The organism is Streptomyces tendae (assembly GCF_014650435.1).
Lineage (GTDB): Bacteria > Actinomycetota > Actinomycetes > Streptomycetales > Streptomycetaceae > Streptomyces > Streptomyces tendae.
Window position 1 is genome coordinate 283,937 of the sequence record NZ_BMUY01000009.1, and the last position, 57,671, is coordinate 341,607.

Genomic DNA, 57,671 nt, shown 5'->3' on the forward strand with positions numbered 1-57,671 from the left:
TGGTGCCCGGCGCGAGCCCCGAGCGGCTCGCCGCCCTCTCGCGCGCGGGCATGCGCTCGTACCTGCGCTACTGGATGGAGTCGTTCCGGCTCCCGGCGTGGAGCACCGAGCGGATCAAGGGCGGCTTCGCGCCCAAGGACCTGCACCACCTCACCGACGGCATGGACGCCGGCAAGGGCGTGATACTCGCCCTGCCGCACCTGGCCAACTGGGACCTCGCGGGTGCCTGGGTCACCACCAAGCTCGGCATCCCCTTCACCACCGTCGCCGAGCGCCTCAAGCCCGAGACGCTGTACGACCGCTTCGTCGCCTACCGCGAGGGGCTCGGCATGGAGGTCCTGCCGCACAGCGGGGGCACCGCCTTCGGCACGCTGGCCCGGCGGCTGCGCGACGGCGGCCTGGTCTGCCTGGTCGCCGACCGCGACCTGTCCGCCTCCGGCGTGGAGGTCGACTTCTTCGGCGAGACGGCCAGGATGCCGGCCGGTCCCGCCCTGCTCGCCCAGCAGACGGGCGCGCTGCTGCTGCCGGTGACGCTCTGGTACGACGACTCGCCCGTGATGCAGGGCCGGGTGCACCCGCCGGTCGAGGTGCCCGAGTCAGGCACCCGGGCCGAGAAGACGTCTGCCATGACACAGGCGCTGGCCGATGCCTTCGCCACGGGGATCGCCGACCACCCGGAGGACTGGCACATGCTGCAGCGCTTGTGGCTCAAGGACCTCGACCCGGCCAAGGCGCCGGGGGCCCGGGAGCGGGGCGCCCGGTGAGGATCGGCATCGTCTGCCCGTACTCCTGGGACGTGCCGGGCGGCGTCCAGTTCCACATCCGGGACCTCGCCGAGTACTTCATCCGGCTCGGGCACGAGGTGTCCGTCCTCGCCCCCGCCGACGACGACACCCCGCTGCCTCCGTACGTCGTCTCCGCCGGCCGCGCGGTGCCGGTGCCGTACAACGGCTCGGTGGCCCGGCTGAACTTCGGTTTCCTGTCGGCGGCCCGGGTGCGGCGCTGGCTGCACGAGGGCGGCTTCGACGTCATCCACATCCACGAGCCCACCTCGCCCTCGCTCGGCCTGCTGACCTGCTGGGCGGCGCAGGGCCCGATCGTGGCCACCTTCCACACCTCCAACCCGCGCTCCCGCGCGATGATCGCCGCCTACGCGATCCTCCAGGCCGCCCTGGAGAAGATCAGCGCCCGGATCGCCGTGAGCGAGTACGCCCGGCGCACGCTCGTCGAGCACCTGGGCGGCGACGCGGTCGTCATCCCCAACGGCGTCGACGTCGACTTCTTCGCCGACGCGGAGCCCAAGCCCGAGTGGCAGGGCGACACGATCGGCTTCATAGGGCGCATCGACGAGCCCCGCAAGGGCCTGCCGGTGCTCATGCGGGCGCTGCCCGCGATCCTCGCCGCCCGGCCGCAGACCCGGCTGCTCGTCGCCGGGCGCGGGGACGAGGAAGAGGCGGTCGAGAGCCTGCCGAAGGAGCTGCGGTCCCGCGTGGAGTTCCTCGGCATGATCAGCGACGAGGACAAGGCCCGCTTCCTGCGCAGCGTCGACCTGTACGTGGCGCCCAACACCGGCGGCGAGAGCTTCGGCATCATCCTGGTCGAGGCCATGTCGGCCGGCGCCCCCGTCCTCGCCGCCGACCTGGACGCCTTCGCCCAGGTCCTCGACCAGGGCGAGGCCGGCGAACTCTTCCCGAACGAGGACGCCGACGCCCTGGCCGAAGCGGCCGTACGCCTGCTGGCCGACCCGGAACGCCGGGCCGCGCTGCGCGAGCGGGGCAGCGCCCACGTACGGCGGTTCGACTGGTCGACCGTGGGCGCGGACATCCTGTCCGTCTACGAGACGGTCACCGCGGGAGCGGCGGCGGTGGCGACGGACGACCGGGCGACGGGCCTGCGGGCCCGCTTCGGCCTGGCGAGGGACTGACCCGGACGGACCCGCCGGCGGTCCGGGGCCCACCGATAGGGTTGCGGCCCGTGACCGCAACCCTCATCTGGATCCTGGCCGTCCTCATCGCCGTCGGCCTGTACCTCAGCTGGACCGCGGGCCGCCTGGACCGGCTGCACGCCCGGATCGACGCCGCCCGTGCCGCACTGGACGCCCAGTTGCTGCGCAGGGCGTCCGTGGCCCAGGAACTCGCCACCTCCGGCGTGCTGGACCCGGCCGCCTCGATGGTCCTCTACGAGGCCGCACACGCGGCCCGGCAGGCCGAGGAGGAGCTGCGGGAGGTCGCCGAGAGCGAGCTGAGCCAGGCACTGCGCGCCGTGTTCGCCGACGCACCGCAGGTGGACGCGCTGCGCGAGGCGCCCGGGGGAGAGGCGGCCGCCCACGAACTGGCCGAGGCCGTACGGCGGGTGCCGATGGCCCGACGCTTCCACAACGACGCGGTGGGTGCCGCGCGTCGACTGCGCGAGCACCGCAAGGTCCGCTGGTTCCGTCTCGCCGGGCACGCGCCCTTCCCGCTGGCCTTCGAGATGGACGACGAGTCGCCGGCCGCCCTGGTGGAGCGGGCGGCCTGAGGCCGGCCGCGCCGGGGGAAACGAAAACGATCCACCGGCTCCCCATTGGCCCTTGCTGTGGCCTGCTCGCCTCACGTTTCCTCGTTGCTGCAGAAACCCCCTTCTCCTCAGCGAGGTACCCCGTGTCCAGCACGCTCTCCGAAAACCAGGCACCCGAGACCGGCACCGCCCGCGTGAAGCGCGGCATGGCCGAGCAGCTCAAGGGCGGCGTCATCATGGACGTCGTCACGCCGGAGCAGGCGAAGATCGCCGAGGACGCGGGCGCCGTGGCGGTCATGGCCCTGGAGCGGGTCCCGGCCGACATCCGCAAGGACGGCGGCGTGGCCCGGATGTCCGACCCGGACATGATCGAGGGCATCATCAGCGCCGTCTCCATCCCGGTGATGGCCAAGTCCCGCATCGGCCACTTCGTGGAGGCCCAGGTCCTGCAGTCCCTCGGCGTTGACTACATCGACGAGTCCGAGGTGCTCACCCCGGCCGACGAGGTCAACCACAGCGACAAGTTCGCCTTCACCACCCCCTTCGTCTGCGGCGCCACCAACCTGGGCGAGGCCCTGCGCCGGATCGCCGAGGGCGCCGCGATGATCCGCTCCAAGGGTGAGGCCGGCACCGGCAACGTCGTCGAGGCCGTCCGCCACCTGCGTCAGATCAAGAACGAGATCGCCCGGCTGCGCGGCTACGACAACAACGAGCTGTACGCCGCCGCCAAGGACCTGCGCGCCCCGTACGAGCTGGTCAAGGAGGTCTCCGAGCTGGGCAGGCTCCCCGTGGTGCTCTTCTCGGCCGGCGGCGTCGCGACCCCCGCCGACGCCGCGCTCATGCGTCAGCTCGGCGCCGAGGGCGTCTTCGTCGGCTCCGGCATCTTCAAGTCCGGCGACCCGGCCAAGCGCGCCGCCGCCATCGTGAAGGCGACCACCTTCTACGACGACCCGAAGATCATCGCGGACGCCTCCCGCAACCTCGGCGAGGCCATGGTCGGCATCAACTGCGACACCCTCCCCGAGACCGAGCGCTACGCCAACCGCGGCTGGTAAGGACCCCGATCCATGAGTGACACCCCCGTCATCGGCGTCCTGGCCCTGCAGGGCGACGTACGGGAGCACCTCGTCGCCCTGGCCGTGGCCGACGCCGTGGCCAGGCCGGTGCGGCGCCCCGAAGAACTCGCCGAGGTGGATGGCCTGGTCGTCCCCGGCGGCGAGTCCACCACCATCTCCAAGCTCGCCGTCCTCTTCGGCGTGATGGAGCCCCTTCGCGCGCGCGTGCGGGACGGCATGCCCGTCTACGGCACCTGCGCCGGCATGATCATGCTCGCCGACAAGATCCTCGACCCGCGCTCCGGACAGGAGACGGTCGGCGGCATCGACATGATCGTGCGCCGCAACGCCTTCGGCCGGCAGAACGAGTCCTTCGAGGCGGCCGTCGCCGTCGAGGGCGTCGGGGGCGAGCCCGTGGAGGGAGTCTTCATCCGAGCCCCCTGGGTCGAGTCCGTGGGCGCCGCCGTCGAGGTGCTCGCCGAGCACGACGGCCACATCGTCGCCGTCCGCCAGGGCAACGCGCTGGCCACGTCGTTCCACCCGGAACTGACCGGCGACCACCGGGTGCACCGGCTCTTCGCCGACATGGTGCGCGCGAACCGGGCGGCTCAGTCCTTGTAGGATTCCTGCGTTCGTTGCAGGAGATGGGTTACGCGAAGGAGACAGGCAGATGTCCGGCCACTCTAAATGGGCTACGACGAAGCACAAGAAGGCCGTGATCGACGCCAAGCGCGGCAAGCTCTTCGCGAAGCTGATCAAGAACATCGAGGTCGCGGCGCGCATGGGCGGCGTCGACATCGAGGGCAACCCGACGCTGTACGACGCCATCCAGAAGGCGAAGAAGCAGTCGGTCCCCAACAAGAACATCGACTCCGCGGTCAAGCGCGGCGGCGGCCTGGAGGCCGGCGGCGCCGACTACGAGACGATCATGTACGAGGGCTACGGCCCCAATGGTGTCGCGGTGCTCATCGAGTGCCTCACCGACAACCGCAACCGCGCCGCCTCCGACGTCCGCGTCGCCATGACCCGCAACGGCGGCTCCATGGCCGACCCGGGATCGGTGTCCTACCTGTTCAACCGCAAGGGCGTCGTGATCGTGCCCAAGGGCGAGCTGGGCGAGGACGACGTCCTCGGCGCCGTCCTGGACGCGGGGGCCGAGGAGGTCAACGACCTCGGCGAGTCCTTCGAGGTGCTCAGCGAGGCCACCGACCTGGTCGCGGTGCGCACCGCCCTCCAGGAGGCCGGCATCGACTACGAGTCCGCCGACGCCAACTTCGTCCCGACCATGCAGGTCGAGCTGGACGAAGAGGGCGCGCGGAAGATCTTCCGGCTCATCGACGCCCTGGAGGACAGCGACGACGTGCAGAACGTCTTCGCCAACTTCGACGTGAGCGACGAGATCATGGAGAAGGTCGACGCGTAGACCGCGCACCGGCACGGCGGGCCGACGGGACACACCCCGTCGGCCCGCCGCCTTGTCAGTGGCACCCGATAGCCTGCACAAACAGGTGATCGACGAGAGGGGGTCGGGTGTGCGCGTACTGGGGGTCGACCCGGGGCTGACCCGCTGCGGTGTCGGGGTCGTCGAGGGCGTCGCGGGCAGACCGCTCACCATGATCGGCGTCGGTGTCGTCCGCACGCCCGCGGACGCGGAGCTCGGCCACCGGCTCGTCGCCGTCGAGCAGGGCATCGAGCAGTGGCTCGACGAGCACCGGCCGGAGTTCGTCGCCGTGGAGCGCGTCTTCAGCCAGCACAATGTGCGCACGGCCATGGGCACCGCCCAGGCCAGCGCCGTCGCCATCCTGTGCGCGTCCCGCCGGGGCATCCCCGTCGCCCTGCACACCCCGAGCGAGGTGAAGGCCGCCGTCACCGGCAGCGGCCGCGCCGACAAGGCACAGGTCGGTGCCATGGTCACCCGCCTGCTGCGGCTCGCCGCCCCGCCCAAGCCCGCCGACGCCGCCGACGCCCTCGCCCTCGCCATCTGCCACATCTGGCGCGCCCCCGCGCAGAACCGCCTCCAGCAGGCCGTGGCCCTGCACGCGCCCCGTGCCCTGCGCACCCCGCCCGTCCCGAAAGGCCGTACGACATGATCGCCTTCGTGAGCGGCACCGTCGCCGCCCTCGCACCCGACGCCGCGGTGGTCGAGGTCGGCGGCGTCGGCATGGCCGTCCAGTGCACGCCGAACACGCTCTCCACCCTGCGGCTCGGCAAGCCCGCCAAGCTCGCCACCTCCCTCGTCGTGCGCGAGGACTCGCTCACCCTCTACGGCTTCGCCGACGACGACGAGCGCCAGGTCTTCGAGCTGCTCCAGACCGCCAGCGGCGTCGGACCCCGCCTGGCCCAGGCGATGCTCGCCGTGCACCAGCCCGACGCCCTGCGCAGAGCCGTCTCCACCGGCGACGAGAAGGCGCTCACCGCCGTCCCCGGCATCGGCAAGAAGGGCGCGCAGAAGCTGCTCCTGGAGCTGAAGGACCGGCTCGGCGAGCCCGTCGGCGCCCCCGCCGTCGGCGCCCCGATCAGCTCCGGCTGGCGCGACCAGCTGCACGCCGCCCTGATCGGCCTCGGGTACGCGACCCGGGAGGCCGACGAGGCCGTCGCCGCCGTGGCGCCGCAGGCGGAGGCCGCCGGGGGCACGCCGCAGGTGGGCGCGCTGCTCAAGGCCGCCCTGCAGACGCTGAACCGCGCCCGCTGACCACGCCCGCCACCACCGACCGGGTGCGCCACGGCAAGGAGAACGAAGTGAACTGGGACGACACCACCGACGCGGAAGCCGCCGCCGAGCGGCTGGTGGGCGCTGCGGCCGACGGCGAGGACCAGGCCGTGGAGGCGGCCCTGCGCCCCAAGGACCTGGGCGAGTTCATCGGCCAGGAGAAGGTCCGCGAGCAGCTCGACCTGGTGCTGCGCGCCGCCCGCGCCCGCGGGGCCACCGCCGACCACGTGCTCCTGTCCGGCGCCCCCGGCCTCGGCAAGACCACCCTCTCGATGATCATCGCGGCCGAGATGGCAGCCCCCATCCGCATCACCTCGGGCCCCGCCATCCAGCACGCCGGCGACCTGGCGGCGATCCTCTCCTCCCTCCAGGAGGGCGAGGTCCTCTTCCTCGACGAGATCCACCGCATGTCGAGGCCCGCCGAGGAGATGCTCTACATGGCGATGGAGGACTTCCGCGTCGACGTCATCGTCGGCAAGGGCCCCGGCGCCACCGCCATCCCCCTGGAGCTGCCCCCGTTCACCCTGGTCGGCGCCACCACCCGCGCCGGGCTGCTGCCGCCCCCGCTGCGCGACCGCTTCGGCTTCACCGCTCACATGGAGTTCTACGGACCGGCGGAACTGGAGCGCGTGATCCACCGCTCCGCCGGCCTGCTCGACGTCGAGATCGATCCCACCGGCGCCGCCGAGATCGCCGGCCGCTCCCGCGGCACCCCCCGCATCGCCAACCGCCTGCTGCGCCGGGTCCGCGACTACGCCCAGGTCAAGGCCGACGGCCTGATCACCCAGGAGATCGCCGCGGCCGCCCTCGCCGTCTACGAGGTCGACGCCCGGGGCCTCGACCGGCTCGACCGGGGCGTGCTGGAGGCCCTCCTCAAGCTGTTCGGTGGCGGACCGGTCGGCCTGTCCACGCTCGCCGTCGCCGTGGGGGAGGAGCGTGAGACAGTGGAAGAGGTCGCCGAGCCCTTCCTCGTAAGGGAGGGTCTGCTCGCCCGCACTCCACGCGGGCGGGTGGCCACTCCGGCCGCATGGGCGCATCTCGGCCTCACCCCGCCGCGTTCGCAGAGTTCAGGAAACGGACAACAGGACTTGTTCGGGGCGTGACGACCCGGTCACGAGAGGCACATTCGCCGGAGCAGGAACCCCGGTGCCATGCTGGGCGTTGTTCCATGCGCGCGGACTCGCCTAGACTCCGCCGATGCCGCCCTTGTCGGCGGTGTACACACCCCCAACCATCAGGCCGCTCCCCATCGCGGTCGTGTGAAGGAAGTACCGACCCGTGAGTCTCGTGACCCTCCTCCCGTTCATCGTGCTCATCGGGGCCATGTTCCTGATGACCCGGTCGGCGAAGAAGAAGCAGCAGCAGGCCGCCAACATGCGGAACGAGATGCAGCCCGGAACCGGTGTCCGCACCATCGGGGGCATGTACGCCACGGTCAAGGAGGTCAACGACGACACGGTCCTCCTCGACGCCGGCCCGGGTGTGGAGCTGCTCTTCGCCAAGAACGCGATCGGTGCCGTCCTCTCCGACGACGAGTACAACCGCATCGTCCACGGCATCGAGCACGACCTGAAGTCCGACGCGGACATCGTCCCCGACGACGCCTCCTCCCTCACCGAGACCGACGCCTCCGCCGCCGACGCCTCCGCCGCCGACGCCTCCGACGACAAGTCCGTCGACCTCGGCAAGAAGGCCGAGCCCGCCGACGAGACGGCCGACGAGCCGAAGGTCGACGCCGCGCCCGCCGAGGCGAAGGCGGACGAGCAGGCGAAGAAGTCCGACGGCGGTTCCGAGGCGAAGTAAGCCGTGCCCCGGGGTGCGCGGGACGGGTTCCCGCGCACCCCGCGTGACGCGCGGCTCGCACGGATCCGGACACCATGTGATGGCCGCCGGTGACGCCTTCTGGGCGCGAAGCGGCCCGAGAGGGAGTACACAAAGGTGGTAGCACCTAAAAAGGGAAAGAATGCGAGCGCTCAGAGTAAGCCCGGGCGCTCGCTGGCCCTGATCCTGATCGCCATCGTGGCGCTCACCGGAGGCATGTTCGCCTCCGGGCACACGACTCCGCGTCTCGGTATCGACCTGGCTGGTGGCACGAGCATCACCCTGCGGGCCGTGCCGGAGGCGGGCCAGGAGTCCGCGATCAACAAGACCAACATGGACACCGCGGTCGAGATCATGAACCGCCGTGTCAATGGTCTGGGTGTTTCCGAGGCCGAGGTCCAGACCCAGGGCGACCGGAACATCATCGTCAACATCCCCAAGGGGACGAACTCGAAGGAAGCCCGGCAGCAGGTCGGCACCACCGCCAAGCTGTACTTCCGTCCGGTCCTCGCCACCGAACTCTCCGGCGCCAACGCGACCGGCACCCCCTCGGCGAGCGAGACCGGCGGCGCCTCGGACAAGGCGACCGACAAGGCCACGGACAAGGCGACCGACGGCGACAAGGCCACCGACGGCGACAAGGCGAGCGGCACGCCGTCCGACTCCGCGTCGGCGAGCGCCACCTCCCAGGGCCGCGCCGCCAGCGACGCCCTGAAGGCCGACCCCAGCCCGTCCGCGACCAGCTCCGACGGAGCCTCCCCGTCCCCGAGCGCCAGCGCCTCCGGCGACGACGCCACCGCCAAGCTGCAGCAGCAGTACGCGGCTCTGGACTGCACCGACAAGAACGCCCGCGCCAAGGCCGGCGACGGCGCCAAGCCGAGCGAGCAGACCGTGGCCTGCGGCCAGAACTCGCAGGGCCAGTGGCAGAAGTACATCCTCGGCGCCGCCGCGGTCGACGGCACCGAGGTCGACGAGGCCGAGGCCGTCTACAACACGCAGACCGCCGCCGGCTGGACCGTGACGATGAAGTTCACGGACAAGGGCAGCAAGAAGTTCGCGGACATCACCGGCAAGCTGGCGCAGAACCAGTCCCCGCAGAACCAGTTCGCCATCGTCCTGGACAACGAGGTCGTCTCCGACCCGTACGTCAGCCAGGCGCTCACCGGCGGCAACGCGGAGATCTCCGGCAGCTTCGACCAGGAGGAGGCCCAGAGCCTCGCCAACATGCTATCCTACGGCGCGCTGCCGCTGACCTTCAAGGAGGACAGCGTCACCACCGTCACCGCCGCGCTCGGCGGTGAGCAGCTTCACGCCGGCCTGATCGCGGGCGCGATCGGTCTCGCCCTGGTCGTCCTCTACCTGCTGTTCTACTACCGCGGACTGTCGTTCATCGCGGTCTGCTCGCTGCTGGTCTCGGCCGGTCTCACGTACGTGATCATGGCGCTGCTCGGCCCGACCATCGGCTTCGCGCTGAACCTGCCGGCCGTGTGCGGTGCCATCGTCGCCATCGGCATCACGGCGGACTCGTTCATCGTGTACTTCGAACGCGTCCGGGACGAGATCCGGGAGGGCCGCACGCTGCGACCCGCCGTCGAGCGTGCCTGGCCGCGCGCCCGGCGCACCATCCTCGTCTCCGACTTCGTGTCCTTCCTCGCCGCCGCGGTGCTCTTCGTCGTCACCGTGGGCAAGGTGCAGGGCTTCGCGTTCACGCTCGGCCTGACGACCCTGCTCGACGTGGTGGTGGTGTTCCTGTTCACCAAGCCGCTGCTGACGCTGATGGCCCGGCGCAAGTTCTTCTCCAGCGGTCACAAGTGGTCCGGCCTCGACCCCAAGGCCCTGGGTGCCAAGCCCCCGCTGCGCCGCACCCGCCGTCCGTCCCGTCCTGCCGCCGGCCCTGTCGACCCGAAGGAGGCGTGAGAGATGTCGAAGCTCGGCACACTCGGCGCCCGACTGCACCACGGCGAGGTCGGCTACGACTTCGTCAAGAACCGCAAGATCTGGTACGGCATCTCGATCCTCATCACCATCACGGCCATCGTCGGCCTGGCGGTGCGCGGCCTGCACATGGGCATCGAGTTCCAGGGCGGCGCGGTCTTCACCACCCCGAAGAACATGAGCGCCTCGGTCGCCCAGACCGAGACCTGGGCGGAGGAGGCGTCCGGCCACGACGCCATCGTCCAGAAGCTCGGCGACGGCAGCCTCCGCATCCAGATCGCGGGCACCGACACCCAGCAGTCGGACCAGATCAAGGAGGACCTCTCCAAGAACCTGGACGTCTCCGCGGAGAAGATCAACGCCGACCTGGTCGGCCCCAGCTGGGGTGACCAGATCGCGAACAAGGCATGGCAGGGCCTCGGGATCTTCATGGTCCTGGTGGTGATCTACCTGGCGATCGCGTTCGAGTGGCGGATGGCACTGGCCGCCTTCGTCGCGCTGATCCACGACATCACCATCACGGTGGGCATCTACGCCCTCGTCGGCTTCGAGGTCACACCCGGCACGGTGATCGGCCTGCTGACGATCCTCGGCTACTCGCTCTACGACACGGTCGTCGTCTTCGACAGCCTCAAGGAGCAGACCCGGGACATCACCAAACAGACCCGCTGGACCTACGCGGAGATCGCCAACCGGTCGATCAACAGCACCCTGGTCCGCTCCATCAACACCACGGTGGTCGCGCTGCTGCCGGTGGCGGGCCTGCTGTTCATCGGCGGCGGTGTCCTCGGCGCCGGCATGCTGAACGACATCTCCCTGTCGCTGTTCGTCGGCCTCGCGGCCGGCGCCTACTCGTCGATCTTCATCGCCACGCCGCTCGTCGCCGACCTCAAGGAGGCCGAGCCGCAGATGAAGGCCCTCAAGAAGCGGGTCCTCGCCAAGCGCGCCCAGGCGGCCGCCAAGGGCGAGAGCGCGGAGTCCGCGGCCGACGAGGGGGCGTACGACGCCGACGAGCCGGACGACGCGGCACCCGCGGTGGTCGGCCCCCGCAACCAGCCCGCGTCCCGCGGCAGGGGCCGCGGCCGACCCTCGGGGAAGCGCCGATGACCGGGACGACCGACATCACGGAGCTGCTGCTCAGCCGCATCCGCGACGTGGCCGACTACCCGGAGCCGGGCGTGGTGTTCAAGGACATCACCCCGCTCCTGGCGGACCCGGCGGCCTTCGCCGCGCTCACCGACGCCCTCGCCGACGTGGCCCGGGACACCGGTGCCACCAAGGTCGTCGGCCTGGAGGCCCGCGGCTTCATCCTCGGCGCCCCGGTGGCCCTCAGGGCGGGCCTCGGCTTCATTCCCGTACGCAAGGCGGGCAAGCTCCCCGGAGCCACGCTCAGCCAGGCGTACGACCTGGAGTACGGCTCCGCCGAGATCGAGGTGCACGCCGAGGACCTCACCGCGGGCGACCGCGTGCTGGTCGTCGACGACGTCCTCGCCACCGGCGGCACCGCCGAGGCATCGCTGGAGCTGATCCGCCGGGCCGGAGCCGATGTCGCGGGCCTGGCCGTGCTGATGGAGCTGGGCTTCCTCGACGGGCGGGCCCGGCTGGAGCCCGCTCTGGCCGGGGCCCCGCTGAAGGCGCTGCTCACGGTCTGAACCGTGCGAACCGCACCCCTGGGGCGGGCCCGGAGGAATCCGGCGCCCGCCCCAGGCGTTGCACGGGTTGACCGCCCTCACATTGGCCAGAAGGCGATCCTGGAGGGCAGGATCGCTACCATGGGGTATCCGGAGCCTGACCGGGGGACCCGGATCGCGCACGAGGAGTCCTCTTGCCAGACGAGGCCCAGCCACTGACCGCCGCAAAGCCCGAGTCCGCCTCGGCGTCCGCGGCGAAGCCCGCGCCGAGCGGGCCCCAGGCGAAGAACGACACGCGTGGGCCGATCCAGCACGCCCCGGCAGCGCCCGTCGACAAGCCGGCCGAGCAGCAGCCGCGCCCCAAGCCGCTGCCGGCCGAGCGCCCGCAGAACGCGCCGGTGGTCCGCGCCCCCGCAGGCCAGCCCGCCCGCTCCGGCTCCTCCAACCGCGTCCGCGCCCGCCTGGCCCGCCTCGGCGTGCAGCGCGCCAACCCGTACAACCCGGTCCTGGAGCCGCTGCTGCGCATAGTGCGCGGCAACGACCCCAAGATCGAGACGGCGACCCTGCGCCAGATCGAGCGCGCCTACCAGGTCGCCGAACGCTGGCACCGCGGCCAGAAGCGCAAGAGCGGCGACCCGTACATCACGCACCCGCTCGCCGTCACCACCATCCTGGCCGAGCTGGGCATGGATCCGGCCACGCTGATGGCCGGGCTGCTGCACGACACCGTCGAGGACACCGAGTACGGCCTGGAGGACCTGCGCCGCGACTTCGGCGACGTGGTCACCCTCCTCGTCGACGGCGTCACCAAGCTGGACAAGGTCAAGTTCGGCGAGGCCGCGCAGGCCGAGACCGTGCGCAAGATGGTCGTCGCCATGGCCAAGGACCCGCGCGTCCTGGTCATCAAGCTCGCCGACCGCCTGCACAACATGCGCACCATGCGTTACCTCAAGCGCGAGAAGCAGGAGAAGAAGGCGCGCGAGACCCTGGAGATCTACGCGCCGCTCGCCCACCGGCTGGGCATGAACACCATCAAGTGGGAGCTGGAGGACCTCGCCTTCGCGATCCTCTACCCCAAGATGTACGACGAGATCGTCCGCCTGGTCGCCGAGCGCGCCCCCAAGCGCGACGAGTACCTGGCCGTCGTCACCGACGAGGTCCAGCAGGACCTGCGCGCGGCCCGCATCAAGGCGACCGTCACCGGCCGTCCCAAGCACTACTACAGCGTCTACCAGAAGATGATCGTCCGCGGCCGGGACTTCGCGGAGATCTACGACCTGGTGGGCATCCGCGTCCTGGTGGACACCGTCCGCGACTGCTACGCGGCGCTCGGCACGGTCCACGCCCGCTGGAACCCGGTTCCGGGGCGGTTCAAGGACTACATCGCGATGCCCAAGTTCAACATGTACCAGTCGCTGCACACCACGGTCATCGGGCCCGGCGGCAAGCCGGTCGAGCTGCAGATCCGCACCTTCGACATGCACCGCCGCGCGGAGTACGGCATCGCCGCGCACTGGAAGTACAAGCAGGAGGCCGTCGCCGGCGCCTCCAAGGTGCGCACCGACGCCCCCAGGTCGTCCGGCAAGAGCAAGGACGACCACCTCAACGACATGGCGTGGCTGCGCCAGCTGCTCGACTGGCAGAAGGAGACCGAGGACCCCGGCGAGTTCCTGGAGTCCCTGCGCTTCGACCTCTCCCGCAACGAGGTGTTCGTCTTCACCCCCAAGGGCGACGTCATAGCGCTCCCCGCCGGGGCCACCCCGGTGGACTTCGCCTACGCGGTCCACACCGAGGTCGGCCACCGCACCATAGGGGCGCGGGTCAACGGGCGGCTGGTGCCACTGGAGTCGACCCTGGACAACGGCGACCTGGTGGAGGTCTTCACCTCCAAGGCGGCCGGCGCGGGCCCCTCCCGCGACTGGCTGGGCTTCGTGAAGTCACCGCGCGCCCGCAACAAGATCCGCGGCTGGTTCTCCAAGGAGCGCCGCGACGAGGCGATCGAGCAGGGCAAGGACGCCATCGTCCGCGCGATGCGCAAGCAGAACCTGCCGATCCAGCGCATCCTGACCGGCGACTCCCTGGTCACGCTCGCCCACGAGATGCGTTACTCGGACATCTCCGCGCTGTACGCGGCGATCGGCGAGGGCCATGTCTCCGCGCAGAACATCGTGCAGAAGCTGGTCCAGGCGCTCGGCGGCGAGGAGGCGGCCACCGAGGAGATCGACGAGTCGGTCCCGCCGTCCCGGGGACGCGGCCGCAAGCGCCGAGCGAACGCCGACCCGGGTGTGGTCGTCAAGGGCGTCGAGGACGTGTGGGTCAAGCTGGCCCGCTGCTGCACGCCCGTCCCCGGCGACCCGATCATCGGCTTCGTCACCCGCGGCAGCGGTGTCTCCGTCCACCGCAGCGACTGCGTGAACGTGGACTCGCTGTCCCGGGAGCCCGAGCGCATCCTCGAGGTCGAGTGGGCGCCCACCCAGTCCTCGGTCTTCCTGGTCGCCATCCAGGTCGAGGCGCTGGACCGCTCCCGGCTGCTGTCGGACGTCACGCGGGTGCTGTCCGACCAGCACGTCAACATCCTCTCGGCGGCCGTCCAGACCTCCCGCGACCGGGTGGCCACCTCCCGCTTCACCTTCGAGATGGGCGACCCGAAGCACCTGGGGCACGTCCTGAAGGCCGTACGCGGCGTCGAGGGCGTCTACGACGTCTACCGGGTGACGTCGGCGCGCAGGCCGTCGTAGCCGTCGCGGGCGGCCGCGCGGGCGCACACACGAGAGGGGCTCCCGTACACGCCGTACGGGAGCCCCTCTCGTGTCCGGTCCGCGACCGTCAGCCGCCGAACTCGTGCAGCCCCTTGAGCGCCTGGTCGAGCAGGGCCTGGCGGCCCTCCAGCTCACGCGCGAGTTTGTCGGCCTTGGCGTCGTTGCCCTGGGCGCGCGCCTGCTCGATCTGGGAGCGCAGCTTGTCCACGGCCGCCTGGAGCTGACCGGTCAGGCCCTCGGCACGCGCGCGTGCCTCCGGGTTGGTCCGGCGCCACTCGGCCTCCTCGGCCTCCTGGAGGGCCCGCTCGACCGCGTGCATCCGCCCCTCGACCTTCGGCCGGGCGTCGCGCGGGACGTGGCCGATGGCCTCCCAGCGCTCGTTGACCGAACGGAACGCGGCGCGGGCCGCCTTGAGGTCGGTGACCGGGACGAGCTTCTCGGCCTCCTCGGCCAGCTCCTCCTTGAGCTTCAGGTTCTCCGTCTGCTCGGCGTCCCGTTCCGCGAAGACCGAGCTGCGGGCGGCGAAGAAGACGTCCTGGGCGCCGCGGAAGCGGTTCCACAGGTCGTCCTCGTGCTCGCGCTGGGCGCGGCCCGCGGCCTTCCACTCGGACATCAGGTCGCGGTAGCGCGCGGCCGTCGGTCCCCAGTCCGTCGAGTTCGACAGCGCCTCGGCCTCGGAGACCAGCCGCTCCTTGGTCCGGCGGGCCTCCTCGCGCTGCGCGTCGAGCTGGGCGAAGTGCTGCTTGCGGCGCTTGGAGAACGCCGAGCGCGCGTGCGAGAAGCGGTGCCACAGCTCGTCGTCGGACTTGCGGTCCAGGCGAGGCAGGCCCTTCCAGGTGTCGACCAGGGAGCGCAGCCGCTCACCGGCCGCCCGCCACTGGTCCGAGCGCGCCAGCTCCTCGGCCTCGGCGACCAGGGCCTCCTTGGCACCGCGGGCCTCGTCGGACTGCTTGGCCCGCTGGGCCTTGCGCTCCTCGCGCCGTGCCTCCACGAGCGCGACGAGCTGGTCCAGCCGGGTCCGCAGCGCCTCCAGGTCGCCGACCGCGTGGTGCGCGTCCACCTGCTCGCGCAGGTGGTCGATGGCGGTCTGGGCGTCCTTGGCCGACAGGTCGGTGGTCTTCACCCGCTTTTCGAGGAGGCCGATCTCGACAACCAGTCCTTCGTACTTGCGTTCGAAGTAGGCCAGTGCCTCCTCGGGGGAGCCTGCCTGCCAGGAACCGACGACCTTCTCGCCGTCGGCCGTACGCACGTACACGGTCCCCGTCTCGTCGACGCGGCCCCACGGGTCGCTGCTCACAGCGCCTCCTCCACATGATGCCTGCGGAGGGCTTCGCTACCCCCGGGCATCGTCCACAGTTTCGTCACGGCCAACATAGGCGACCGGCGGGTGGCCTGTCCGCATCCCGCACGACCGAACTTTCGCTGATGAGGGTCAGGATTTCGTGACGGTGGCCTTGTCGATCACGACCGTCGCGTTGGGCGCCGTGTTGCCCGTCGTGGGGTCCGCGGGCTGGGCTCCCGCGGAGGCGATCTTCTTCAGCACGGTCATGCCCTCCTTCGACACGGTGCCGAACGGCGTGTAGCTCGGGGGCAGCTGGCTGTCCTGGTACACGAGGAAGAACTGGCTGCCGCCGGAGTCCGGCTGACCGGTGTTCGCCATCGCCACCGTGCCCGCCGGGTACACGTTGTCCTTGAGGCTCTTGTCCTTGAGGTTCTCGTCCGGGATGTTGTAGCCGGGACCGCCGTTGCCCTGGGCCGTGGGGTCGCCGCACTGGAGCACGTAGATGCCCTCGGTGGTGAGCCGGTGGCACTTCGTGTGGTCGAAGAAGCCCTTGCCCGCCAGGAAGTCGAACGAGTTGACGGTGTGCGGTGCCGCGTCCGCCTTCAGTGCGAGGTCTATGTCACCGCACGTGGTCGCCAGCTTCATCGTGTACTTCGCCGACTTGTCGATGGTCATCGCAGGTTCCTTCTTCCAGGTCTGCGTCTTGACCTTGCCCTCGGCGGGCTTCTCGCACGGGTCCGGTGCCTTGCTCGGGGCCGAGGCGCTCGGCGTGACCTCGGCGCTCGCGTTCGTCTTGCTGTCGTCGTCGTCCCCCAGGACCACTCCGGTCGTGTATAGCGCGACGCTGCCGATCAGGATCACGCCCAGCACCGAGGCGATCGCGGCGTTGCGCATGCGCGCCTTGCGTCGTGCGGAGGTACGTCGCTGCTGCTGCCGCAAGAACTTCTCCCGGGCGAGCTGACGCCGCCGCTGCTCCTGGGTGACCACCGGGTTCTCTCCTCATGCGTCTTCGTGTGCCGACCGGTACGCGTGGGTGCGATGAGCCGACCGTGGGCGTGTAGCCCCGTACCGTATATGGGTTCGCTGAGGAATCGGCACCGCCGGTAGGCTCTGACCATGGGCGCGACCCGTTCGCAAGCCCACCCGTACCGACACAAACGAAGGACGATCGTGCTCATTGCCGGGTTCCCCGCCGGTGCCTGGGGGACGAACTGCTACCTCGTCGCCCCCGCAGCCGGTGAGGAGTGCGTGATCATCGACCCGGGCCACCAGGCGGCCCCCGGAGTCGAGGAAGCGATCCGCAAGCATCGGCTCAAGCCCGTCGCCGTCGTCCTCACCCACGGCCACATCGACCACGTCGCCTCGGTCGTCCCGGTCTGCGGCGCCCACGACGTGCCGGCCTGGATCCACCCCGAGGACCGCTACATGATGAGCGACCCCGAGAAGGGCATCGGCCGCAGCATCGGCATGCCGCTCATGGGCGAGCTGACCGTCGGGGAGCCCGACGACGTCAAGGAGCTGACCGACGGCGCGAAGCTGGCGCTGGCCGGCCTGGAGCTGACCGTCGCGCACGCCCCGGGCCATACCAAGGGGTCGGTGACCTTCGGCCTGCCCGAGGCGGCGGACATCCCGCCGGTCATGTTCTCGGGCGATCTGCTGTTCGCCGGCTCCATCGGACGCACCGACCTCCCCGGCGGCTCCATGGACGACTTGCTCGAGTCCCTGGCACGCGTGTGCCTGCCGCTCGACGACACGACCGTGGTGCTGTCCGGACACGGCCCCCAGACGACCATCGGCCAGGAACGCGCCACCAACCCGTACTTGCGGCAGGTGGCCGTTGGCCAGGGCGCCCAGAACGCGCCCCGACGAGGAATGTGACGAGACCTTCCGTGAGCACCTTCAAGGCCCCCAAGGGCACGTACGACCTGCTGCCGCCCGACTCCGCCAAGTACCTGGCCGTCCGCGAGGCGATCGCCGCCCCGCTGCGCAACTCCGGCTACGGCTACATCGAGACGCCCGGCTTCGAGAACGTCGAGCTGTTCGCACGCGGTGTCGGCGAGTCCACCGACATCGTGACCAAGGAGATGTATGTCTTCGAGACCAAGGGCGGCGACCGGCTCGCCCTGCGCCCGGAGACCACCGCCCCCGTACTGCGCGCGGTCCTGGAGGCCAACCTGCACAAGGCGGGCGGCCTGCCCGTCAAGGTCTGGTACTCGGGCTCGCAGTACCGCTACGAGCGCCCCCAGAAGGGCCGTTACCGCCACTTCTCCCAGGTCGGCGCCGAGGCGATCGGCGCCGAGGACCCGGCCCTGGACGCCGAACTGATCATCCTGGCCGACCAGTCGTACCGCGCGCTCGGCCTGCGGGACTTCCGCATCCTGCTCAACTCCCTGGGCGACCAGGAGTGCCGCCCCGTCTACCGGGCCGCCCTCCAGGACTTCCTGCGCGGTCTCGACCTGGACGAGGACACCTTGCGCCGCGCCGAGATCAACCCGCTGCGCGTCCTGGACGACAAGCGCCCCGACGTCCAGAAGCAGCTCACCGACGCCCCGCTGCTGCGCGACTACCTGTGCGACGCCTGCAAGGCGTACCACGAGGAGGTGCGCGAGCTGATCACGGCGGCGGGCGTGATCTTCGAGGACGACCCGAAGCTGGTGCGCGGCCTGGACTACTACACGCGCACGACGTTCGAGTTCGTCCACGACGGCCTCGGCTCCCAGTCCGCGGTGGGCGGCGGCGGCCGATACGACGGCCTGTCCGAGATGATCGGCGGCCCCTCGCTGCCCTCGGTCGGCTGGGCCCTCGGTGTCGACCGCACCGTCCTCGCCCTGGAGGCGGAGGGCATCGAGCTGGACATCCCGTCCACCACCTCCGTCTTCGCGGTCCCGCTCGGCGAGGAGGCCCGCCGGATCCTGTTCGCCAAGGTCACCGAGCTGCGCAAGAACGGCGTCGCCGCCGACTTCTCCTACGGAGACAAGGGCCTCAAGTCGGCGATGAAGGGGGCCAACCGCTCGGGCGCCCGCTACACGCTGATCCTGGGCGAGCGCGACCTCGCCGAGGGCGTCGTCCAGCTCAAGGACATGGAGACCGGCGAGCAGTCCGCGATCGGCGTCAACGAGATCGTGGCGGAGCTGGAGTCGAGGCTCGGCTAGCGGGCCGACTCGGCGGCGGGCCGACACCCTTCAGGGGCACGTGTTTTCGCTCGCGCGTGCCCCTGAGGAACGGGTGGTGGCCAAAACGCGCCGCTCCGGAGTGATCGCCGATCTGTTCATAGGCTCATCGAACGGTGCCCATACAGGCTTGTGCGGCACAATGGCCCCTGCCCGAAGCAGGTCCCACACCCCAGTGACGGAATCGGCGTGATGAGCAAGACGACAGTGAAGGACGTCTCCACCGTGGCAGAGTCCGCGCCGGACAGCGGCACCCGCACCCCGCGCACCGAGGGCGGCAGCCGCGCCCTCGCCCTGCTGCTGGTGATCACGGGCGCGGCCGGTCTGCTCGCCGCCTGGGTCATCACGATCGACAAGCAGAAGATCCTCGAGGCCAAGGTCGCCGGGACCACCTTCACGCCCGGCTGCAGCCTCAACCCGGTCGTCTCCTGCGGCAACATCATGGAGAGCGACCAGGCATCGGTCTTCGGCTTCCCCAACCCGATGCTCGGCCTCGTCGCCTACGGCATCGTCATCTGCGTCGGCATGAGCCTGCTCGCCCGTGCCACCTACCCGCGTTGGTACTGGCTGACCTTCAACGCCGGCTGCCTGTTCGGTGTCGCCTTCGTCTCCTGGCTGCAGTTCCAGTCCCTGTACCGGATCAACTCGCTGTGCCTGTGGTGCTGCCTGGCCTGGGTCGCCACGATCCTGATGTTCTGGTACGTGACGTCCTTCAACGTCCGCAAGGGCTTCCTGCCCGCGCCGGGCTGGCTGCGCGGGTTCTTCGGCGAGTTCACCTGGGTCCTGCCGGTGCTGCACATCGGCATCATCGGCATGATGGTCCTCACCCGCTGGTGGGACTTCTGGACCAGCTGACCGGTCTTCCGCGAGGGCGGGCCCACCGGGCCCGCCGCGTTGTCGGTGCGGTCATTTAGGGTTCAAGGCGTGGAGCCCGATCTGTTCACCGCCGCAGCCGAAGAACGCCAGGAGAAGGACCCGACCGGCAGCCCCCTCGCCGTGCGGATGCGCCCGCGCACCCTCGACGAGGTCGTCGGCCAGCAGCACCTGCTCAAGCCCGGATCCCCGCTGCGCCGCCTGGTCGGCGAGGGCGCGTCCGGTCCCGCGGGGCCCTCGTCGGTCATCCTCTGGGGGCCGCCTGGCACCGGCAAGACCACCCTGGCGTACGTCGTCTCCAAGGCCACCAACAAGCGCTTCGTGGAGCTGTCGGCGATCACCGCGGGCGTCAAGGAGGTCCGCGCGGTCATCGACGGCGCCCGCCGCGCGGTCGGCGGGTACGGCAAGGAGACCGTCCTCTTCCTCGACGAGATCCACCGCTTCAGCAAGGCCCAGCAGGACTCCCTGCTCCCGGCCGTGGAGAACCGCTGGGTCACCCTGATCGCCGCCACCACCGAGAACCCGTACTTCTCGGTGATCTCCCCGCTCCTGTCCCGCTCCCTGCTCCTGACCCTCGAACCCCTCACCGACGACGACGTCCGGGACCTGCTGCGCCGCGCCCTGACCGACGAGCGCGGCCTGGGCGGCGCCGTCACCCTGCCCGAGGACACCGAGGAGCACCTCCTGCGCATCGCCGGCGGCGACGCCCGCCGTGCGCTGACCGCGCTGGAGGCCGCCGCCGGGGCCGCGCTCGACAAGGGCGAGGCGGAGATCGGGCTGACCACGCTGGAGGAGACGGTCGACCGCGCCGCGGTGAAGTACGACCGCGACGGCGACCAGCACTACGACGTCGCCAGCGCCCTGATCAAGTCCATCCGCGGCTCCGACGTGGACGCCGCCCTGCACTACCTGGCCCGGATGATCGAGGCCGGCGAGGACCCACGCTTCATCGCCCGGCGCCTGATGATCTCCGCCAGCGAGGACATCGGCCTGGCCGATCCGAACGCACTGCAGATCGCCGTCGCCGCCGCCCAGGCCGTCGCCATGATCGGCTTCCCCGAAGCCGCCCTCACCCTCAGCCACGCCACCATCGCCCTGGCGCTGGCCCCCAAGTCCAACGCCGCGACCACCGCCATCGGCGCAGCCCTGGACGACGTGCGCAAGGGGCACGCCGGCCCGGTCCCGGCGCACCTGCGCGACAGCCACTACAAGGGCGCCGGCAAGCTGGGACACGGCCAGGGGTACGTGTACCCGCACGACCTGCCCGAGGGCATCGCCGCCCAGCAGTACGCCCCGGACGGGCTGAAGGAGCGGACGTACTACACACCGACCCGGCACGGCGCCGAGGCCCGGTACGCGGACGCTGTGGAGTGGACCCGCGGGCACCTCGGTCGCAAGCCGTCCTGAGCAGCCTGTAGAATCCCTCCAAGCGCCGTGTCCCGTGCAGTCAGAACGGGACGACCGGCCGGAACCCTCACGGGTTCCAGGAGCGTCGCGCACCGTCGATGGTGTCGCGGGCAGCCCACCACCACCCGGAGTTCCGGGAGCGGTCGGTGGGCCACTCGCGTGCTGCACGTATGTGCCCAGACCAGGGAGCGGCTGCCCGGCAGGTCCCGAGCGGACCCGGCGGGTTTCCCCGGCTGCGGATTGCGACCTCCCTCAACCCTGACAAGCCGGAACCTAGAGAAGAGACACAGACAGTGGCGAACCAGTCCCGCCCCAAGGTCAAGAAGTCGCGTGCCCTCGGCATCGCGCTGACCCCGAAGGCCGTCAAGTACTTCGAGGCCCGCCCCTACCCGCCGGGCGAGCACGGCCGCGGCCGCAAGCAGAACTCGGACTACAAGGTCCGTCTGCTCGAGAAGCAGCGTCTGCGCGCGCAGTACGACCTCAGCGAGCGTCAGCTCGTCCGCGCCTACGAGCGTGCCTCCAAGACCAACATGAAGACCGGTGAGGCCCTGGTCATCGAGCTGGAGCGCCGTCTCGACGCGCTGGTCCTGCGTTCGGGCATCGCCCGCACGATCTACCAGGCCCGCCAGATGGTCGTCCACGGCCACATCCAGGTCAACGGCCAGAAGGTCGACAAGCCGTCCTTCCGCGTCCGCCCGGACGACGTGGTGCAGGTGCGCGAGCGCTCCAAGGAGAAGACGCTCTTCACCATCGCCCGCGAGGGTGGCTTCGCCCCCGACGGCGAGACCCCGCGCTACCTCCAGGTGAACCTCAAGGCCCTGGCGTTCCGCCTGGACCGCGAGCCGAACCGCAAGGAGATCCCGGTGATCTGCGACGAGCAGCTCGTCGTCGAGTACTACGCCCGCTGACCCCAGCCCCGGCGCAGTACCACCCGCGGTACCTCAGCCCGCCGTCTCCCCGCCCTTCCGGGTGGGCGAGGCGGCGGGCTTCGCCGTCCGGGCGTTAGCCGCGGCCCGCCCCCCGGCGGTCGAGCGCGGCGCCGGCAGCGAGACGGCCACCCCGGGCCGGCGCAGCGCCCGCGCCACCGCCTCCCGGCGGCCCAGCAGCGTCCCGTGCCGTACGCACTCCTCGTACCGCTCGTCGCCCAGCTGCTCCCGGGCCGCCGCCTCGCACAGCTCGTGCGGCGCGTTGTAGTGCGCCGAGCCGAACAGCGGCAACCCCACCGACGGCCACATCCGGCCCGCCGCGCCCTGGAGCACCGCGGCCTCAGCCGCATCGCCCTCCGCCACCGTGACCAGGGCGAGCAGCTCCACCGCCAGCACCGAGCCGAGCTGGTCGCGGAAGCGGTGCGCACTGCCCAGGCAGTCGGCCAGCAGCTCGCGGGCGCGCAGCGGCTCGCCCTCGCTCCAGGCCGCGTACGCCAGCACGTACAGGGCGTATCCCCGCGCCCAGCGCTCCCCGTGGTCCTCGCACACCCGGCGCACGTCCTCGCACAGGCGCACCGCGTCCGGCAGGTCGCCCTGGAAGGCCCGCGCCATCGCCAGCTCCACCTGGCCCATCAGCACGTTGCTGTTCAGCTCACCGATCTCCCGGTAGCGGTGCAGCGCGGAGCGCAACAGCCGCTCCGCGCGCGGCATGTCGTCGCTCACCAGGGCCAGACAGCCGGTGCGGTGCTCCGCGTACGCCACCGCCGTCGGGTTCGCCGAGCGCTCCGCCTCCTCGCGGCACTCCTGGAGCGCCGCCAGCGCCGGCACCGTGTCGCCCTGCAGGATCGCCACGTAGGCCAGCACCCACAGCGCCTTCAGCCGGGACTGCTCGCCCGCCGTCGGCTCCGCGTCCAGCCGCACCGCCTGCTCCAGCCAGTGCCGCCCCTCCGACAGCCGTCCGCAGCCGACCCAGTGGAACCACAGGGCTCCCGCCAGGTACTGGCCCAGGTGCGCCCCGTCCGGCTCGTCCAGGCAGTGCTCCAGGGCGCCGCGCAGATTCGGCAGCTCGGCGTCCACCCGCGCGGCGACCTCGCCCTGGCGCGGCGAGAACCACTCCAGCTCGCACCAGGTCGCCAGGCCCACGTACCAGTCCCGGTGCCGCCGCCGCAGCCGGTCCGCGTCCCCCGTCGCCGCCAGCCAGTCGGCGCCGTACGCCCGTACCGTGTCGAGCATCCGGTAGCGCACCCCGGCCGGGGACTCCTCGCGGGTCAGCACGGACTGCGCGAGCAGGGCGGACAGGACGTCGAGCACGTCGTCGGCCGGCAGCCCGTCCCCGCTGCACACGTACTCGGCGGCCTCCAGGTCGAACGGGCCGGCGAACACCGACAGCCGCGCCCACAGCAGCCGCTCGGGCGGCGTGCACAGCTCGTGGCTCCAGCCGATCGCCGTGCGCAGCGTCCGGTGCCTGGGCAGCGCGGTGCGGTCCCCGCCCGTCAGCAGCCGGAAGCGGTCGTCCAGGCGGCGCAGTACCTGCCCCGGCGACAGCGCGCCCAGACGCCCCGCCGCCAGCTCGATCGCCAGCGGGATGCCGTCCAGCCGCCGGCACAGCTCGCGCACCTCCCGCTGGTCCGCGTCCGGGTCGGCGGCATAGCCGCAGGTGACGCTCCGCTGACCGGCCCGGACCGTCAGCAGCTCCATCGCCTCCTCCGTCCCCAGCGGCGCCAGCGGGACGAGCCGCTCCCCGGCCACGCCCAGCGGTCTGCGCCCCACCGCCAGCACCCGCAGCCCCGGGGCCCGGCCCAGCAGCTCGGTCACCAGCGCCGCGCAGGCGTCCACCAGATGCTCGACCCCGTCCAGGAGCAGCAGCAGCTCCCGCTCGGCCAGGTGCGCGACCAGCGTCTCCCGGGGCAGCCTGGTCGTGTGGTCGGTCAGGCCCAGCGCCTCCACGACCGCGTAGTCGACGAACTCCTCGTCGCGCACCGGCGCCAGCTGCACCCGCCACACCCCGTCCCGGGGCGCGCGGCGCGCCGCCGCCCGCGCCGCCAGCCGGGACTTGCCGACGCCACCGGCGCCGGTGACGGTCACCAGCCGTGCGGAGTCCAGTGTCCGGGCCAGCTCCGCCAGTTGTGCCGCTCTGCCCACGAACGTGTCGAGCTCCAGCGGGAGGTTGCCGTGCGGGATGCCGTCGCGCCGATGGTCTCGCATGAAACACGGAGCGTACTGAACCGTATTCACTGCGTACAATCGCTTCGCCGAACCGGACCGCCCCGCGCCGCGCGCGACCGGGAATCCGGTACGGAGCCCCGCGCCCGGCGCGATAGGCTCGGTGCACGACTTTCCCGATGTTCAGGCACGTCTTTCAGGGAGCGGGTGCACACAGTGTCCGGTGGCGAGGTGGCCGGGATCCTGGTGGCCGTCTTCTGGGCGATCCTGGTCTCCTTCCTCGCCGTCGCACTGGCGAGGCTGGCCCAGACGCTCAGGACGACCACCAAACTCGTGGCGGACGTGACCGACCAGGCCGTCCCGCTGCTGGCCGACGCCTCCGCGGCGGTGCGCAGCGCGCAGACCCAGATCGACCGGGTCGACGCGATCGCCTCCGACGTCCAGGAGGTCACCTCGAACGCCTCGGCGCTGTCCACCACCGTGGCCTCCACCTTCGGCGGCCCGCTGGTCAAGGTCGCGGCGTTCGGGTACGGCGTGCGCCGGGCACTCGGCGGTCGCAAGGAGGACATGTCCGCCCCCGCCGACCAGGCGCGGCGCACCGTGATCGTGGGCCGTACGCTCCCGGCCGCGCGGCGGACGAAGCGGAAGAAGGGCTGACCGAGCGATGTTCCGCCGTACGTTCTGGTTCGGCACCGGCGTGGCCGCCGGTGTGTGGGCCACCACCAAGGTCAACCGGAAGCTCAAGCAGCTCACCCCCGACAGCCTCGCCGCCACCGCGGCGAACAAGGCGCTCGACGTGGGCACCCGGGTCAAGGACCGCGCGGTGGGTTTCGCGCTCGACGTCCGCGACAACATGGCCCAGCGGGAGGCCGAACTGGACGACGCGCTGGGCCTGAACGCCCCCGTCGACCGTGAACTGCCCGCACTGCGGCAGCACGCCGCCATCGAGAACCGCAACGACCCGAAGTCCGTCGTCGACCTGCGGACGACGTACTCGTACAACCGGAATGAGGACCACTGATGGAGTCGGCCGAGATTCGTCGCCGCTGGTTGAGCTTCTTCGAGGAGCGCGGTCACACCGTCGTCCCTTCGGCGTCGCTCATCGCGGACGACCCGACTCTGCTCCTCGTCCCGGCCGGCATGGTGCCCTTCAAGCCCTACTTCCTGGGTGAGGTCAAGCCGCCCTTCGACCGCGCCACCAGCGTGCAGAAGTGCGTGCGCACGCCGGACATCGAAGAGGTCGGCAAGACCACCCGGCACGGCACGTTCTTCCAGATGTGCGGCAACTTCTCCTTCGGCGACTACTTCAAGGAAGGCGCCATCAAGTACGCCTGGGAGCTGCTCACCAGCGCCCAGGACAAGGGCGGTTACGGCCTCGACCCCGAGCGCCTGTGGATCACCGTGTACAAGGACGACGACGAGGCCGAGCGCATCTGGCACGACGTCGTGGGCGTCCCCTCCGAGCGCATCCAGCGCCTCGGCAAGAAGGACAACTACTGGTCCATGGGCGTCCCCGGACCCTGCGGCCCCTGCTCCGAGATCAACTACGACCGCGGCCCCGAGTTCGGCGCCGAGGGCGGCCCCGCCGTCAACGACGAGCGGTACGTGGAGATCTGGAACCTCGTCTTCATGCAGTACGAGCGGGGCGAGGGCATCGGCAAGGAGGAGTTCGAGATCCTCGGCGAGCTGCCGAGCAAGAACATCGACACCGGCCTCGGCCTGGAGCGCCTCGCCATGATTCTGCAGGGCGTGCAGAACATGTACGAGATCGACACCTCCATGGCCGTCATCAACAAGGCCACCGAACTGACCGGCGTGGCCTACGGCGACGCCCAGGCCTCGGACGTCTCCCTTCGCGTGGTCACCGACCACATGCGCACCTCCGTGATGCTCATCGGCGACGGCGTCACCCCCGGCAACGAGGGCCGCGGCTACGTGCTGCGCCGCATCATGCGCCGCGCCATCCGCAACATGCGGCTGCTCGGCGCCACCGGGCCGGTCGTCAAGGACCTGATCGACGTCGTGATCGGCATGATGGGGCAGCAGTACCCCGAGCTGATCACCGACCGCGAGCGGATCGAGAAGGTCGCCCTCGCCGAGGAGAACGCCTTCCTGAAGACGCTGAAGGCCGGCACCAACATCCTCGACACCGCCGTCACCGACACCAAGGCCGCGGGCGGCACCGTCCTCGCCGGCGACAAGGCGTTCCTGCTCCACGACACCTGGGGCTTCCCGATCGACCTCACCCTGGAGATGGCCGCCGAGCAGGGGCTGTCCGTGGACGAGGACGGCTTCCGCCGCCTGATGAAGGAGCAGCGGGAGCGCGCCAAGGCCGACGCCCAGGCCAAGAAGACCGGCCACGCCGGTGCCGGTGCCTACCGGGAGATCGCCGACAAGGCCGGTGCCACCGACTTCGTCGGCTACACCGACACCGAGACCGAGTCCACGATCGTCGGCATCCTCGTCGACGGCGCCTCCTCCCCGGCCGCCACCGAGGGCGACGAGGTCGAGATCGTCCTGGACCGCACCCCGTTCTACGCCGAGGGCGGCGGCCAGATCGGCGACACCGGCCGGATCCGGGTCGACACCGGCGCCGTGATCGAGGTCCGCGACTGCCAGAAGCCGGTGCCGGGCGTCTACGTCCACAAGGGCGTCGTCCAGGTCGGCGAGGTCACCGTCGGTGCCAAGGCCCAGGCAGCCATCGACGACCGCCGCCGCAAGGCCATCGCCCGCGCCCACTCGGCGACCCACCTCACCCACCAGGCGCTGCGCGACGCCCTCGGCCCGACGGCCGCGCAGGCCGGTTCCGAGAACCAGCCCGGCCGCTTCCGCTTCGACTTCGGCTCGCCGTCCGCCGTGCCGACGGCCGTGATGACCGACGTCGAGCAGAAGATCAACGAGGTGCTCGCCCGCGACCTCGACGTCCGCGCCGACGTCATGGGCATCGACGAGGCCAGGAAGCAGGGCGCCATCGCCGAGTTCGGCGAGAAGTACGGCGAGCGCGTGCGTGTGGTGACCATCGGCGACTTCTCCAAGGAGCTGTGCGGCGGCACCCACGTGCACAACACCGCCCAGCTCGGCCTGGTCAAGCTGCTCGGTGAGTCCTCCATCGGCTCCGGTGTGCGCCGTATCGAGGCACTGGTCGGCGTGGACGCCTACAGCTTCCTCGCCCGCGAGCACACGGTCGTCGCCCAGCTCCAGGAGCTGATCAAGGGCCGCCCCGAGGAGCTGCCGGAGAAGGTCTCCGCGATGCTCGGCAAGCTCAAGGACGCCGAGAAGGAGATCGAGAAGTTCCGCGCCGAGAAGGTCCTCCAGGCCGCCGGCGGTCTCGCCGACTCCGCCAAGGACGTGCGAGGCGTGGCCCTGGTGACCGGCCAGGTCCCCGACGGCACCACCGCCGACGACCTGCGCAAGCTGGTCCTCGACGTGCGCGGCCGCATCCAGGGCGGCCGGGCCGCCGTGGTCGCCCTGTTCACCACGGTCAACGGCAAGCCCCTCACCGTCATCGCCACCAACGAGGCCGCCCGCGAGCGTGGCCTCAAGGCCGGTGACCTGGTGCGCACCGCCGCCAAGACCCTCGGCGGCGGCGGTGGCGGCAAGCCGGACGTCGCCCAGGGCGGCGGCCAGAACCCGGCCGCCATCGGTGACGCGGTCGCCGCCGTCGAGCGCCTCGTGGCGGACACCGCCAAGTGAGCACGCCCGAGAACGACCGGACGGACGGCCCGGTGATGCGCCGCGGCCGCCGCCTGGCCGTCGACGTCGGCGACGCCCGCATCGGGGTCGCCTCCTGCGACCCCGACGGCATCCTCGCCACCCCGGTGGAGACCGTCCCCGGCCGCGACGTCCCGGCGGCGCACCGACGTCTGCGGCAACTGGTCGCGGAGTACGAGCCCATCGAGGTCGTCGTCGGCCTCCCTCGCTCCCTCAAGGGGGGCGAGGGCCCGGCCGCCGCCAAGGTCAGGCGCTTCGCGCAGGAGCTGGCCAGGGGCATCGCGCCCGTCCCGGTCCGGCTGGTCGACGAACGCATGACGACGGTCACCGCCAGCCAGGGGCTGCGCGCCTCCGGAGTGAGGTCCAAGAAGGGCCGGTCCGTCATCGACCAGGCCGCCGCCGTGATCATCCTCCAGCAGGCACTCGAATCCGAACGGGTGTCAGGCAGGCCACCCGGCGAGGGCGTCGAAGTGGTCATCTGATCGCGGTACGGTAACGTTCCGCGCGATGCGGAGGCATTCGAACAGCCACCGCACAGCAAGAGGCGGAACGGAAGCGGGCTCTTCGGCAAGGGCCCCGGTCCCCGTCGCCTCGCGGCTCTAGGGGATCGATGACTGAGTATGGCCGGGGCCCAGGCTCCGAACCGTGGCATCCGGAGGACCCGTTGTACGGGGACGGCGGATGGGGCGGACAGCAGGCCCAGGCGGGTCAGCAGTCCCCCTACGGCGGCCAGCCGCAGCAGTATCCGGAGCAGCAGGCGCAGCAGAACTACGGCGACTGGAGCAACGGCGGCCAGTCGTCGTACGGCGGCGGGCAGCCGCAGTACGACGGGTACGGCCACCAGCACCCCGAGCCCCAGTACGACCAGTACGGCCAGCAGCAGTACGACCAGCAGTACGCGCCCCAGGCCCAGCCGCAGCAGGGCTACGACAACGGCGGCTGGGGCAGCGGAGCGCACCCCCAGGCGCACTACCCGGCCGACCCGTCCGACCCCTACGGACAGCAGGCCGGCGGCTACGGTGCCGAGCAGCCCGACTTCTACGGCACCCCCGAGGCGTACCCGCCGCCGGAGCCGCCCACCCGCCGGCGCGCCGAGCCCGAGCCGCAGCGCACCGACTGGGATCCCGGACCGGACGAGGGGGAGCACGCCTTCTTCGCCGGCGGGGACGCGGACGAGGACGACGACGCGCCGGGCGACGGCCGTGGCGGTCGCGAGGACCGCAGGACCCGGGGCGGTGGCAAGCCCAAGAAACGCCGCAGCGGATGCGCCTGCCTGGTGGTGTGCCTGGTGCTCGGCGGCGGCGTGGCCGGTGTCGGATATTTCGGGTACCAGTTTTACCAGGATCGTTTCGGCGCGGCCCCGGACTACGCGGGCGACGGCAACGGCGAGCAGGTGACCGTCACCATCCCCAAGGGCGCGGGCGGCTCCACGATCGGCCAGGAACTCAAACGCCAGGGCGTGGTGAAGAGCGTCGACGCCTTCATCGCCGCCCAGCAGAGCAACCCCCGCGGCAAGAGCATCCAGGACGGCGTGTACACGCTGCAGAAGGAGATGTCGGCCGACAGCGCGATCGAACTCCTGCTCAGCCCGAAGAGCCGCAGCAACCTGATCATCGCCGAGGGCAAGCGCAACGCCGACGTCTACAAGCTCATCGACAAACGCCTCGAGGTGAAGGACGGCACCACCGCCAAGGTCGCCAAGTCCGAGTACAAGAGCCTCGGCCTGCCCGACTGGGCGCTGAACCACAAGGACGTCAAGGACCCGCTGGAGGGCTTCCTCTACCCGTCCAGCTACTCGGCGGCCAAGGGGCAGAAGCCCGAGGACGTGCTCAAGCAGATGGTGGCACGTGCCAACGAGCAGTACGAGAAGATCGGCCTGGAGCAGAAGGCGGAGGGCCTCGGACTCGAAGGCCCGTGGGAGCTGCTCACCACCGCGAGCCTGGTGCAGGCCGAGGGCAAGACCCACGACGACTTCCGCAAGATGGCCGAGGTCATCTACAACCGGCTCAAGACCGACAACACCGAGACGAACCAGAAGCTCCAGTTCGACTCGACCTTCAACTACCTCATGCGCCAGAGCAAGATCCACATCAGCGAGTCCGAGATCAACACCAACCCGGACCCGTACAACACCTACTACCACCGGGGCCTGCCGCCCGGACCCATCAGCAACCCCGGCGAAGAGGCCCTGCAAGCGGCGCTCAACCCCACCGAGGACGGCTGGATCTACTTCGTGGCCACCGACGGCGTGAAGAAGACCGAGTTCGCCAAGACCCACGACGAGTTCCTGAAGCTGAAGGACAAGTTCGATGCCAGCTCCGGCAACTGACCGGCGCCGGGCCGCCGTACTGGGCTCCCCGATCGCCCACTCCCTCTCCCCGGCGCTGCACCGCTCCGCCTACGCGGAGCTGGGCCTCGTGGACTGGACGTACGACCGCTTCGACGTGGACGAGGCGGCGCTGCCGGGCTTCTTCGAGGGGCTGGGGCCCGAGTGGGCCGGGCTGTCGCTGACCATGCCGCTCAAGCGGGCGGTGATCCCGCTGCTCGACTCGGTCAGCGAGACGGCGGCCTCCGTGGACGCGGTGAACACCGTCGTCCTCACCGAGGACGGCCGCAGGACCGGCGACAACACCGACATCCCCGGCATCGTCGCCGCCCTGCGCGAGCACGGCATCGAGAAGGCCGAGACCGCCGCGATCCTCGGCGCCGGCGCCACCGCGTCCTCCGCGCTCGCCGCACTGGCCCGGATCTGCACCGGCGAGATCGCCGTCTACGTGCGCAGCGCGGCGCGCGCCGACGAGATGCGGGGCTGGGCCGAGCGGCTGGACGCCGACGTGCGCGTCGCGGACTGGGCGGACGCCGAGGAGGCACTGCGCGCCCCGCTGGTCGTGGCCACCACCCCGGCCGGCGCCACCGACGCCCTCGTCGCCGCCGTCCCCCAGATGCCCGCCACCCTCTTCGACGTGCTCTACGACCCCTGGCCCACCGCGCTCGCCGCGCGCTGGTCGGCCTACGGCGGTGCCGTCGTCAGCGGCCTCGACCTGCTGGTCCACCAGGCGGTGCTCCAGGTGGAGCAGATGACCGGCCGGGCCCCCGCGCCGCTGGCCGCCATGCGAAAAGCGGGAGAGCAGGCGCTCGCGGATCGCTAGTATCCCTCCGGTTCCGCAGGGGGCGGAACGGGAGGGGAAGACGATCCATGTACACAGGTGTGCCGTTGGCCTCGGCCAAGAGCCAGATCTTCGAGGCCGTCCTGGGCTTCCTGCCCGACTGGGTGCAGATCACGGTGCTCGCCCTCGTCGTGCTCGCCGTCGTCGCGAGCTGGGTGGTCAAGGTGCGGCGCAGGCTCGCCCGGCGCCGCGCGAGCCGCGCGGGCCTGCCCCTGGCCGGAGCGGCGCAGCCTGCGCAGAGCGGGGCCGACTTCCTCGGTCCCTACGCGCCGGCACAGCGGCAGGAGAGCGGCGCGGACTTCCTCGGGGCCTACGCGCCGGCGCAGCGGCAGGGCGACCGTCCCGCGTGACGCCGCCCGGGTCCGCCGCGTCCGGCGGGCGCTCCGTGCGCGTGATCCGTCCGCGTTCCGTGCGCGTGTCCCGTCCGCGCGTCCGGCAAATGGACCGGCGACCGGGTCCGGCGGCCGGACGTGGGAGGATCGGAGGCGGCGGACCGGGGCCGCGCACCCGGTCGGACCGTCGCGTACGCGGAGAAGGCGCGTACGCGGGGCATACCGGGGCGCGAGCACTGAGGAGCACCGTTGAGCAGGTTGCGCTGGCTGACCGCGGGGGAGTCCCACGGTCCCGCACTCGTCGCGACACTGGAGGGACTGCCCGCCGGTGTGCCGATCACCACCGAGATGGTGGCGGACCACCTGGCGAGGCGGCGGCTCGGCTACGGTCGCGGTGCGCGGATGAAGTTCGAGCGCGACGAGGTCACCTTCCTCGGCGGCGTCCGGCACGGTCTGACCATGGGCTCCCCGGTCGCCGTCATGGTCGGCAACACCGAGTGGCCCAAGTGGGAGCAGGTCATGGCGGCCGACCCGGTGGACCCGGAGGTGCTGGCCGGCCTCGCGCGCAACGCCCCGCTGACCCGGCCGCGCCCCGGGCACGCGGACCTCGCCGGCATGCAGAAGTACGGCTTCGACGAGGCCCGGCCGATCCTCGAGCGTGCCTCCGCCCGTGAGACGGCGGCCCGGGTCGCGCTGGGCGCGGTGGCCCGGTCGTACCTGAAGGAGACGACCGGCGTCGAGATCGTCAGCCATGTCGTCGAGTTGGCCTCGGCGAAGGCGCCCCACGGGGTCTACCCGACGCCGGCCGACGTGGAGCGGCTGGACGCCGACCCGGTGCGCTGCCTGGACGCGGACGCGTCGAAGGCGATGGTCGCCGAGATCGACCAGGCCCACAAGGACGGCGACACGCTCGGCGGTGTCGTCGAGATCCTCGCCTACGGCGTGCCGGTGGGCCTCGGCTCGCACGTCCACTGGGACCGCAAGCTCGACGCGCGCCTCGCGGGTGCCCTCATGGGCATCCAGGCGATCAAGGGCGTCGAGATCGGCGACGGCTTCGAACTGGCCCGCGTGCCCGGCTCCCGGGCCCACGACGAGATCGTGAACACACCGGAGGGCATCCGGCGCGTCTCCGGCCGCTCCGGCGGCACCGAGGGCGGGCTCACCACCGGTGAGCTGCTGCGGGTGCGCGCCGCGATGAAGCCGATCGCGACCGTGCCGCGCGCCCTGAAGACCGTGGACGTGACCACCGGCGAGGCCGCGCAGGCCCACCACCAGCGCTCCGACGTGTCGGCCGTGCCTGCCGCCGGCATCGTCGCCGAGGCCATGGTGGCCCTGGTCCTGGCCGACGCGGTGGCGGAGAAGTTCGGCGGCGACAGCGTGCCCGAGACCCGCCGCAACGTGCGGTCCTACCTCGACAACCTGGACATCCGATGAGCGCACCGCTGATCGTCCTGGTCGGCCCGATGGGGGTTGGCAAGTCCACCGTCGGGCAGCTCCTCGCCGAGCGGCTGGACACGGGACACCGGGACACGGACGAGGACATCGTCACCGCCCAGGGGCGGGCCATCGCCGAGATCTTCGTGGACGAGGGCGAGGCCGCTTTCCGGGCCCTGGAGAAGGCGGCCGTGCGGACCGCGCTGGCCGAGCACGAGGGCGTCCTGTCCCTCGGCGGCGGCGCGATCCTGGACGCGGACACCCGCGCGCTGCTGGCCGGGCAGCGCGTCGTCTACCTCTCGATGGACGTCGAGGAAGCCGTCAAGCGTACCGGCCTGAACGCGGCGCGCCCGCTGCTGGCGGTCAACCCGCGCAAACAGTGGCGCGAGCTGATGGAGGCCCGCCGGCACCTCTACGAGGAGGTCGCCACGGCCGTCGTGGCCACGGACGGCCGTACGCCGGAAGAAGTCACCGAAGCCGCCCTGGACGCAGTGGAGTTGAAGACTGTATCTCCCGGGGGACAACCCCCGGACCCCCGGCCGGAGGACGCTGTGGTGAACGACGTGACAAGGATCGAGATCGGCGGCACCGCCGGCTCCGAGCCCTACGAGGTCCTGGTGGGCCGTCAGCTCCTGGGCGAGCTGGGCGGCCTGATCGGCACGAAGGCCAAGCGCGTCGCGGTGATCCACCCCGAGGCACTGGCCGAGACCGGTGACGCCCTGCGCGCCGACCTCGCCGAGCAGGGCTACGAGGCGATCGCCATCCAGGTGCCCAACGCCGAGGAGGCCAAGACGGCCGAGGTCGCGGCGTACTGCTGGAAGGCGCTCGGCCAGTCCGGGTTCACCCGTACCGATGTCATCGTCGGGGTCGGCGGCGGTGCCAGCACCGACCTGGCCGGATTCGTGGCCGCGACCTGGCTGCGCGGGGTGCGCTGGATCGCCGTCCCCACGACGGTGCTGGCCATGGTGGACGCCGCCGTCGGCGGCAAGACCGGCATCAACACCGCCGAGGGCAAGAACCTCGTCGGCTCCTTCCACCCGCCGGCCGGTGTCCTGTGCGACCTCGCCGCCCTGGACTCCCTCCCGGTCAACGACTACGTCTCCGGTCTCGCCGAGGTCATCAAGGCCGGCTTCATCGCCGACCCGGCGATCCTCGACCTGATCGAGTCCGACCCGCAGGCCGCACGCACCCCGGCCGGACCGCACACCGCCGAGCTGATCGTGCGCTCCATCAAGGTCAAGGCCGAGGTCGTCTCGTCCGACCTCAAGGAAGCGGGCCTGCGGGAGATCCTCAACTACGGTCACACCCTCGGCCACGCCATCGAGAAGAACGAGCGCTACAAGTGGCGCCACGGCGCAGCCGTATCGGTCGGCATGCACTTCGCCGCCGAACTCGGCCGCCTCGCGGGCCGCCTGGACGACGCCACCGCCGACCGCCACCGCACCATCCTCGAAGCGGTCGGCCTGCCGCTGCACTACCGCTACGACCAGTGGCCCAAGCTGGTCGAGAACATGAAGGTCGACAAGAAGTCGCGCGGCGACCTGCTGCGCTTCATCGTCCTGGACGGCCTCGCCAAGCCCACCGTGCTGGAGGGCCCCGACCCGGCCGTCCTCCTCGCCGCCTACGGCGAGGTGGGCGAGTAGTACCCCGGTGCGCCGTTCCGCCCGATTCGCTGTGCGGGACGGGCACTTCGGGCCGCCCCCGGCCGTTCACCAAACAACGGCCGGGGGCGGTACCGTTCGGTAGCAAGTCGGCGGGGCCCCCTTCCCGCCGTCAGCGCCCATCGCCTGTACGAGACGGAGTGGCACCGGATGCAGCACCCAGTGGGTTCTCCGCTGCCGCCGCCCCACCAGCCGGGGCACGGACCGGCCCCCGGCTGGTCCCCGGCCGCACACCACCCGGGCCCGCCCCAGGGCCCGGCCCCCCAGCCGCCGCCCGCGCCGGGGTACCCCGTGGCGCCGCGGCAGGCCCCGTCCCCGCACCCGGGTTCCGGCCCGGCCCCGCACCAGCCGCCGCCCGCCCCGGCACCCCACCAGCCGGCTCCCGCCGCACCCGCGCCGGACACCACCGGCCACGTGCCGCTGCCGCCCGGTGGCCCGGTGGCCGTGCCCAGCGTGCCTCCCGCCACGGCCGCCGCGCCCGACCCCACCACGACCACCCTCGCGGTGCTGCTCATCGGCCCCGCGGGCGCGGGAAAGACCAGCGTGGCCAAGTACTGGGCGGACCACCGCCGGGTCCCGACCGCGCACATCAGCCTCGACGACGTCCGCGAATGGGTCCGCTCCGGCTTCGCCGACCCCCAGACCGGGTGGAACGAGCACTCGGAGGCGCAGTACCGCCTCGCCCGCCGCACCTGCGGCTTCTCCGCCCGCAACTTCCTCGCGAACGGCATCTCCTGCATTCTCGACGACGCGGTCTTCCCGGACCGCCCGGTCGTCGGCCTCGGCGGCTGGAAGCGGCACGTCGGCCCCGGCCTGCTCCCGGTCGTGCTCCTGCCCGGCCTGGACATCGTCCTGGAGCGCAACGCCGAACGCAGCGGCAACCGCCGCCTCACCGACGAGGAGGTCGCCCGCATCCACGGCCGCATGGCCGGCTGGTACGGCTCCGGCCTCCCCATCATCGACAACTCCCAACTGGACATCCCGGAAACAGCCCACCTCCTCGACGAGGTCCTCTCCCGCTCGATAGCAAGCCCCCCGAACTGGTAGGAGTGGGGCAGGACAGCCCCGTCAGGGGCGCGGGGAACTGCGCGACCAGCCCCCACCGGCGGTCAGACGCCACACAACAACAAGCCCCCACCCCACTTGGCGCACCCCGCGTCCCCGGGCCCCGCCCACTCGGCCCACCCAAGCGGCGCCCCCACCGGCGGAGCCATACGCTCGGCTCATGTCAGAGGTCTACGCGGCCCGCCGGACGCGCCTACGGGAACGCTGCAACGCGGGCGGCAGCGCGGCGGCGCTCGTCTCCCGGCCCGCCAACGTGCGCTATCTCGCGGGCGCCGCCCCGCACGGCGCCGTACTGCTGCTCGGCAGGACCGAGGACCTGCTGGTCTGCTCCGGCCCACCGGACGACCGGCCGACCGAGGGCCGGCCCGACGAGTCGCTGCAGCTCCGCGCCCTGCCCGGTCCCGGCGGTGATCCGGCCGTCGCGGCCACCGGTCTCGCGGCGGACCAGGGCGCCGAGTCCCTCGCCACGGAGGACCACCACCTCACCGTGGTCCGGCACCGTGCCATGCGCTCGGTCGCGCCGACGCTGCGCCTGACCGACCTCGGGCAGGCCGTCGAGCAGCTGAGGGTGGTCAAGGACGAGGAGGAGATCTCCTGCCTGCGCATCGGCGCCGAGATCGCCGACCAGGCCCTCGGCGAGCTCCTGGAGTCCATCCTGGTCGGCCGCACCGAACGGCACCTGGCCCTGGAGCTGGAACGCCGCCTCGTCGACCACGGCGCGGACGGCCCCGCCTTCCCCACCTCCGTCGGCACCGGACCGAACTCCGGGCGCCGCGGCCACCGGCCCACCGACCGGCGGGTGGAGGAGGGCGACTTCCTCTCCGTGTGCCTGGGCGCGACCTACCGCGGCTACCGCTGCGAGATCGGCCGCACGTTCGTCATCGGCACCTCGCCGGCCGACTGGCAGATCGAGCTGTACGACCTCGTCTTCGCCGCCCAGCGGGCCGGACGCGAGGCCCTCGCACCCGGCGCCGCCTGCCGCGATGTGGACCGCGCCACCCGCCAGGCACTGGACTCCGCGGGGTACGCGGAGAACCTTCCGGCACTCACCGGTCACGGTGTCGGACTCGAAATCGACGAGGACCCGCAGTTGGCCCCCGCGGCCATGGGTAAACTGGACGCTTGTGTGCCGGTCACCGTCGAACCGGGAGTTCACCTCCCGGGCCGGGGCGGGGTCCGGATCGATGACACGCTCGTCGTGCGCCCCGAGGCGGACGGCGGACCCGAGCTACTCACCATCACGACCAAGGAGCTGCTCGCGCTCTAGCCTCGCGCTGTGCGTACGCTCCCGGGTCGTCCACGACAGTCCAGTCCAGGAGATTCCGCAACCGTGGCTTCCACGAACGACCTCAAGAACGGCCTGGTGCTCAAGCTCGAAGGCGGCCAGCTCTGGTCCGTCGTCGAGTTCCAGCACGTCAAGCCCGGCAAGGGCCCGGCCTTCGTGCGCACCAAGCTCAAGAACGTGCTTTCCGGCAAGGTGGTCGACAAGACCTTCAACGCCGGCGTCAAGGTCGAGACGGCCACTGTCGACAAGCGTGACATGCAGTTCTCGTACATGGACGGCGACTACTTCGTCTTCATGGACATGGAGACCTACGACCAGCTGATGATCGACCGCAAGGTCGTCGGCGACGCCGCCAACTTCCTCATCGAGGGCTTCGAGGCCACCGTCGCGCAGCACGAGGGCGAGGTCCTCTTCGTCGAGCTGCCCGCCGCCGTCGAGCTGACCGTCCAGGAGACCGAGCCGGGCGTCCAGGGCGACCGCTCCACCGGCGGCACCAAGCCCGCCACCCTGGAGACCGGTCACCAGATCAACGTCCCGCTCTTCATCACCACCGGTGAGAAGATCAAGGTCGACACCCGCACGAGCGACTACCTCGGCCGGGTGAACAGCTAACCGTGGCTGCTCGCAACACGGCCCGCAAGCGCGCCTTCCAGATCCTCTTCGAGGGCGATCAGCGCGGCGCCGACGTCCTGACGGTGCTCGCCGACTGGGTCCGGCACTCCCGGTCCGACACCCGGCAGCCGCCGGTGAGCGAGTACACGATGGAGCTGGTCGAGGGCTATGCCGGGCGCGCGCAGCGCATCGACGAGCTGATCGCCCAGTACTCGGTCGACTGGACGCTGGACCGGATGCCGGTCGTCGACCGCAACATCCTGCGCCTGGGCGCGTACGAGCTGCTCTGGGTCGACGCGACCCCGGACGCCGTCGTCCTGGACGAGATGGTGCAGCTGGCGAAGGAGTTCTCCACCGACGAGTCGCCCGCGTTCATCAACGGGCTGCTCGGGCGGCTGAAGGACCTGAAGCCGTCGCTGCGCCGGGACTAGGCCCGTGCGTGTCGCCCGTACGGCATGCAAAAACCGCCGGGGTGGCAGGAACCGAATGGTTCCGGCCACCCCGGCGGCACGTTTCTGCTGAGGTGGGCGAGGCTCAGAGCTCGTCGTGGGACGCCACCGCGCGGCGCGCATCCGCGTCCAGGACGCCCCAGCTGATCAGCTGCTCGGTGAGGACCGAGGGCGACTGGTCGTAGATGACGGCGAGTGTGCGCAGGTCGTCCTGGCGGATCGAGAGCACCTTGCCGTTGTAGTCACCGCGCTGCGACTGGATCGTGGCCGCGTACCGCTGCAGCGGACCCGCCTTCTCGGCCGGCACGGTGGCCAGCCGCTCCAGGTCCAGGACCAGCTTCGGCGGCGGCTCGGCGGCACCGCCCGGGGTGGTGCCCGGCAGCAGCTCCTGCACGGGAACGCCGTAGAAGTCCGCCAGCTCGGCGAGGCGCTGCACGGTCACGGCACGGTCGCCGCGCTCGTACGAACCGACCACGACGGCCTTCCAGCGGCCCTGGGACTTCTCCTCGACACCGTGGAGGGAAAGGCCCTGCTGGGTGCGGATGGCCCGGAGCTTGGCCCCGAGCTGTTTGGCGTATTCGCTGGACATATGGCTCCCCGGACAAGGTGTCGACGCGGCAGGCTCTGTTGTCGGCCGCGCGGCTGGTAACTCACTGTGAGGTTACGCAGCGTTACTCTGCTGCGTCAAGCCGAATGGTCCGCACCGACTCTTCCGTGGTATTCGCGATCCGTTACTCCGAGCGGGTGATCGGCGTGCGGCAGAAGAGTGACAGGGGAGTGTCAGGGGGGCCTCCGAGGAGGGTCTGTGGGCCTGCTACCGTAGGTGGCGCATATCCGACGTCCTTTAAGATCCGTCCCGTGAGGCGGAGAAGGGGGTCCGTTTCGTATGGACAAGCAGCAGGACCAGCAGCAGGATGCCCGGCCCGTTCTCGAAGGGCCCGACATCGCGCGGGTGCTGACCCGCATCGCCCACGAGATCGTCGAACGCGCCAAGGGCGCCGACGACGTGGTGCTTCTCGGCATCCCGACCCGGGGCGTCTTCCTCGCCCGGCGACTCGCCGACAAGCTGGAGCAGATCACCGAGCGCAAGATGCCGGTCGGCTCGCTCGACATCACCATGTACCGCGACGACCTGCGCATGCACCCGCCGCGCGCCCTGGCCCGCACCGAGATCCCCGGTGACGGCATCGACGGCCGCCTCGTCGTCCTCGTCGACGACGTGCTCTTCTCCGGCCGCACCATCCGGGCCGCCCTCGACGCGCTGAACGACATCGGCCGCCCGCGCGCGGTGCAGCTCGCCGTCCTCGTCGACCGCGGCCACCGCGAACTGCCCATCCGCGCCGACTACGTCGGCAAGAACCTCCCGACGTCGCTGCGGGAGACGGTCAAGGTCCAGCTCGCCGAGGAGGACGGTCGCGACACCGTGCTGCTCGGTGCCAAGCCGGACGCCTCGGGCGCCCACCCGTAGCACCCCGCGTACGCACCCAGTCGTGCCGTACGCGTGCTCGGCGCGCCCCCGCACGCGCCCAGCCGCCCGAATTATCCCGCTCTTCCGCATGAATCGCCCTACGGAGCCTGACAGATGCAGCGTCATCTCATCTCGGCCGCCGACCTCACCCGCGACGACGCCGTCCTGATCCTCGACACCGCCGAGGAGATGGCCCGGGTCGCGGACCGGCCGATCAAGAAACTGCCCACCCTGCGCGGCCGCACCGTCGTCAACCTCTTCTTCGAGGACTCCACCCGGACCCGGATCTCCTTCGAGGCCGCCGAGAAGCGGCTGTCCGCGGACGTCATCAACTTCACCGCCAAGGGCTCCAGCGTCTCCAAGGGCGAGTCCCTCAAGGACACCGCCCAGACCCTGGAGGCGATGGGCGTCGACGCCGTCGTCATCCGGCACAGCGCGTCCGGCGCCCCCTACCGCCTGGCCACCTCCGGCTGGATCGACGCCGCCGTGGTCAACGCCGGGGACGGCACCCACCAGCACCCCACGCAGGCCCTGCTCGACGCCTTCACCATGCGCCGCCGCCTGGTCGGCCGCGACGCCGGGCTCGGCAAGGACCTGGACGGCCGCCGGATCACCCTCGTCGGCGACATCCTGCACAGCCGCGTCGCCCGCTCCAACGTCGACCTGCTGCACACCCTCGGCGCCCAGGTCACCCTCGTCGCCCCGCCCACCCTGCTGCCGGTCGGCGTCGAGACCTGGCCCTGCGAGGTCTCCTACGACCTCGACTCCACGCTGACCAAGTCCGACGCGGTGATGCTGCTGCGCGTGCAGCGCGAGCGGATGAACGCCGCGTTCTTCCCGACCGAGCGCGAGTACTCCCGCCGCTACGGCCTCGACGGCGACCGCATGGCGAAGATGCCCGACCACGCCATCGTGATGCACCCCGGCCCCATGGTCCGCGGCATGGAGATCACCGCCGAGGTCGCCGACTCCGACCGCTGCACCGTCGTCGAGCAGGTCACCAACGGCGTCTCCATCCGGATGGCCGTCCTCTACCTGCTGCTCGGCGGCAACGAGCCCGCCGTGTCCCACGCCCGCCCCACCGAGGAGAAGTAAGAAACATGAGCAAGACCCTGATCCGCGGTGCGAAGGTGCTCGGCGGCGAGCCGCAGGACGTGCTGATCGACGGCGGTGTCGTCGAGGCGGTCGGCCGGGACCTGTCCGCCGAGGGCGCGGAGGTCGTCGAGGCGGGCGGCAAGGTGCTGCTGCCGGGCCTGGTCGACCTGCACACCCACCTGCGCGAGCCCGGCCGCGAGGACTCCGAGACCGTCCTGACCGGCACCCGCGCGGCGGCGAGCGGCGGCTACACCAACGTCTTCGCCATGGCCAACACCTTCCCGGTCGCCGACACGGCCGGCGTCGTCGAGCAGGTCTGGCGGCTCGGCCAGGAGTCCGGCTACTGCGACGTGCAGCCCATCGGCGCCGTCACCGTCGGCCTGGAGGGCGCCAAGCTCGCCGAGCTGGGCGCCATGCACGAGTCCGCGGCCGGCGTCACCGTCTTCTCCGACGACGGCAAGTGCGTCCACGACGCCGTGATCATGCGCCGCGCCCTGGAGTACGTGAAGGCCTTCGGCGGCGTCGTCGCCCAGCACGCCCAGGAGCCCCGGCTCACCGAGGGCGCCCAGATGAACGAGGGCGTCGTCTCCGCCGAGCTGGGCCTCGGCGGCTGGCCCGCCGTCGCCGAGGAGTCGATCATCGCCCGGGACGTGCTGCTCGCCGAGCACGTCGGCTCCCGCGTGCACATCTGCCACCTGTCGACCGCCGGGTCCGTCGAGATCGTCCGCTGGGCCAAGTCCCGCGGCATCGACGTCACCGCCGAGGTCACCCCGCACCACCTCCTCCTCACCCACGAGCTGGTCCGGTCGTACAACCCGGTCTACAAGGTCAACCCGCCGCTGCGCACCGAGCGCGACGTCATGGCCCTGCGCGAGGCGCTCGCCGACGGCACGATCGACATCGTCGCCACCGACCACGCCCCGCACCCGCACGAGGACAAGGACTGCGAGTGGGCCGCCGCCGCCATGGGGATGGTGGGCCTGGAGACCGCGCTGTCGGTGGTACAGGCGACCATGGTGGACACGGGCCTGCTGGACTGGGCCGGCGTCGCCGACCGGATGTCCTCCAAGCCCGCCAAGATCGGACAGGCCACCGGACACGGCCGTCCCGTCTCGGCTGGTGAGCCCGCCAACCTCACCCTCGTCGACACGGAATACCGTGGTCCGGTGGACCCCGCGGGCTTCGCCTCGCGCAGTCGCAACACCCCCTACGAGGGGCGTGAGCTGCCGGGCCGTGTGACGCACACGTGGCTGCGGGGCAAGGCCACGCTCGTCGACGGGAAGCTCACGTGACATCTGCAGCACCGGTAATCCTGCTGGCCGCCGAGAAGGAATCGGCGCAAGTGACCGACTGGGCCGCCCGGGTCGGATGGGTCGTCGGCCTCGGCCTCTTCGTCGCGCTCGTCTACTGGCTGATGCGCGAGGGCTGGAAGTGGCGCGGCACGCTCCAGGGCGACCTGCCCGCCCTCCCCACCGCGCCCGACGAGCCCGGTGCGGCGAAACTGAGCATGAGCGGCCGCTACCACGGCTCCACCACCGCCGGGCAGTGGCTGGACCGCATCGTCGCGCACGGCCTGGGCACCCGCAGCCGGGTCGAGCTGACCCTGACGGACGCGGGACTGGATGTCGTACGGCCCGGCGCGGCGGACTTCTTCGTCCCCGTCGCCGCGCTGCGCGAGGCCCGGCTCGACAAGGGCATCGCGGGCAAGGTGCTCACCGAGGGCGGCCTGCTGGTCGTCACCTGGGCGCACGGGGAGAAGCTGATCGACTCCGGTTTCCGCTCCGACCACGCCGCTGAGCACAACGACTGGGTCGAAACACTGAACGACATGATCAACAAGACGGAAACGGAAGGCGCACGATGACGACCTCCACCAGGGGAGCCCACCGGACTCCCGCCGTACTCGTCCTGGAGGACGGCCGGATCTTCCGCGGCCGCGCCTACGGGGCCGTGGGGGCCACCTTCGGCGAAGCCGTGTTCTCCACCGGCATGACCGGCTACCAGGAGACCCTCACCGACCCGTCGTACCACCGCCAGGTCGTCGTGATGACCGCCCCGCACGTCGGGAACACCGGGATCAACGACGAGGACATGGAGTCCAAGAAGATCTGGGTCTCCGGCTACGTCGTGCGCGACCCCGCACGCGTGCCCTCCAACTGGCGCTCGACGCGCTCCCTCGACGAGGAGCTGGCCGCCCAGGGCGTCGTCGGCATCTCCGGCATCGACACCCGCGCCCTCACCCGCCACCTGCGCGAGCGCGGCGCCATGCGCGTCGGCATCTTCTCCGGCCAGGCGCTGCCCGACGAGGGCACCATGCTCGCCGAGGTCCGCCAGGCCCCCGAGATGAGCGGCGCCGACCTCTCCGCCGAGGTCGCCACCACCGAGGCGTACGTCGTCCCGGCGATCGGGGACAAGAAGTACACCGTCGCCGCCGTCGACCTCGGCATCAAGGGCATGACCCCGCACCGGATGGCCGAGCGCGGCATCGAGGTGCACGTGCTGCCCGCCACGGCCACCGTCGAGGACGTCTACTCCGTCGAGCCGGACGGCGTGTTCTTCTCCAACGGCCCCGGCGACCCCGCCACCGCCGACCACCCGGTCTCCGTCATGCAGGGCGTCCTGGAGCGCGGCACCCCGCTCTTCGGCATCTGCTTCGGCAACCAGATCCTGGGCCGCGCCCTCGGCTTCGGCACCTTCAAGCTGAAGTACGGCCACCGCGGCATCAACCAGCCCGTGCAGGACCGTACGACCGGCAAGGTCGAGGTCACCGCGCACAACCACGGGTTCGCCGTCGACGCCCCGCTCGACCAGGTGTCCGACACCCCCTACGGCCGCGCCGAGGTCTCCCACGTCTGCCTCAACGACAACGTGGTGGAGGGGCTCCAGCTCCTCGACCGGCCGGCCTTCAGCGTCCAGTACCACCCCGAAGCGGCGGCCGGCCCGCACGACGCCGCCTACCTGTTCGACCGCTTCGTGAAGCTCATGGAGGGCCAGCGTGCCTAAGCGCACCGATATCCAGTCCGTCCTGGTCATCGGCTCCGGCCCGATCGTCATCGGCCAGGCCGCCGAGTTCGACTACTCCGGCACCCAGGCGTGCCGCGTGCTCAAGGCCGAGGGCCTGCGCGTCGTCCTGGTCAACTCCAACCCGGCGACGATCATGACCGACCCGGAGATCGCCGACGCCACCTACGTCGAGCCGATCACCCCCGAGTTCGTCGAGAAGATCATCGCCAAGGAGCGCCCCGACGCGCTCCTGCCCACGCTCGGCGGCCAGACGGCCCTGAACACCGCCATCTCGCTGCACGGCAACGGCGTCCTGGAGAAGTACGGCGTTGAACTGATCGGCGCCAATGTGGAGGCCATCAACAAGGGCGAGGACCGCGACCTGTTCAAGGAGGTCGTCGAGGAGGTCCGCAAGAAGATCGGCCACGGCGAGTCCGCCCGGTCCTACATCTGCCACTCCATGGACGACGTCCTCAAGGGCGTCGACGCGCTCGGCGGCTACCCCGTCGTCGTCCGCCCCTCCTTCACCATGGGCGGCGCCGGCTCCGGCTTCGCCCACGACGAGGAGGAGCTGCGCCGCATCGCCGGACAGGGCCTCACCCTCTCGCCGACCACCGAGGTGCTCCTGGAGGAGTCCATCCTCGGCTGGAAGGAGTACGAGCTGGAGCTGATGCGCGACAAGAACGACAACGTCGTGGTCGTCTGCTCCATCGAGAACTTCGACCCCATGGGCGTGCACACCGGCGACTCGATCACCGTCGCGCCCGCGATGACGCTGACCGACCGCGAGTACCAGACCCTGCGCGACGTCGGCATCGCGATCATCCGCGAGGTCGGAGTCGACACCGGCGGCTGCAACATCCAGTTCGCGGTGAACCCCGAGGACGGTCGCGTGATCGTCATCGAGATGAACCCGCGCGTGTCGCGCTCCTCGGCCCTCGCCTCCAAGGCGACCGGCTTCCCCATCGCCAAGATCGCCGCGAAGCTCGCCGTCGGCTACACGCTGGACGAGATCCCGAACGACATCACGCAGGAGACCCCGGCCTCCTTCGAGCCGACCCTCGACTACGTGGTCGTCAAGGCCCCGCGGTTCGCCTTCGAGAAGTTCCCGAGCGCCGACTCCACCCTGACCACCACCATGAAGTCGGTCGGCGAGGCCATGGCCATCGGCCGCAACTTCACCGAGGCGTTCCAGAAGGCGCTGCGCTCGCTGGAGAAGAAGGGCAGCCAGTTCACCTTCGTCGGCGAGCCCGGCGACAAGCTGGAGCTGCTGCGCGAGGCCGTGCGGCCCACCGACGGCCGCATCAACGCTGTCATGCAGGCCATCCGCGCGGGCGCCACGCCCGAGGAGGTCTTCGAGCACACGAAGATCGACCCCTGGTTCGTCGACCAGCTCTTCCTGATCAAGGAGATCGCCGACGAGCTGGCCGCCGCGCCCGAGCTGACCGCCGACCTGCTCGCCGAGGCCAAGCGGCACGGCTTCTCCGACCAGCAGGTCGGCGAGATCCGCGGGCTGCGCGAGGACGTCGTCCGCGAGGTGAGGCACGCGCTCGGCATCCGGCCTGTCTACAAGACGGTCGACACCTGCGCCGCCGAGTTCGCCGCGAAGACGCCGTACTTCTACTCCTCCTACGACGAGGAGACCGAGGTCGCGGTCCGTGAGAAGCCCGCGGTGATCATCCTGGGCTCCGGCCCGAACCGCATCGGCCAGGGCATCGAGTTCGACTACTCCTGCGTCCACGCCTCCTTCGCGCTGTCGGACGCCGGGTACGAGACCGTGATGGTCAACTGCAACCCCGAGACCGTCTCCACCGACTACGACACCTCCGACCGGCTGTACTTCGAGCCGCTCACCCTGGAGGACGTCCTGGAGATCGTCCACGCGGAGCAGCAGGCCGGTCCCGTCGCGGGTGTGATCGTCCAGCTCGGCGGCCAGACCCCGCTGGGCCTGTCGCAGGCGCTCAAGGACAACGGCGTGCCGGTCGTCGGCACCTCGCCGGAGGCCATCCACGCCGCCGAGGACCGCGGCGCCTTCGGGCAGGTCCTCGCGCAGGCCGGGCTGCCTGCCCCCAAGCACGGCACCGCCACCACCTTCGCCGGGGCCAAGGCCATCGCCGACGAGATCGGCTACCCGGTCCTGGTGCGGCCCTCCTACGTCCTCGGCGGACGCGGCATGGAGATCGTCTACGACGAGACCCGCCTCGAGGCGTACATCGCCGAGTCGACCGAGATCAGCCCGTCCCGGCCGGTCCTGGTCGACCGCTTCCTGGACGACGCGATCGAGATCGACGTGGACGCCCTGTACGACGGCGAGGAGCTGTACCTCGGCGGCGTCATGGAGCACATCGAGGAGGCCGGCATCCACTCCGGCGACTCGGCGTGCGCCCTGCCCCCGATCACGCTCGGCGGCTTCGACATCAAGCGGCTGCGCGCCTCCACCGAGGGCATCGCCAAGGGCGTCGGCGTGCGCGGCCTGATCAACATCCAGTTCGCACTGGCCGGGGACATCCTGTACGTCCTGGAGGCCAACCCGCGCGCCTCGCGCACCGTCCCCTTCACCTCGAAGGCGACCGCGGTGCCGCTGGCCAAGGCCGCCGCCCGCATCTCGCTGGGCGCCACCATCGCCGAGCTGCGCGCCGAGGGACTGCTCCCGGCCAACGGCGACGGCGGCACGCTGCCGCTGGACGCGCCGATCTCCGTCAAGGAGGCCGTGATGCCGTGGTCCCGCTTCCGGGACATCCACGGCCGCGGCGTCGACACGGTGCTGGGCCCGGAGATGCGCTCCACCGGCGAGGTCATGGGCATCGACTCCGTCTTCGGCACGGCGTACGCCAAGTCGCAGGCCGGCGCGTACGGGCCGCTGCCCACCAAGGGCCGCGCCTTCATCTCGGTCGCCAACCGGGACAAGCGCTCGATGATCTTCCCGGCCCGTGAGCTGGTCGCCCACGGCTTCGAGCTGCTGGCCACCTCCGGCACCGCCGAGGTCCTCAAGCGCAACGGCATCAACGCCACCGTCGTGCGCAAGCAGTCCGAGGGCACCGGACCGAACGGCGAGAAGACCATCGTCCAGCTCATCCACGACGGCGAGGTCGACCTCATCGTCAACACCCCGTACGGCACCGGCGGCCGCCTCGACGGCTACGACATCCGTACGGCGGCCGTGGCACGCTCCGTGCCCTGTCTGACGACGGTCCAGGCGCTGGCAGCGGCGGTGCAGGGCATCGACGCCCTCAACCACGGCGACGTGGGAGTGCGCTCACTCCAGGAACACGCCGAGTTCCTGATCGCCGCCCGCGACTAGCAGCCCCGAGGGGGACACCGGAAACGGTGTCCCCCTCTTCATGAGCCCCAGCGCACCACAGAGGCCTCACGAGGACACATGTACAAGATCTTCTTCAAGCTCGTCTTCTCCCGCATGGACCCGGAGCGGGCCCACCACCTCGCCTTCCGCTGGATCCGTCTCGCCGTGCGCGTCCCCGTCCTGCGCACCTTCGTCGCCGCGGCGCTCGCACCCCGGTACAAGGAGCTGCGCACCGAGGCCCTGGGCCTGCGCATGCACGGCCCCTTCGGCCTCGCCGCAGGCTTCGACAAGAACGCGGTCGCGATCGACGGCATGGCGATGCTCGGCTTCGACCACGTCGAGATCGGCACGGTCACGGGGGAGCCGCAGCCCGGCAACCCCAGGAAGCGGCTGTTCCGCCTGGTGGGCGACCGCGCGCTGATCAACCGCATGGGCTTCAACAACGACGGCTCGCTGGCCGTCGCGGCCCGGCTGGCCTCCCGCACGCCCGTTCTGCGGACCGTCGTCGGCGTCAACATCGGCAAGACGAAGGTCGTCCCCGAGGAGGAGGCCGTCGGCGACTACGTGAAGTCCGCCGAGCGGCTGGCCCCGCACGCCGACTACCTGGTCGTCAACGTCTCCTCGCCCAACACGCCCGGGCTGCGCAACCTCCAGGCCACCGAGGCGCTGCGCCCGCTGCTGAGCGCGGTCCGCGAGGCCGCCGACCGCGCGGTGACCGCCCGGCGTGTCCCGCTGCTGGTCAAGATCGCGCCGGACCTCGCCGACGAGGACGTGGACGCGGTCGCCGACCTGGCCGTGGAGCTGGGCCTGGACGGCATCATCGCCACCAACACCACCATCGCGCGCGAGGGCCTCGGCCTGACCTCCTCGCCCGCCCTCGTCGGGGAGACCGGCGGCCTGTCCGGGGCCCCGCTCAAGGCACGCTCCCTGGAGGTGCTGCGCCGCCTCTACGCGCGCGTGGGCGACAGGATCACCCTGGTCGGCGTCGGCGGCGTGGAGACGGCCGAGGACGCCTGGGAGCGCATCCTGGCCGGTGCCACGCTGGTCCAGGGCTACAGCGCGTTCATCTACGAGGGTCCCTTCTGGGGCCGAGCCATCCACAAGGGGCTCGCCGCCCGCCTGCGGCAGAGCCCGTACGCCACCCTCGCCGACGCGGTCGGCGCCGACGTAAGGAAGCACTCATGACGGTGATGGAGCCCTTCGGCGCCCGGCTGCGCCGCGCGATGGACGAGCGCGGCCCCCTGTGCGTCGGCATCGACCCGCACGCCTCCCTGCTCGCCGAGTGGGGCCTGAACGACGACGTGGCCGGCCTCGAGCGCTTCAGCCGCACCGTCGTGGAGGCGATGGCCGACCGGGTCGCCGTCCTCAAGCCGCAGAGCGCCTTCTTCGAGCGCTTCGGCTCGCGCGGTGTCGCGGTCCTGGAGACCTCGGTCCAGGAGGCGCGGGCGGCCGGCGCGCTGGTCGTCATGGACGCCAAGCGCGGCGACATCGGCTCGACCATGGCCGCGTACGCCGAGTCGTTCCTGCACAAGGACGCGCCGCTGTTCTCGGACGCGCTGACCGTCTCCCCGTACCTCGGCTACGGCTCCCTCAAGCCGGCCGTCGACCTGGCGCGGGAGAGCGGCGCGGGCCTGTTCGTGCTGGCGCTGACGTCCAACCCGGAGGGCGGCGAGGTCCAGCACGCGGTGCGGGGCGACGGGCGCAGCGTCGGGGCGACGATGCTGGCGCACCTGGCCGCCGAGAACGCGGGGGAGCAGCCGCTGGGCTCCTTCGGCGCGGTGGTCGGTGCCACGCTCGGCGACCTGTCCTCGTACGACCTGGGCATCAACGGTCCGCTGCTGGCGCCGGGCATCGGCGCGCAGGGGGCCACGCCCGCGGACCTGCCGGGCGTGTTCGGCGCGGCGCTGCGCAACGTGGTGCCGAACGTGAGCCGGGGTGTCCTTCGTCACGGTCCCGACACGGCCGCGTTGCGGACGGCCGCCGACCGCTTCGCGGCGGAGATCCGGACCGCCGTCACGGCGTCCTGACCCTGGATACATCCTCAAATCAGAGGGAGTATGTCCTAAATGTCCGCCCTGGCGGAGGCTGACCAGGACTTTTCCGCTGTTCTCGCTGACTCTGGCGGACTTGACCGCTAGTCTCCGTCGAGAGTCAACGGGCGAGCGTGTTGCTCGTGGCTCACCAGGTGAGGGGCGACTAGGTTCCTCACCGGTCCGTATCCGACAGTTCGACATCCGAGGTGACGTAGGCGTGGCTCTTCCGCCCCTTACCCCTGAACAGCGCGCAGCCGCGCTCGAAAAGGCCGCCGCGGCTCGCCGGGAGCGGGCCGAGGTCAAGAATCGACTCAAGCACTCCGGCGCCTCCCTCCACGAGGTCATCAAGCAGGGTCAGGAGAACGACGTCATCGGCAAGATGAAGGTCTCCGCCCTCCTCGAGTCCCTGCCGGGCGTGGGCAAAGTCCGCGCCAAGCAGATCATGGAGCGACTGGGCATCTCCGAGAGCCGCCGCGTGCGCGGTCTCGGGTCCAACCAGATCGCGTCCCTGGAGCGCGAGTTCGGCAGCACCGGCAGCTGAGTCCGGACCACTCCGGGATTGCTGGAATAATCGCTGCATGGCTGCAACACCCCGGGGGACGTCCCCCGTACCCCCGGACGCACGTCCGCGGCTGACCGTGCTCTCCGGCCCCTCGGGGGTCGGCAAGAGCACGGTCGTCGCCCATATGCGCAAGGAACACCCCGAGGTATGGCTGTCGGTCTCGGCGACGACCCGCAGGCCCCGCCCCGGCGAGCAGCACGGCGTTCACTACTTCTTCGTCAGCGACGAGGAGATGGACAAGCTGATCGCCAACGGCGAGTTGCTGGAGTGGGCCGAGTTCGCCGGCAACCGCTACGGCACGCCGCGCACGGCCGTACTGGAGCGCCTGGAGGCCGGTGAGCCGGTCCTCCTGGAGATCGACCTCCAGGGAGCGCGGCAGGTCCGCGAGTCCATGCCCGAGGCCCGGCTGGTGTTCCTGGCCCCGCCCTCCTGGGACGAGCTGGTGCGCAGGCTCACCGGCCGGGGCACCGAAGCACCCGAGGTGATCGAGCGCCGCCTCGCCGCGGCCAAGGTCGAGCTGGCCGCCGAGCCGGAGTTCGACCAGACCCTGGTGAACACCTCCGTCGAGGACGTGGCGCGCGAGCTGCTAGCCTTGACGAACGTCGTGTGATCGCCACTGGTCACCCTGTGGTCATCCCGACTGAATCTTTCCCATCCATCGGAAGGTAGAGCGTGTCCTCTTCCATCTCCGCGCCCGAGGGCATCATCAACCCGCCGATCGACGAGCTCCTCGAGGCCACGGACTCGAAGTACAGCCTCGTGATCTACGCGGCCAAGCGGGCCCGCCAGATCAACGCGTACTACTCGCAGCTCGGCGAGGGCCTCCTCGAGTACGTCGGTCCGCTCGTCGACACCCACGTGCACGAGAAGCCGCTCTCGATCGCCCTGCGCGAGATCAACGCGGGGCTGCTGACCTCCGAGGCCATCGAGGGCCCGGCGCAGTAGTTCCAGCAGCATCGGCGGTAATATCTTCAGCCTTACGCTGACTTATCCACAGGCCCGGCAGCCCGACTGTCGGGCCTGTGGTGTGTGATGGGTCCTACGCGCAGCCCGAGCGGTGCGCAGTCCGAACGGCGCGCGGTCCGAGCGCGTCATCCGAGCCGGGGAGAGACGGTGGACAAGCCCAAGGTCGTTCTGGGGGTCAGCGGCGGCATCGCCGCGTACAAGGCCTGTGAGCTGCTGCGCAGGCTCACCGAGTCGGGACACGATGTCCGGGTCGTCCCCACCGCCTCCGCACTGCACTTCGTGGGCGCCGCCACCTGGTCCGCCCTGTCCGGCCATCCCGTCTCCACCGAGGTCTGGGACGACGTCCACGAGGTCCCGCACGTGCGCATCGGCCAGCACGCCGACCTGGTCGTCGTCGCCCCGGCCACCGCCGACATGCTCGCCAAGGCCGCCCACGGCCTGGCCGACGACCTGCTCACCAACACCCTGCTCACGGCCCGCTGTCCGGTCGTCTTCGCGCCCGCCATGCACACCGAGATGTGGGAGCACCCGGCCACCCAGGAGAACGTGGCGACGCTGCGCCGCCGCGGTGCCGTCGTGATCGAACCCGCCGTCGGCCGCCTCACCGGCGTCGACACCGGCAAGGGCCGGCTGCCCGACCCGGGCGAGATCTTCGAGGTCTGCCGCCGGGTGCTCGCCCGCGGTGTGCGCGAGCCCGACCTCGCCGGACGGCACGTCGTGGTCAGCGCCGGCGGCACCCGGGAGCCCCTCGACCCGGTCCGCTTCCTCGGCAACCGCTCCTCCGGCAAGCAGGGCTACGCCCTCGCCCGCACCGCCGCCGCCCGCGGCGCCCGCGTCACGCTCGTCGCGGCGAACGCCTCGATGCCCGACCCGGCCGGCGTTGACGTGGTGCGGGTCGGCACGGCGGTGGAGCTGCGCGAGGCGATGCTGCGCGCCGCAGCCGACGCCGACGCCGTCGTCATGGCCGCGGCGGTGGCGGACTTCCGGCCCGCGACCTACGCCACCGGGAAGATCAAGAAGAAGGACGACCAGGAACCCGCACCGATCACCCTGGTGCGAAATCCGGACATCCTCGCGGAGATCTCCACCACGCGGGCCCGCTCCGGGCAGGTGGTCGTCGGCTTCGCCGCCGAGACCGACGACGTACTGGCCAACGGCCGGGCCAAGCTGAAACGCAAGGGCTGCGATCTCCTCGTGGTGAACGAGGTGGGGGAGCGCAAGACCTTCGGCTCCGAGGAGAACGAGGCGGTCGTCCTGGGTGCCGACGGCAGCGAGACACCGGTCGCCCACGGACCGAAGGAAGCCCTGGCCGACACGGTCTGGGACCTGGTCGCCGCTCGGCTGGAGTGAATGACCCATTTGCTCGAAGGAGCCGCGAAGACGACGCATTCGAGCGTGGCGCCCCTGGCCAAGGACGCTTCCTTCTGGGCAGAATGCCCGTGCCGCAGGTCACAGCCCTCCCGAGAGCTGAGACAGGTGGGCCCGCGGCAGAGTGCGACCGATAAACTGTTCTCGGACGTCGCCGGGTGCAGCTCCCCGTGCCGTCCACAAATGATCAGCCAGCAGCCGCTGCAACCCCAGGGAGCGTTGTGTCCCGTCGCCTGTTCACCTCGGAGTCCGTGACCGAAGGTCACCCCGACAAGATCGCTGACCAGATCAGCGACACGATTCTCGATGCGCTACTGCGTGAGGACCCGACCTCCCGGGTCGCCGTCGAAACCCTGATCACCACCGGTCTGGTGCACGTGGCCGGCGAGGTCACCACCAAGGCCTACGCGGACATCGCCAACCTGGTCCGCGGCAAGATCCTGGAGATCGGCTACGACTCCTCCAAGAAGGGCTTCGACGGCGCCTCCTGCGGCGTCTCGGTCTCCATCGGCGCGCAGTCCCCGGACATCGCGCAGGGTGTCGACACGGCGTACGAGAGCCGGGTCGGGGGTGCCGCCGAAGGTGACGAAGGTGACGAGCTGGACCGCCAGGGCGCGGGTGACCAGGGTCTGATGTTCGGCTACGCGTCCGACGAGACGCCGACGCTGATGCCGCTGCCGGTCTTCCTGGCCCACCGTCTGTCCAAGCGCCTGTCCGAGGTCCGCAAGAACGGGACCATCCCCTACCTGCGCCCGGACGGCAAGACCCAGGTCACCATCGAGTACGACGGCGACAAGGCGGTCCGCCTGGACACGGTCGTCGTCTCGTCCCAGCACGCCAGCGACATCGACCTTGAGTCGCTGCTGGCGCCGGACATCAAGGAGTTCGTCGTCGAGCCGGAGCTGAAGGCGCTCCTGGAGGACGGCATCAAGATCGACACGGAGAACTACCGTCTCCTGGTCAACCCGACCGGCCGCTTCGAGATCGGCGGTCCGATGGGCGACGCCGGTCTGACCGGCCGCAAGATCATCATCGACACCTACGGCGGCATGGCCCGGCACGGCGGCGGCGCCTTCTCCGGCAAGGACCCGTCGAAGGTGGACCGCTCCGCGGCGTACGCGATGCGCTGGGTCGCCAAGAACGTCGTGGCCGCGGGTCTCGCCGCGCGCTGCGAGGTCCAGGTCGCCTACGCGATCGGCAAGGCCGAGCCGGTCGGTCTGTTCGTGGAGACCTTCGGCACCGCCAAGGTCGACACCGAGAAGATCGAGAAGGCGATCGACGAGGTCTTCGACCTCCGCCCGGCCGCCATCATCCGCGACCTCGACCTGCTCCGCCCGATCTACGCCCAGACCGCGGCGTACGGACACTTCGGCCGTGAGCTGCCCGACTTCACCTGGGAGCGCACCGACCGCGTGGACGCGCTGCGCGAGGCCGCGGGCCTGTAGGCACCCGGGCGCACCGCGCCCGACGTCACGTGACGAGGCCCGGTCTCCCCGAAGGGGGGCCGGGCCTCCTCCCATGCTCCCGACCCCGGCGGCGTTGTCGGTGGTCTTTGCGAGAATGCAGGCGTGAGCAGCGAGAACGGACCGGAGCAGGGCGGCGCGCAGGACGCGCCGCCCGAGCAGCTCGCGCTCATCCGGGAGAGCGTGCGCAAGGCGAAGACCCCGCGGGCCAAGCCGCGCACCTGGCGCGGGGCCGCGCTCGCCAAGGAGCTGCCGGTCGCCAGGGTCCTGGTCGACAAGGGCGTCCTCCACCTCGACCGGTACTTCGACTACGCCGTGCCCGAGGAGCTCGACGCCGACGCCCAGCCCGGTGTGCGGGTGCGGGTGCGGTTCGGTGCCGGACGGCACCGGGTGCGCGACGGGCGGCGGGAGGGCGGCGGGCTCATCGGCGGCTACCTCGTCGAGCGGCTCGCCGAGTCCGACTACGCGGGGCCGCTGGCCGCGCTGGCCCAGGTCGTCTCACCCGAGCGGATCCTCGACGAGGAACTGCTCGGCCTCGTCCGAGCGGTCGCCGACCGGTACGCGGGCAGCCTGGCGGACGTACTCCAGCTCGCCGTACCACCGCGCAACGCACGCGCCGAGAAGCGGGACTCGCCGCAGCCGTTGCCCGCACCGCCGGCCCCCGAGCCGGGATCCTGGGCGCGGTACGAACAGGGAGCCGCGTTCGTCGCGGCCCTCGCCTCCGGCGGCGCGCCGCGCGCGGTGTGGAACGCGCTGCCCGGTCCGCAGTGGGCGCAGGAGCTGGCGCGGGCCGTGGCGGCGACGCTGGCCTCCGGCCGGGGCGCCCTGGTGGTCCTGCCGGACGGCCGGGCGGTCGCCCGCGCCGACGCCGCGCTCACCGCGCTTCTGGGCGAGGGACGGCACGCGGTGCTCACCGCCGACGCCGGCCCCGAGAAGCGGTACGCGCAGTGGCTCGCGGTGCGGCGGGGTGCCGTACGGGCCGTGATCGGGACGCGGGCCGCCATGTTCGCGCCGGTGCGGGACCTCGGCCTGGTCGCCCTGTGGGACGACGGCGACGACAGCCACAGCGAGCCGCACGCACCGCAGCCGCACGCCCGAGAAGTACTGCTGCTGCGCGCCGCCCAGGACCGTTGCGCCTTCCTACTGGGCGGCTGGAGCTGCACCGTGGAGGCCGCCCAGCTCGTGGAGACCGGCTGGGCCCGGCCGCTGGTCGCCGGGCGGGAGCAGGTACGGGCCGCCGCGCCGCTGGTGCGCACGGTGGGGGACCAGGACCTGGCCCGCGACGAGGCCGCCCGCGCGGCCCGGCTGCCGACCCTCGCCTGGCAGGCGGTCAGGGACGGGCTGCGGCACGGACCGGTCCTCGTGCAGGTGCCGCGGCGGGGTTACGTACCGCGGATGGCCTGCGCGGCGTGCCGGACGCCCGCGCGGTGCCGGCACTGCTCGGGCCCGTTGGAGGGGCAGGAGTCCGGATCCGCGCTGCGGTGCGGCTGGTGCGGGCGCGAGGAGGGCGCCTGGCACTGCCCGGAGTGCGGGGCCTTCCGGCTGCGCGCGCAGATCGTGGGTGCCCGGCGCACCGCCGAGGAGCTGGGGCGGGCCTTCCCGGCCGTGCCCGTGCGCACCTCCGGGCGCGAGCACGTGCTGGACACCGTGTCCGACACCCCGGCGCTGGTCGTGAGCACCCCGGGGGCCGAGCCGGTGGCCGAGGGCGGTTACGCGGCGGCGCTGCTGCTCGACGGCTGGGCGATGCTCGGGCGGCCCGATCTGCGCGCCGGTGAGGACGCGTTGCGGCGCTGGCTGGCCGCCGCCGCGCTGGTGCGCCCGCAGAGCGCCGGCGGCACGGTCGTCGCGGTGGCCGAGCCGACCCTGCGGCCGGTGCAGGCGCTGGTGCGCTGGGACCCCGCCGGGCACGCCCTGCGGGAGCTGGCCGAGCGGGCCGAGCTGGGCTTTCCGCCGGTCTCGCGGATGGCGGCCGTGGCGGGGCCGCCGGAGGCGGTGGCCGGCTTCCTCGACACGGTCGAGCTGCCGCGGGAGGCGGAGGTGCTGGGCCCGGTGCCTCTGCCGGTCACGGCACCGGGGCGGCCGCGGCGGGTGGGGGCGCCACCGCCCGGGGAGCACTGGGAGCGTGCGCTGGTCCGGGTGCCGCCGGGACGCGGGGCGGCGCTGGCCGGTGCGCTGAAGGCCGCCCAGGCGGCGCGGACGGCCCGCGGAAGCGACACGGCGGTGTGGGTGCGGATCGATCCGCCCGACATCGGGTGAGGGGCGCACACGCCGCGGCCCTCCGTCTCCCGGAGGGGCGGGGAGGGCGGAGGGCCGGTGCGGGGGGCGCGGCTCGGCCGGTGCGGGCGGCCGGCGTGTGACGGCGGTGCGCTTCAGCCGGAGTCGGTCAGCCGAGTGGGGCAGCCGAGTGGATCAGCCGTTGCGCGGGCCGGGGAAGGCGGTCGAGCGGACCTCGTCACGCAGGGACGGGCTGCCCGACGTCGGCTGGGTCGGCATGGAGCGGGCCGCCGGGACCGTGGGCACCGGGGGCAGTCCCGAGCCCACGTTGACCGGGTGCGTGCCCGTGGGCTCCGGGGTGTGCTCGGTGGCCTCGGGGGCGGCCGCCGTCTGGGCCGCGGCGCGCCGGGAGCCGTAGCGGCGGTGCACCGCCTGCTTGGTGACGCCGAGTGCCGAGCCCACCGCGTCCCACGAGAAGCCGAGCGAGCGGTCGAAGTCCACGGCGGCCGTGACGAGGGTCTCGACACTGTCCCGCAGTTCCTGGGCGAGACGCACCGTCGGGGCGGGGGCGCGTCCGTAGACGACGAAGCCCGCGGAGGGGCCGGAGCGGCGCGGGCGGTAGACGTTGCCCAACTGGGCGGTGAGGGTGCGTAGTGCGTCCACCTGCCGGCGGACCCGCTCGATGTCCCGCACCAGCAAGTGCAGGCTGGCCCGAGCCTGGGCGTCGTGGGTTGCGTGGTCGGCCATGAACAAGCCTCTCGAACCGGCGTTGAAAGGAATCGGGCCGCGCGGGCGGCCCGGCGTGTCAACTCTTTCTTGACCAACGTGCGGGTGCGGGGTTGGTCACGGGGTGGGGGCGTGGAGGGTTGGTCGTGCGCCCCCTCGGCCTTCGGCCTCGGGGGCCCACCCGCGCATCACCCGATTCCAGTCGGACGAGAGGCTGAGCTCTCCCGTGGGGGTACCGCGCCGTCGGCGGCTTCCCCTCGTTCGACGGCTCGTAGACTGGTGCGTCGCCCGCCACCGTCCCCGCCCGAGAGGCCCGTCCCACCCATGAAGCTGGTCTTCGCCGGTACCCCCGAGGTCGCCGTCCCCGCCCTGGACGCCCTGATCGCCTCCGGGCGTCACGAGGTGGCCGCCGTCGTCACGCGGCCCGACGCTCCGGCCGGACGCGGGCGCCGACTGGTCGCCTCGCCCGTGGCCGAGCGGGCCGAGGAGGCCGGGATCGAGGTGCTCAAGCCCGCGAAGCCGCGCGACCCCGACTTCCTGGACCGGCTGCGCGAGATCGCCCCCGACTGCTGCCCCGTCGTCGCCTACGGCGCCCTGCTGCCCCGCGTCGCCCTGGACGTGCCCGCCCGCGGCTGGGTCAACCTGCACTTCTCGCTGCTGCCCGCCTGGCGCGGCGCCGCCCCCGTGCAGCACGCGCTGATGGCGGGCGACGAGATCACCGGCGCGTCCACCTTCCTGATCGAGGAGGGCCTGGACTCCGGCCCCGTGTACGGGACGGTCACCGAAACCGTCCGCCCCACCGACACCAGCGGCGACCTGCTGACCCGGCTGGCCTTCGCCGGCGCCGGTCTGCTCGCGGCCACCATGGACGGCATCGAGGACGGCAGCCTGAAGGCCGTACCGCAGCCGGACGAGGGCGTCACCCTCGCCCCGAAGATCACCGTCGAGGACGCCCGGGTCGACTGGACCGCCCCGGCGCTGCGCGTGGACCGGGTGGTACGCGGCTGCACCCCGGCCCCCGGCGCGTGGACCACCTTCCGCGGCGAGCGGCTCAAGCTCGTACAGGCCCTGCCCCTGCCCGACCGTACGGACCTGGCCCCGGGGCAGCTCGCCGCGGGGAAGAACAACGTGTACGTCGGTACCGGCTCGCACGCCGTCGAGCTGCTGTGGGTCCAGGCCCAGGGCAAGAAGCCGATGCGGGCCGCGGACTGGGCGCGCGGGGCGCGGATCACCGAGGGGGAGCTGCTCGGCGCCTGACCCGCGCCCCGCCCCGACTTCACCGTTCACCGGCCCGGCGTACGCTGGTGAGCGCACTTCATCCCACACCCGGAGCACCTTTTTCGTGAGCGAGCAGCCCCGCCGTCCCCGCAAGCCCGGCAAGCCGTACCGCAGGCCCCAGAAGGACCCCGTCCGCATCCTCGCCTTCGAGGCGCTCCGGGCCGTGGACGAGCGGGACGCGTACGCCAACCTCGTGCTGCCGCCGCTGCTGCGCAAGGCGCGTGAAGCGGGCGAGTTCGACGCCCGGGAC

Annotated in this window: 53 protein-coding genes (2 of these 53 running past the window's edge); 48 read left to right on the forward strand and 5 right to left on the reverse strand. The window is 71.5% G+C overall.

Annotation, left to right across the window (positions count from 1 at the left end):
• The 14 genes from IE258_RS24580 to relA all read left to right on the forward strand — a co-directional run.
• Nucleotides 1-764: the 3' portion of a phosphatidylinositol mannoside acyltransferase gene (locus IE258_RS24580; protein WP_189746814.1), read on the forward strand. The gene continues 166 nt to the left of window position 1, outside the view; 764 of the gene's 930 nt are visible here — the last part of the coding sequence; its start codon lies beyond the left edge, outside the window; the stop codon is at nt 762-764.
• Nucleotides 761-1,924, forward strand: coding sequence for a glycosyltransferase family 4 protein (locus IE258_RS24585; protein WP_189746816.1), 1,164 nt, complete (start codon nt 761-763; stop codon nt 1,922-1,924). Before IE258_RS24580 ends, IE258_RS24585 begins: the two co-directional genes overlap by 4 nt.
• A 50-nt stretch (nt 1,925-1,974) precedes the next feature.
• On the forward strand, nt 1,975-2,517 hold the full coding sequence (locus IE258_RS24590) for a hypothetical protein (protein ID WP_189746818.1): 543 nt from the start codon (nt 1,975-1,977) through the stop codon (nt 2,515-2,517).
• Between the two features lie 122 nt (nt 2,518-2,639).
• On the forward strand, nt 2,640-3,551 hold the full coding sequence (gene pdxS / locus IE258_RS24595; RefSeq protein ID WP_159325266.1) for a pyridoxal 5'-phosphate synthase lyase subunit PdxS: 912 nt from the start codon (nt 2,640-2,642) through the stop codon (nt 3,549-3,551).
• A 12-nt stretch (nt 3,552-3,563) separates the two neighbouring features.
• On the forward strand, nt 3,564-4,172 hold the full coding sequence (pdxT, locus tag IE258_RS24600; RefSeq protein WP_159325265.1) for a pyridoxal 5'-phosphate synthase glutaminase subunit PdxT: 609 nt from the start codon (nt 3,564-3,566) through the stop codon (nt 4,170-4,172).
• 49 nt (nt 4,173-4,221) lie between these two features.
• On the forward strand, nt 4,222-4,974 hold the full coding sequence (locus IE258_RS24605) for a YebC/PmpR family DNA-binding transcriptional regulator (protein ID WP_159325264.1): 753 nt from the start codon (nt 4,222-4,224) through the stop codon (nt 4,972-4,974).
• A 109-nt stretch (nt 4,975-5,083) separates the two neighbouring features.
• On the forward strand, nt 5,084-5,641 hold the full coding sequence (ruvC, locus tag IE258_RS24610; protein WP_189747023.1) for a crossover junction endodeoxyribonuclease RuvC: 558 nt from the start codon (nt 5,084-5,086) through the stop codon (nt 5,639-5,641).
• On the forward strand, nt 5,638-6,243 hold the full coding sequence (gene ruvA, locus IE258_RS24615; protein WP_189746820.1) for a Holliday junction branch migration protein RuvA: 606 nt from the start codon (nt 5,638-5,640) through the stop codon (nt 6,241-6,243). Before ruvC ends, ruvA begins: the two co-directional genes overlap by 4 nt.
• 47 nt (nt 6,244-6,290) lie before the next feature.
• Nucleotides 6,291-7,364, forward strand: a complete 1,074-nt coding sequence (gene ruvB / locus IE258_RS24620; protein WP_159325262.1) for a Holliday junction branch migration DNA helicase RuvB — start codon at nt 6,291-6,293, stop codon at nt 7,362-7,364.
• Between the two features lie 175 nt (nt 7,365-7,539).
• Nucleotides 7,540-8,064 carry a preprotein translocase subunit YajC gene (gene yajC, locus IE258_RS24625; protein ID WP_189746822.1) on the forward strand — a complete coding sequence of 175 codons (525 nt, stop codon included), beginning with the start codon at nt 7,540-7,542 and terminating at the stop codon, nt 8,062-8,064.
• 135 nt (nt 8,065-8,199) lie between these two features.
• Nucleotides 8,200-9,999 carry a protein translocase subunit SecD gene (gene secD, locus IE258_RS24630; RefSeq protein WP_189746824.1) on the forward strand — a complete coding sequence of 600 codons (1,800 nt, stop codon included), beginning with the start codon at nt 8,200-8,202 and terminating at the stop codon, nt 9,997-9,999.
• 3 nt (nt 10,000-10,002) lie between these two features.
• Nucleotides 10,003-11,124 (forward strand): protein translocase subunit SecF, encoded by a 1,122-nt coding sequence (secF, locus tag IE258_RS24635; RefSeq protein ID WP_159325260.1) that lies wholly within the window; start codon nt 10,003-10,005, stop codon nt 11,122-11,124.
• Nucleotides 11,121-11,669, forward strand: a complete 549-nt coding sequence (locus IE258_RS24640) for an adenine phosphoribosyltransferase (RefSeq protein ID WP_189746826.1) — start codon at nt 11,121-11,123, stop codon at nt 11,667-11,669. The genes secF and IE258_RS24640 overlap by 4 nt, the downstream gene beginning before the upstream one ends.
• Nucleotides 11,670-11,842: 173 nt before the next feature.
• Nucleotides 11,843-14,386: a GTP pyrophosphokinase gene (relA, locus tag IE258_RS24645; protein WP_189746828.1), complete on the forward strand. Its 2,544-nt coding sequence runs from the start codon at nt 11,843-11,845 to the stop codon at nt 14,384-14,386.
• Nucleotides 14,387-14,474: 88 nt separating this feature from the next.
• Here the strand turns inward: relA and IE258_RS24650 are convergent, their stop codons facing one another.
• The gene (locus IE258_RS24650; RefSeq protein ID WP_127894821.1) at nt 14,475-15,704 is read right to left on the reverse strand and encodes a DUF349 domain-containing protein; all 1,230 of its coding nucleotides are present in this window, start codon (nt 15,702-15,704) and stop codon (nt 14,475-14,477) included.
• 135 nt (nt 15,705-15,839) lie between these two features.
• The gene (locus tag IE258_RS24655) at nt 15,840-16,676 is read right to left on the reverse strand and encodes a peptidylprolyl isomerase (RefSeq protein ID WP_189746830.1); all 837 of its coding nucleotides are present in this window, start codon (nt 16,674-16,676) and stop codon (nt 15,840-15,842) included.
• Nucleotides 16,677-16,859: 183 nt separating this feature from the next.
• On the opposite strand from IE258_RS24655, the gene IE258_RS24660 reads away from it, so the two are divergent.
• The 5 genes from IE258_RS24660 (at nt 16,860) to rpsD (ending at nt 22,047) form a co-directional block, all read left to right on the forward strand.
• The gene (locus tag IE258_RS24660) at nt 16,860-17,567 is read left to right on the forward strand and encodes an MBL fold metallo-hydrolase (RefSeq protein ID WP_189746832.1); all 708 of its coding nucleotides are present in this window, start codon (nt 16,860-16,862) and stop codon (nt 17,565-17,567) included.
• Between the two features lie 11 nt (nt 17,568-17,578).
• Nucleotides 17,579-18,841 (forward strand): histidine--tRNA ligase, encoded by a 1,263-nt coding sequence (gene hisS / locus IE258_RS24665; protein WP_189746834.1) that lies wholly within the window; start codon nt 17,579-17,581, stop codon nt 18,839-18,841.
• Between the two features lie 210 nt (nt 18,842-19,051).
• Nucleotides 19,052-19,714 carry a vitamin K epoxide reductase family protein gene (locus IE258_RS24670; RefSeq protein WP_164276556.1) on the forward strand — a complete coding sequence of 221 codons (663 nt, stop codon included), beginning with the start codon at nt 19,052-19,054 and terminating at the stop codon, nt 19,712-19,714.
• Between the two features lie 69 nt (nt 19,715-19,783).
• The gene (locus IE258_RS24675; protein WP_127894816.1) at nt 19,784-21,139 is read left to right on the forward strand and encodes a replication-associated recombination protein A; all 1,356 of its coding nucleotides are present in this window, start codon (nt 19,784-19,786) and stop codon (nt 21,137-21,139) included.
• A gap of 293 nt (nt 21,140-21,432) precedes the next feature.
• Nucleotides 21,433-22,047, forward strand: coding sequence for a 30S ribosomal protein S4 (rpsD, locus tag IE258_RS24680; protein WP_030185023.1), 615 nt, complete (start codon nt 21,433-21,435; stop codon nt 22,045-22,047).
• Nucleotides 22,048-22,080: 33 nt separating this feature from the next.
• Here rpsD and IE258_RS24685 read toward each other — a convergent pair whose 3' ends face one another.
• Nucleotides 22,081-24,270: an ATP-binding protein gene (locus IE258_RS24685; protein ID WP_189746836.1), complete on the reverse strand. Its 2,190-nt coding sequence runs from the start codon at nt 24,268-24,270 to the stop codon at nt 22,081-22,083.
• 165 nt (nt 24,271-24,435) lie between these two features.
• On the opposite strand from IE258_RS24685, the gene IE258_RS24690 reads away from it, so the two are divergent.
• The 13 genes from IE258_RS24690 to nusB all read left to right on the forward strand — a co-directional run bounded on the left by IE258_RS24690 (nt 24,436) and on the right by nusB (nt 37,926).
• On the forward strand, nt 24,436-24,885 hold the full coding sequence (locus tag IE258_RS24690) for a DUF948 domain-containing protein (protein WP_003977323.1): 450 nt from the start codon (nt 24,436-24,438) through the stop codon (nt 24,883-24,885).
• A gap of 7 nt (nt 24,886-24,892) precedes the next feature.
• Nucleotides 24,893-25,249: a hypothetical protein gene (locus tag IE258_RS24695; RefSeq protein WP_159325252.1), complete on the forward strand. Its 357-nt coding sequence runs from the start codon at nt 24,893-24,895 to the stop codon at nt 25,247-25,249.
• Nucleotides 25,249-27,921 (forward strand): alanine--tRNA ligase, encoded by a 2,673-nt coding sequence (gene alaS, locus IE258_RS24700; RefSeq protein ID WP_189746838.1) that lies wholly within the window; start codon nt 25,249-25,251, stop codon nt 27,919-27,921. The genes IE258_RS24695 and alaS overlap by 1 nt, the downstream gene beginning before the upstream one ends.
• Nucleotides 27,922-27,956: 35 nt before the next feature.
• Nucleotides 27,957-28,421 (forward strand): Holliday junction resolvase RuvX, encoded by a 465-nt coding sequence (gene ruvX, locus IE258_RS24705; RefSeq protein WP_229892395.1) that lies wholly within the window; start codon nt 27,957-27,959, stop codon nt 28,419-28,421.
• A gap of 128 nt (nt 28,422-28,549) precedes the next feature.
• On the forward strand, nt 28,550-30,268 hold the full coding sequence (gene mltG, locus IE258_RS24710; protein WP_189746842.1) for an endolytic transglycosylase MltG: 1,719 nt from the start codon (nt 28,550-28,552) through the stop codon (nt 30,266-30,268).
• Nucleotides 30,249-31,088, forward strand: coding sequence for a shikimate dehydrogenase (locus IE258_RS24715; protein WP_189746844.1), 840 nt, complete (start codon nt 30,249-30,251; stop codon nt 31,086-31,088). The genes mltG and IE258_RS24715 overlap by 20 nt, the downstream gene beginning before the upstream one ends.
• Before the next feature lie 47 nt (nt 31,089-31,135).
• Complete coding sequence (locus IE258_RS24720; RefSeq protein WP_189746846.1) at nt 31,136-31,456, forward strand: hypothetical protein; 321 nt, start codon at nt 31,136-31,138, stop codon at nt 31,454-31,456.
• A gap of 231 nt (nt 31,457-31,687) precedes the next feature.
• Complete coding sequence (aroC, locus tag IE258_RS24725; protein ID WP_127896565.1) at nt 31,688-32,872, forward strand: chorismate synthase; 1,185 nt, start codon at nt 31,688-31,690, stop codon at nt 32,870-32,872.
• A complete protein-coding gene (aroB, locus tag IE258_RS24730) occupies nt 32,869-34,515 on the forward strand; it encodes a 3-dehydroquinate synthase (protein WP_189746848.1) in 1,647 nt (548 codons plus the stop codon). Before aroC ends, aroB begins: the two co-directional genes overlap by 4 nt.
• A 168-nt stretch (nt 34,516-34,683) precedes the next feature.
• Nucleotides 34,684-35,580, forward strand: coding sequence for a Pro-rich N-terminal domain-containing protein (locus tag IE258_RS24735; protein WP_189746850.1), 897 nt, complete (start codon nt 34,684-34,686; stop codon nt 35,578-35,580).
• A 178-nt stretch (nt 35,581-35,758) separates the two neighbouring features.
• Nucleotides 35,759-36,865: an aminopeptidase P family protein gene (locus IE258_RS24740; protein WP_159325242.1), complete on the forward strand. Its 1,107-nt coding sequence runs from the start codon at nt 35,759-35,761 to the stop codon at nt 36,863-36,865.
• 63 nt (nt 36,866-36,928) lie between these two features.
• Entirely contained in the window at nt 36,929-37,495 is a 567-nt protein-coding gene (gene efp, locus IE258_RS24745) for an elongation factor P (protein ID WP_087810360.1), read from the forward strand.
• A 2-nt stretch (nt 37,496-37,497) separates the two neighbouring features.
• Nucleotides 37,498-37,926: a transcription antitermination factor NusB gene (gene nusB / locus IE258_RS24750; RefSeq protein WP_189746852.1), complete on the forward strand. Its 429-nt coding sequence runs from the start codon at nt 37,498-37,500 to the stop codon at nt 37,924-37,926.
• Nucleotides 37,927-38,029: 103 nt separating this feature from the next.
• Here nusB and bldD read toward each other — a convergent pair whose 3' ends face one another.
• A complete protein-coding gene (gene bldD, locus IE258_RS24755) occupies nt 38,030-38,533 on the reverse strand; it encodes a transcriptional regulator BldD (RefSeq protein ID WP_003977337.1) in 504 nt (167 codons plus the stop codon).
• 297 nt (nt 38,534-38,830) lie between these two features.
• Here bldD and pyrR point away from each other — a divergent pair, with 297 nt between their 5' ends.
• The 14 genes from pyrR to IE258_RS24825 all read left to right on the forward strand — a co-directional run bounded on the left by pyrR (nt 38,831) and on the right by IE258_RS24825 (nt 55,459).
• Nucleotides 38,831-39,412 (forward strand): bifunctional pyr operon transcriptional regulator/uracil phosphoribosyltransferase PyrR, encoded by a 582-nt coding sequence (gene pyrR, locus IE258_RS24760; protein ID WP_087810362.1) that lies wholly within the window; start codon nt 38,831-38,833, stop codon nt 39,410-39,412.
• 114 nt (nt 39,413-39,526) lie between these two features.
• Entirely contained in the window at nt 39,527-40,507 is a 981-nt protein-coding gene (locus IE258_RS24765) for an aspartate carbamoyltransferase catalytic subunit (RefSeq protein WP_127893309.1), read from the forward strand.
• A gap of 5 nt (nt 40,508-40,512) precedes the next feature.
• On the forward strand, nt 40,513-41,799 hold the full coding sequence (locus IE258_RS24770; RefSeq protein ID WP_189746854.1) for a dihydroorotase: 1,287 nt from the start codon (nt 40,513-40,515) through the stop codon (nt 41,797-41,799).
• Nucleotides 41,796-42,371 carry a PH-like domain-containing protein gene (locus tag IE258_RS24775; RefSeq protein ID WP_189746858.1) on the forward strand — a complete coding sequence of 192 codons (576 nt, stop codon included), beginning with the start codon at nt 41,796-41,798 and terminating at the stop codon, nt 42,369-42,371. Before IE258_RS24770 ends, IE258_RS24775 begins: the two co-directional genes overlap by 4 nt.
• Entirely contained in the window at nt 42,368-43,510 is a 1,143-nt protein-coding gene (carA, locus tag IE258_RS24780; protein ID WP_189746860.1) for a glutamine-hydrolyzing carbamoyl-phosphate synthase small subunit, read from the forward strand. Before IE258_RS24775 ends, carA begins: the two co-directional genes overlap by 4 nt.
• Complete coding sequence (gene carB, locus IE258_RS24785; protein WP_189746862.1) at nt 43,503-46,811, forward strand: carbamoyl-phosphate synthase large subunit; 3,309 nt, start codon at nt 43,503-43,505, stop codon at nt 46,809-46,811. Before carA ends, carB begins: the two co-directional genes overlap by 8 nt.
• Nucleotides 46,812-46,889: 78 nt before the next feature.
• On the forward strand, nt 46,890-47,996 hold the full coding sequence (locus IE258_RS24790; protein ID WP_189746864.1) for a quinone-dependent dihydroorotate dehydrogenase: 1,107 nt from the start codon (nt 46,890-46,892) through the stop codon (nt 47,994-47,996).
• Nucleotides 47,993-48,838, forward strand: a complete 846-nt coding sequence (gene pyrF / locus IE258_RS24795) for an orotidine-5'-phosphate decarboxylase (protein WP_189746866.1) — start codon at nt 47,993-47,995, stop codon at nt 48,836-48,838. Before IE258_RS24790 ends, pyrF begins: the two co-directional genes overlap by 4 nt.
• A 223-nt stretch (nt 48,839-49,061) precedes the next feature.
• Complete coding sequence (locus tag IE258_RS24800) at nt 49,062-49,385, forward strand: integration host factor (protein ID WP_003977346.1); 324 nt, start codon at nt 49,062-49,064, stop codon at nt 49,383-49,385.
• A gap of 37 nt (nt 49,386-49,422) precedes the next feature.
• Entirely contained in the window at nt 49,423-50,016 is a 594-nt protein-coding gene (gene gmk / locus IE258_RS24805) for a guanylate kinase (protein WP_127893315.1), read from the forward strand.
• 62 nt (nt 50,017-50,078) lie between these two features.
• Nucleotides 50,079-50,351, forward strand: coding sequence for a DNA-directed RNA polymerase subunit omega (gene rpoZ / locus IE258_RS24810; RefSeq protein ID WP_003977348.1), 273 nt, complete (start codon nt 50,079-50,081; stop codon nt 50,349-50,351).
• Nucleotides 50,352-50,519: 168 nt separating this feature from the next.
• Nucleotides 50,520-51,722 (forward strand): bifunctional phosphopantothenoylcysteine decarboxylase/phosphopantothenate--cysteine ligase CoaBC, encoded by a 1,203-nt coding sequence (gene coaBC, locus IE258_RS24815; protein WP_189746868.1) that lies wholly within the window; start codon nt 50,520-50,522, stop codon nt 51,720-51,722.
• 239 nt (nt 51,723-51,961) lie between these two features.
• A complete protein-coding gene (metK, locus tag IE258_RS24820) occupies nt 51,962-53,185 on the forward strand; it encodes a methionine adenosyltransferase (protein ID WP_189746870.1) in 1,224 nt (407 codons plus the stop codon).
• Nucleotides 53,186-53,308: 123 nt separating this feature from the next.
• Nucleotides 53,309-55,459, forward strand: coding sequence for a primosomal protein N' (locus IE258_RS24825; RefSeq protein WP_189746872.1), 2,151 nt, complete (start codon nt 53,309-53,311; stop codon nt 55,457-55,459).
• Nucleotides 55,460-55,612: 153 nt separating this feature from the next.
• Here the strand turns inward: IE258_RS24825 and IE258_RS24830 are convergent, their stop codons facing one another.
• Nucleotides 55,613-56,164, reverse strand: a complete 552-nt coding sequence (locus IE258_RS24830; protein WP_159325231.1) for a hypothetical protein — start codon at nt 56,162-56,164, stop codon at nt 55,613-55,615.
• 303 nt (nt 56,165-56,467) lie between these two features.
• On the opposite strand from IE258_RS24830, the gene fmt reads away from it, so the two are divergent.
• Nucleotides 56,468-57,400 (forward strand): methionyl-tRNA formyltransferase, encoded by a 933-nt coding sequence (fmt, locus tag IE258_RS24835; RefSeq protein WP_159325230.1) that lies wholly within the window; start codon nt 56,468-56,470, stop codon nt 57,398-57,400.
• An 85-nt stretch (nt 57,401-57,485) separates the two neighbouring features.
• Nucleotides 57,486-57,671, forward strand: partial view of an RsmB/NOP family class I SAM-dependent RNA methyltransferase gene (locus tag IE258_RS24840; protein WP_189746874.1) — the start only. 1,233 nt of this gene lie beyond the right edge of the window; 186 of the gene's 1,419 nt are visible here — the first part of the coding sequence; it begins with the start codon at nt 57,486-57,488; its stop codon lies beyond the right edge, outside the window.

Bases quoted from the DNA above. Each gene is read 5' to 3' on its own strand.
- ruvX (WP_229892395.1), top strand. From the start codon at position 27,957: ATGCGCCGCGGCCGCCGCCTGGCCGTCGACGTCGGCGACGCCCGCATC.
- pdxT (WP_159325265.1), top strand. From the start codon at position 3,564: ATGAGTGACACCCCCGTCATCGGCGTCCTGGCCCTGCAGGGCGACGTA.
- IE258_RS24735 (WP_189746850.1), top strand. From the start codon at position 34,684: ATGCAGCACCCAGTGGGTTCTCCGCTGCCGCCGCCCCACCAGCCGGGG.
- IE258_RS24720 (WP_189746846.1), top strand. From the start codon at position 31,136: ATGTACACAGGTGTGCCGTTGGCCTCGGCCAAGAGCCAGATCTTCGAG.
- IE258_RS24765 (WP_127893309.1), top strand. From the start codon at position 39,527: ATGCAGCGTCATCTCATCTCGGCCGCCGACCTCACCCGCGACGACGCC.
- IE258_RS24695 (WP_159325252.1), top strand. From the start codon at position 24,893: ATGTTCCGCCGTACGTTCTGGTTCGGCACCGGCGTGGCCGCCGGTGTG.
- IE258_RS24715 (WP_189746844.1), top strand. From the start codon at position 30,249: ATGCCAGCTCCGGCAACTGACCGGCGCCGGGCCGCCGTACTGGGCTCC.
- alaS (WP_189746838.1), top strand. From the start codon at position 25,249: ATGGAGTCGGCCGAGATTCGTCGCCGCTGGTTGAGCTTCTTCGAGGAG.
- mltG (WP_189746842.1), top strand. From the start codon at position 28,550: ATGACTGAGTATGGCCGGGGCCCAGGCTCCGAACCGTGGCATCCGGAG.
- aroB (WP_189746848.1), top strand. From the start codon at position 32,869: ATGAGCGCACCGCTGATCGTCCTGGTCGGCCCGATGGGGGTTGGCAAG.
- fmt (WP_159325230.1), top strand. From the start codon at position 56,468: ATGAAGCTGGTCTTCGCCGGTACCCCCGAGGTCGCCGTCCCCGCCCTG.
- IE258_RS24605 (WP_159325264.1), top strand. From the start codon at position 4,222: ATGTCCGGCCACTCTAAATGGGCTACGACGAAGCACAAGAAGGCCGTG.
- bldD (WP_003977337.1), bottom strand. From the start codon at position 38,533: ATGTCCAGCGAATACGCCAAACAGCTCGGGGCCAAGCTCCGGGCCATC.
- IE258_RS24640 (WP_189746826.1), top strand. From the start codon at position 11,121: ATGACCGGGACGACCGACATCACGGAGCTGCTGCTCAGCCGCATCCGC.
- IE258_RS24830 (WP_159325231.1), bottom strand. From the start codon at position 56,164: ATGGCCGACCACGCAACCCACGACGCCCAGGCTCGGGCCAGCCTGCAC.
- IE258_RS24685 (WP_189746836.1), bottom strand. From the start codon at position 24,270: ATGCGAGACCATCGGCGCGACGGCATCCCGCACGGCAACCTCCCGCTG.
- secF (WP_159325260.1), top strand. From the start codon at position 10,003: ATGTCGAAGCTCGGCACACTCGGCGCCCGACTGCACCACGGCGAGGTC.
- IE258_RS24770 (WP_189746854.1), top strand. From the start codon at position 40,513: ATGAGCAAGACCCTGATCCGCGGTGCGAAGGTGCTCGGCGGCGAGCCG.
- pyrF (WP_189746866.1), top strand. From the start codon at position 47,993: ATGACGGTGATGGAGCCCTTCGGCGCCCGGCTGCGCCGCGCGATGGAC.
- IE258_RS24740 (WP_159325242.1), top strand. From the start codon at position 35,759: ATGTCAGAGGTCTACGCGGCCCGCCGGACGCGCCTACGGGAACGCTGC.
- IE258_RS24670 (WP_164276556.1), top strand. From the start codon at position 19,052: ATGAGCAAGACGACAGTGAAGGACGTCTCCACCGTGGCAGAGTCCGCG.
- carA (WP_189746860.1), top strand. From the start codon at position 42,368: ATGACGACCTCCACCAGGGGAGCCCACCGGACTCCCGCCGTACTCGTC.
- IE258_RS24790 (WP_189746864.1), top strand. From the start codon at position 46,890: ATGTACAAGATCTTCTTCAAGCTCGTCTTCTCCCGCATGGACCCGGAG.
- ruvA (WP_189746820.1), top strand. From the start codon at position 5,638: ATGATCGCCTTCGTGAGCGGCACCGTCGCCGCCCTCGCACCCGACGCC.
- pyrR (WP_087810362.1), top strand. From the start codon at position 38,831: ATGGACAAGCAGCAGGACCAGCAGCAGGATGCCCGGCCCGTTCTCGAA.
- gmk (WP_127893315.1), top strand. From the start codon at position 49,423: ATGGCTGCAACACCCCGGGGGACGTCCCCCGTACCCCCGGACGCACGT.